The organism is Sporosarcina gallistercoris (genome assembly GCF_014836415.1).
Lineage (GTDB): Bacteria > Bacillota > Bacilli > Bacillales_A > Planococcaceae > Sporosarcina > Sporosarcina gallistercoris.
The window spans coordinates 1-57,671 of sequence record NZ_JACSQY010000010.1; the positions used below are offsets into that span (position 1 = coordinate 1).

Genomic DNA, 57,671 nt, shown 5'->3' on the forward strand with positions numbered 1-57,671 from the left:
CAATCGCCGGTTCAATACCGACAATTGGCTGCATAATAAGGTGTTTTTTACTTGTCTCAAAAAGGTTAGTCAGTGCCTTGATTGGAGAGTTTTCTTATTATTATTTTGGCTTCAGTTGTTTCTGCAAATGATATTGGATTAAATCCTAGTTATTTTTAACCAGGAATTAAACTTAACACCACATCGTATTTCACATTATAAGTAACACCTGAATTCGTTTCTCCATTTAGAGTCACATCAAAAGTTGTGTCTTTCTTGTACTCTGTCTTATCAATCAAAACCTTTAATTCACTCTTAAGTTCACTTTCAGATTTTTGTTTGTCCTTACTAACGTATAATTTGATATTCGCATTATCAATACCATAATCAACGTCAACAGATTGAATTTCTTTTAAAGTTAAGAAAGACGATATCAAGCCCGTATTGCTAATCTTTTCTGGATCGAACTTTCCTCCAATTTTAAAGTTGATAGTATTACCAGTAACAGTAATCTGGAAATCCTCACCATCGGAATAACCTTTTAGCTTCTCACTAATTTGAACTTTTAAATTAGCAGCAGCTTCTGCCGCCTCATTAGAAGCTGGTGGCGTAACAGGCGGTGTCACTGGCGGTGTTGGAGTTACAACTGGCTCTCCATCCACCTTATCAATTTTATCTTTCACACTATCGTAGTCCTTGATAACGTCTTTTGCATCCGTGCCGGCTGGTAGCTTCACATCGCCGACTTTTGTAGAGGCACCTAGTGATACGAGTGCTTCTTTTAGTTTGATAAGTAGGTTATCCACCTTACCCGTCGTTTCAATGTTCACTGGAGCCGCTGTTGCTAAAACTAGATTCTTAATAGCTGCATTGCCATCCAGTGTGAACTTATCTGGCGTTTGAACTGTCAGGCTATTGATTTGAGCATCCAATGTTACGTTGTCAGCACCTTTGAAGATTTCCACAGAAGGGAAGATATATGTTGTGTCGCTGATCAATTTGATATTGGAAAGGATATTCAATTGAGTAAGTGAACTTGTTCCAAGGAATTGAATTGCCATTGGAGATTTACTATCCACCTCCACGACTTTAAAACCTACGTTTGTGAACGAAATCGTAGAATCCGCAACGATGGTTGCTGTGGAAACTGGAGCATCTCCGATCGTGACTGTGCCGTTCACTTTGAAGTTATTGATCGCTAAGTGCTTTCCTGTCAACTTCAAGTCGCCAGAGAGTGTAGAACCAGCACCATCAAAAACAAGTGGCGTTGCAGCTGTACCGGAAGCGTTTAGTTCGAGCGACTTCACTGAAACAACTTGTCCATTTTTAACATTTAATGTGATTTCAGCACCTTTTAATGCAGATGCATTCTTTTCGTTCAAGATAGCTTTTACTGAATCGGAAACAGTATAGCTGCCTTTATTGATCACTACTTCACCATCTTTAACGGATGTTACATTTCCTGTAATCTCCACGCCGTCTTTCATCATATCAGCGCGATGCAGGAAAATCGCCATTTGCGCACGATCGACAAAATTGTAAGGACCGAATGTAGTGCTCGTCAGCCCACGTGTGATGTCATAGTCTATCAATGATTGGACGTATTGTGCATAAGGAAGTTTTTTGTTCACATCGACGAACTTATCGTTCACGAGTTCTTTCTGTTCAAACCCAAACGCCTTCCCGATAATAATCGCCATCTGGGCGCGAGTCAATTTGTCATTCACTCCGAACTTGTTGTTCCCGTACCCTTGAATGACACCTTCTTTGTTCAATGCTGCAATGTACTTATAGAACGGATGACTTTTCGGTACGTCTGAGAACTTAGGGTCAACAACGGACGAAGTATCCAAATTCATAATCCCTGCGATGAACTTAGCCGCCTGGCCACGTGTTACATCTTCTGCTGGACGGAATGTTGAATCCGAATAGCCGCTGATTACCCCACGCTTTGTTAAATTCATGATTGCTTCATAAGAAGCCATACTTTTTGATACATCTTTAAACGTAACTGCCTCTGCACCTTGAGCAGTTGGAGCCAGTGCTACGATCGAGCCTGTGAGCATTGCGCTCGCTACGGTCATTTTAAATAACTTATCAGACATCTTCAAAATCGAATCCCTCCAAATTTTATAATAATTATTCCTAAAGAAAATCTTACCATGATTAGGTAAATATTCATAGAAGATTTTTCACTTAATTTACAATGTTTGTTGTAAAAACGAGAAATTTAGGTGAATTGCACGGTCTACTATTAAAAACCGTCTTGTTAAATGCAGAATATTCCTATCTCGATAAACAAAAAGGTCCTCAAATTGACAACTCAATTAGAGAACTCTTTTGTTTGTTCAGCTATTTAACTATACAACATTGTGCGCTGTATACGTTTTCACCCAAGTGAATTTCTAACCATCGAATCTTAACTCAATTAGCCCCAAGTTCACGGATACGATTCTCCATCAAGCATCCAAAACTACTTGATATAAGGCGATGCAATGAAACCGGATTGCTTTTTCCCATTCTTCACAGTTTGGGCTGGGTACCAAACGAATTGGTTTTTCGAAGTTGGAGGTTCATTGTAAACCGGTCCGCCTAAAATTGTCAGTTGGTCCGTTGAAGTCGTGGGTACTAGTTTTGAAGATGTATTCGGTTCTGTCCGCATACCCGATCCAGAGTACGTTACCTTATCACCGGATGTCAGTAATTCCTTGGACGTGGTTGCTTCTTTTGTCATATCGAAGATTTTTTTCTTGAACTGGATCGTATGGTTCGTAACTTCACCATAACTGAAGTCCTCTTTCGTCATTTGAATGGAATGGATAGCGGTATTCAACAAGCCATTTTTACTGAGCTCGAAATAGACCTTTTCTTGATAGGCATTCAAGTTTCTATCACCCGTCGCTTGATAAAACGGGCTATTTACAGACTTAGTGCCATTATACGCCATGATTGCAAAATACCAGTGTTCCAATTTTGCTGAATCATGGTCTGCAATTTTCGGTAAATCCGTTCGAATGAAATTTGTTTGAAGGAAGTCCAGACCTGCCTCAATATTATACATTACATCATATTTTAGCCGCTCTACATCGTATCCAGCGGTGTTCGTGATTTGCATCAGCCCGATGCCACCGTCGTTACTAATAATCGGCTCACCTTTGTCAGTGAACTGCTTCCAGCCATTGCTTTCTACAGACGCAAGCGCTTTTACAATTTCAGGCGGTATCGGAGTTTCCGCTTGTCTTGCAGCTTTCGTAAGCAAACAGTTCATGGTTTGTCGATCCGGATTTTCTCGACTTTCAGGATCATATCCACACACGTAGACGGTTAAACGAAGTTCGTCATTTAACGCGCGTGCAAGAAACGCAGAGAACTGAGCACGCGTCAACGACTTCGCTGGTTGAAAACGTCCGTCAGAATAGCCTTCGGTGACACCAAAAGCAATCACTTTGCGAATATCGGAATAGCTACTGGAACTAATTGGAACATCATGAAACGAAAGTGCTTCTTCTTCCTCGAGTTTAAATGCACGCGCTAAAAAGCTCGCCATCTGGCCGCGGGTCACGACTTCATTCGGCCGAAAGGTTCCATCTGTATATCCGTTAATGATCCCAGCTTCGCTAGCCGATTGAATAGCTCCTGAAGCTGCACTTTGGCTACTTACATCCGAGAAGGCAGTGTCCCTTTTTTCTGTTTTCAAATCGAGAGTTCTTGCGATCATCAAGGCTGCATCACCGCGAGTCACGTCATTATCCGGTGCAAACCGATTATTCTCAAATCCTCGAATGATCTCTTTATCATACAAAAATCTCATATGCTGAGAAAAAGGATGTGTGCTCTGTACATCCGAAAAACCTGCTGCGTTCACTGGTTCTACATTCCCTAACAAAACCAAGGAAACTGATAAGAGTAAAACTACTATTTTTTTCAAAACCATCCCTCCCTACCAGTAGCTTACTATAGTTCGAATTTTTCGCAAGAGGACATTGGTTTTTATTGGTGTATTAGATGGAAGGAATTCCACAATACATAATTTCAGACGATGAAGAGTGAACACTTGCTGAATTTACTCATTCATCATTCTTCACTCGACACGGAAAGTATCTTCCAATGTATACGGATGTTTCGCAGAGCCTACCTGTATTTTCAATTTGTATTGCCCTTCTTCCCATTCGTACCGATCTAATACGATGCTGCGATTTTCAAGCGGCATGATTAAGTCACCATCTTCATCCAGCTTCAAATACGACATGGACCATGCCGTTTCTATTTTTAATGGCAACGTTACAAATCCGGGATCTTCTTGCCTGACAACTTTCACCCACTCATCCTCTTTCTTTTTAAACACTTCCAGATCCTTACTGTAGGAAATATAATTCGGACCCCAGTTCTCGATTATGAATGTAATGGTTTCGTTCTTTTTATAAACATCCTTCATGATTTTCATAGCCATATTATACTGATCGAAAGTAGTATAGAGCGGATCGTATCGAACGTCCTTCACTGCGTTATTGGCATCCCTGACTTCCACTGTATATCTATACAACTTACCAGGCTCATTGGGAATCTTGACTTTGGCTTCTTCCAGATTGGTTGTAGTGATTGAAAAAATCTCTTTCGCCTGTTCTGCATGTCGATTCACTTCCTCCAATGTGATTTTTGCGGTATACCCCTCTTTCAAATTCGCGGGCATGTCTGGTTCATAAACAGAACCGGGATATACTTCAATAGCTCCGTTGAGCCGATAGGGATCATGGCGTCTAAAAACATTTCCTTGACCATAACGTTCCGTCCCAGAGTTCACGACAGTTGCAAAGTTCTGGATGTATAAGTCTTGATAGGTCCCTTCATAATTTTTTGTTTCTTCGTCTACTTCTATTTCTTTAGAAGCCGTGCAGCCCATTAGAAAAATGCTCAACGTACTTATTGCAATAAGTCTTTTCATCTTTCACTCCTCCAATCTCTTATTTAGTTAGTCGTTCCAAAAATGGAATAGTTGCACTTTATGTTAAATTAATACCAGTAGAATGCGAATGACTAATTGTAATCAATGTGTTTCTTCAGGAGAGCAATCAACTTATTTACCTAGATTCCTAGAAAATCTCTAACCGTTTTCTTGCTTATGGATTTCTCCAAAGACACTTCATACATCTTCGCTTCCCTACACTACTGTTTACCTCCATTGGAGAAATTTCATCTGAACCCCTATCACCTGCCCTAACAGCATTTTAGAAGTGCGTGAATTCAAGTTGTCTAGAATTCAACTAACTTAGTTGGCTAAATCGTGCGAAGTATGGGAATGAGGAAATTTATTAATAGAAGTTTCGGAGATTCAATTTATTGTGAAACGTTAATAGATGGTTGTGTAGACTTCTCGGTGCAAAAGTACACGAATGGGATACGATGATGTCAACTCTCCCTCATGAGTTCACAACTTCTGTACATCAAGCACAACTTTAAAGATACAGCTAATTATCTTGGAAAAACGGTTGATGTGGTAGAACTAGAATAAAGGAACTGTAGGCAGGGGTACTGCTAGTAAAAGCGGGTTGGCGCTTGTAGGATAGGTGACGACTGTCGGTGGATTCTCCTATGGATTTCCTATTGAAAAACCTCACCATATTGTTTTCAGTGATGATTTAGGGGGCTGTTTGGTGCTATTCCGAAAGAAACCAAAGTGTACTTGTTTCATGTATCTACTTCATGAACCGCTCTTACAGAAACTTGTAATAAGCAAAAAAGTACTTTAATCAATTTAACGATTAGAGTACTTGTCTGACTTCATTTCATTTTGGAATAATCGCAATTTCATGTCCAGCAGGCACTATTCACTACTCCCTAAATTAGTGATTGTTTTTGTTTATATCATAATTCGACAAGTTTTCATTAACTAAAATGCCGAACAACTTTTCTGAATCCAATTCGTTCAAATCCGTATATAAATCATGCGTTGAATCAATAAGTTTAACTGTTTTACCATCAGGATTTAATGATAGATAGTAAAACGTTTTTACTGGATTCTCTTTGTCTTCATTATCAATACTTTCAATACGAAATTCCCCAGAACTACTTGTTGTTTTTTTCACTGCTACCCAGTTGGCATTATCAATAATATCTCTTACTTTTAAATAAATCTCAGTGTCATTTAACATTCTAAATGGTTTATAGTCACCATTCCCATCATTGATGTCAATAATAAGATCGCCAGCAGACTCAATGATTCCAATATCAATGTCGTTATAACTGTCTTCGCCTACACTCTCTTTATTTTCTTCCTTTTGTTCGTCGATGTCTGCAGATTTTTGTTCTTTTTCACTACAACCCGAAAGTATTATAACCGGTAACACAAGACTATACATAAGTATTTTTAATATTTTCATGGTAATTATCCTCCTTTTTATCCGTCAACCTAATAGTCGGTTTGAAAAGCAAAACTAGTTTGTGAATTGTGTCCAATAACCACGTGAATTTTTTACAACCTCATTTTTTCTTCGTAATCCTTCACTAATCCCTCACCAATTAATCCCCATATTTTACTAGTAATATTTATAGATCATTGATTTACTATTTTTCTGATAAATAGTATTCCCTGAGCCTAACTCTAATAGATTTATCCCTCCTACCGACTATTTACTTTGCAAATCCCCCTTCTAGTCAGGACCTTTTTTAATAGTATTTTATGTTCAGGAGTCTTTTACTTAGTTGTGCTTCGTTGTATAATTCAATATCCAAAAGAAGAATTATTCTTTACAATTTCGGCTAACCCAGTTTAACTCTCTCGACTTTTTTATAAAAGATACAATATTGTCGTGATAATAATACAAAAACACAGCATCCGACTCACCAAGAAATTATTGAAAATTATGATTCACTCTCACAGTTTATATTATACCAGAATTCTCCATTCATACATCCAGATCTTTAAAAATGATTTACCCGGGATGAGTTATCATGCCGCTAAAATGTATTTATACCCATCTGTGGCGTTACACGGGTGAATATAAATACATGTCACTTTATTTCACCATTAGTAAAAATAGACGTAGGAAAGGACAGTTTTTGAACTTGATGAAGCTCCTAGATTAACTGAGGATACAGACCGCTGCTTCACTTCCAGCGGTGATCTCGCTTCAAGACGACGATCGACTCGTCTTGTAATAATCTTGTGCAAAATGTATGCCTAAAATATATGATGTTTTCAAAACCCTAGTCTACAGAAATCTTTGCAAGGCAATTTTAGATAGCTACTTTATTGGAAAACAGACGTGGAACTCTCTTTCTTGAATGTACTCCTTTATCCAACGTAGCACTTATGGTTTCAAGCCAATTTCACGTCTCTTTCCTCCTTTTTCAGTGACTTGCGGATGAGTGGTTAGGAAGTCACTGTCCGTGAGTTTGATGCTGACCAGTTCACTCACTCGAACGCCTGTGTACAACAACAAGTAGACAATCAACGTGTTTCTTGTGCTGACCTTGTTGCGTTTCTCGACAAAGAATAATAGTTGTTCCACTTGTTCGTCTGACAGACTTGTGACAGCTGTTTCACTGCCGCTTGAGGTATGTATTTTGTCATTTTTCAATACTATGATGCTCTTACTTAGAACACCTGTGGTTCTTAGAAAATCGTTGTAGACCTTAAGGCTGTTTACCTTCTTGTTGATGGTCGCGACTGCAAAGTTCTTCTGTAGTAGGTGTTCTTTGAAGCGAACGAATGAGAACCGCGACAATGGTTGCTCTTCACCTGCTGCCTTTTCCTTCAGGAATCGTTGAAATCCTTTTACGTCTGATACATACGATTCTATCGTTCTAGGTGCACGTCCTTCTTCAAAGAGCCACTGTTCAAATGCTTCTATCGTTGATTGCATGAATGTCCCTCCTCCATTTAAAAAAAGACCATGCGTACCTCAAAGAGAGGCATTCATGGTCTATTTACGTTTGATGATGATGACTAGCAGTGTGACGACTAGCTCAATGACAGGTGCGGGAATCATGATGGATAATTTCGGTAGCTTACTCATGACGGTTTCCTTTCAGCTAGCTTCTTACTGGTTTCTTGAAATGAAGAGAGTTCCTTATTGTCGGATGATTAGTAGTGTAAAACAATAACTCACGACAGTATTATATTTCTTTCGGGAGTTATTAACCTGTAAAAACCGTTGGTTTGTTGACCTAGCAACCTTCTCGTCCAATCCACTTATTGAGAAGTAGAACGGTCATGAGATTATTAGACTAGTTGTCTAGTTTTGTCGTGAGTCTTAGTCGATGATTGACAGCAATTTTCTCAACTGAACTTCATCGTTTTTCGTAATGACTTGGAGACACCATTGCGGTGAATTCGGATAGAATCCAATCGTCCCACACCAAACATATTCTTCGCTATCTTCAACTATCATCAATTCATAAAGTAGAGTACTTGGAATGATTTCAAACAGTTCTTGTGGGATGAATGCTGAATCTAATTCATCCATCCCTAATTCCAATCCTTCTGTACTAACGTCTTGTGCAGTCACTTTCACGCCGTAATCTTTCCGTAAAATTTGAACGAACCACTGAACTTCACTAGAAATGAGCTTGCCTTGATTGAGTTGGTTTGTCATTAAATGTACCCCTTTTCTTTCAATGAGACAAAATCGTCTTCACCAATGATGAGATGGTCAAGGACATCAATACCGATTAGCTCTCCTGCTTCAACCAATCGCTTAGTGACTTCAATGTCTTCAGGACTTGGACTCGGATTACCGGATGAATGATTGTGGGCGACTATAATCGAACAAGAGTTAGACAGAATGGCGGTTTTCATGACTTCCCGAGGGTGTACTAAAATCGAATCTAATGTCCCCACATGACATACGTTAATGTGAGTGGGTTGATTCTTTACATCGAGACACATGACGACAAAGTATTCTCTATCTAGTTCACCTAGAAACTGTTTGAACAGGTGGAAGCCATCTTCAGGACTCTTGATGGAACGATTCTTGTACAGTAGGCTTGTTTCTTTCACCATTCGCAAGGACACAATGTCAACTCGCTTGGCTGGATGTGACTTGGATTGTGCAGACTGTGTGGGTGATGTTTCTGATGTGTGTTGAGTGTTCGTGTACGGATTAATTTCTTTCATGGTTTCTCCTCCTAAATTAGAAAACGTCCTCACCCGGTTGAATGGATGAGGACGCTTCGTGTATTCAGGATTATAATATCTATTTGAAATGCTAGTTGCTACGGTTGTGAAGGCAAAAGAAAAGCCCTCTAACCGATTGCTCGATTAGAGGGTCTTCAATTCAGCAAAATGTTGCCGAACCTTAACTTTGAACATTAGGATATCTATTAGTAATAACTCTAATTATTTAGTTACAGAAACTTTTACTAGAGATTTAACCAAGACACCGTTTTTGTCTTTAAGATTCGTTACTTTACCTGCAGTACTGCCTTCTTTAGTAGTTACAGTCAAGTTTGCTCCGCCGACAACAGTAGACCAATTACTGTTAGCTGGTACTACAGTGATGACAATCTTCTTGTCATTAGAACCTTGAGCTACTGTTGCTGTTGCAGGAGCAGGAGTACCCGCTACTGTAAACGTTCCAGCATCACTCTTAATAGTAAAGTCAGCAATTACAGCTGCTTCATCTGCAAGTGTAGACGGGTCAATAGCCTCATCGAAAGTAAGTTCCAATGTGTTACCAAGAACCTTAGATGCAGTTAAGGTTGCTGGTGTATTATCAGCAACCGTTACAGTTGCTGAACTAGTAGCATATGGATTACCTGAATCAAATGTTAAACCAGTAGCTTTTAGTAGAGCAGGACCTTGAATATTTACTGAATTACTTGCAGGTAGCTTAATTTTGATTACTTTGTTCGTATTATCAACAAATGTGATATCACTGTTAGCCGGAATTGTTTGACCGTCAAGAACAAAGTTCTGATAGTTTAGGCTAGCTGCAGTAAATTTCTCAGTGCCTGGTGCTGTAACTGTGAATTCATTAGTTGCTGAATCTGCAATAACTGCTTTAGCAGGGTCTACAGTTGAATTGTCTCCTACTGTTACTGTCGGAGCGTTGAAAGTAGCATTTTTGTTACCATTTAAGTCAGTAACTGCACCAGCTTCGAATCGTGCTTGGTAAGTACCTGCTTTTAATTTGCCAGCTGTTACAGCTGCAGCATCTGTCGTTTTTACAACTACAACATTATCTGTTCCAGCTTTAACAGTAGCTGTTACAGGAGAAAGTTCTGCTCCATTAAGACGAAGTTTGACACTTCCTACTGCTGTTACTGTTACAGCTTTGTCAAATGTTACTTCTACAGATTCTTTATCTACAGCAACCTTTGTAGATTTAACAGTAGGGTTCACAGTATCTTTAGTCAAAGTTACATTCTTAGTATAAACTTTATTCTTTGTTCCACTAACGCCTTTAAATGCATCTTCAACGAAAGTAATAGAGAAGTTCTCAGTGTTTCCATTTGCATAAGCAGCGTCTGTTAGAGTGATATCATATTTATTTCCATCAGGATTAACATCAGCTGGTGCTGCTGCAACTGTAAAGTTAGTTGTAGTAGCGCCATCAGACTTAGTTACAACAAGTCCTGTTCCAGCTAACATATTAGTATTTGAAGTTGAATCTAACTTTTTGTTTAAAGTTACACGAACTTTTTGGTTTTGAATCTGCTCAATACTGTTCACAGCCAAAGCAGCAGTGTCTTGAGCTACAAGAACGTTACCATTATATGCAGTCATTAAGTTACCCACAGCATCCGTAATACCTGCAACATAAATAGCTGCTGTAGTTCCTGGTTCTACATCAGCAGGACGGTCAATCGTCAATTTAGTTGATGGCGGAGTAACTAAATTGACATTACCCGTAGCTACCGGCTGTCCATTAACGCGTACAACTTCACCCGTTTTAGCGTCAATTGGCTTTGAAAAAGTTAATTCAAATTTATCAGTAGCAACATTGTATTTAGCTTCTGTTACTGTTGGTGCAGTTGCATCGTCAGCAACAAATTTGCTGTAGTAATTTTCAATTTTATCAGTTGTTCCTTTTTTCACTGCATTGCTAACTTTCACATCGTAGTTTCCACTGAAATACTTTGTGCTAGGCGCTGTGATTGTAAGTGTCTTTCCATCTTCACTTAGTTTTGCATCAGTTGTAGCTGGAAGTGCACCAGTAACAGCATTCGCATCTGCTGTAGTAGTAGTTCTAGTTAGTTCTACAACATTAGCATTCAATTTAGTATTGTTAGTTCCTGTGACAGATGATTCTTCTACAGGAGTATTGAATTTAACTTCAACTTGTTTGGCGTTAATCGCCTAAAAGCAACCTAGAAAATGGGTGAATTGGTATTTCACGGAACCCTAGCAGACCAAGCATTCACGTCACTCGTGTCTCTGGAAAATTGTTGTTCAATAGAAAATCAATGAACAATGTTGCAATACAAAGGAAAACAACAGAGAATCAAAAAAAGAGAACCAATAGTCAAAATGTCGCCCAAACACCAATCCTGCTAAAAACCCCTTGAAAATCTCACACAAAACGGATGAAATCCCACCGCATCATTTGGGACACTCCATCCCATACAAGGACTGGTTTCAAAAACCCCAAAACCCCAGCACTTCTCCGATAGAGATTCACCTCAAGAAACTGGTTTTGTGTAACTACATTCCATTAACCAATCTGACAAACCAAAACATCCAGCCAAATCCTTCAAAATTCATCCATCCATTGAGACAGATAGAATACACTTTTCAAAAGAAACGTCGTTCGTCTCTCTAGAGTTTGGATACATGAAATCATATTACGAACAAATAATCTTACTATATAGTACACTACACATTCCCTAAAACCTCTACTTCCTTCTAACCTAATAAAATCAACATGGAAGGCTACAGGGATGATTGTAAATGAATAGACTCACTTACTCCATGATACATACATTAGAATTCTTCAGTAATTCATGGTCTTGGAATGCTAACTGAGTATATGAAAACAACTAATCTTGAGTATTTTCTACCTGTTTAGTAGATGACTCTCTCCTTTGAAAAGGGCGGGGTTTCGAGGTTTTTCGTCTCAGCTCTTGTCCTGCCTGAGTTTCTCTTCTTTCCAATCTGTGGATTTCGAGAGATTCTCGTCCTTCCGCTCGTGGTTTTTTCGGAATTCATTTTCGCACAAAAAAAAGAAGCACTCGTTCTGCTTCTTAGCGACCATTCAGTACTTGTACAACCTCTTTTTCATATCCGTACTTTCTGAAAAAGTCAACGAGTGCTACTTCAAATAGGTCTCGTTGGGTCATGTTATTTTCCCTCGCAAACTCACTAACTAGATTGGAGAGTGTATTTATCATTTGAACGGTTTTGGTTTGTGCAACACCCACTATTGTGTAACGGGGGATGCTTCCTCCTTTCCCGTATGGAATCAGTATCTCTGTAAGTCGTTCTTCATTATGTTTCAGTAGCTTCAATAGGGACAGGTAAGATGCGAGGTCAGTTTGTTCAACCTCCGTTACTTCTTTCGTTGCAGTTGGTCGTGGCATCTCTTCAATCAATTCGTTCCTACCTGTTGCAATCTCCTGTGGTTTCCGTTCATAATTATTCAATTCCGTGTTCCACTGGTAGCCTTTCATTCCCATGAAGTCGCCTATTTCCTGCATGTCCTTGAATCCTAGTTTCTGACAGACAAGCATTGGCTCATCTGTATTGACTTTCAGTAACTCAATGACTCGGGTTGCTTTGGATGTATTGACGTGAATGACTTGTTCCTCTATTTGCGGAACGTAGTTTTTCATATACCTATCATAGCGGTAGCCTTTTTTTCTCATGTACGCATCTATTGATTTATAATCCTTATGATTAAATTCTCCTGCTAACTCATCTCGACTCATGCCTTGAGCTAATTTCGTTAGGATGGTATGGACACGTTCATCATGCTCTGGCGATACCGCTTCTACTAGTTGTTTCATCTTCTTCAACTTCCTTTCCCTTATAGACTTAGTTGGTTCACTGCATCTTGCAATTCAGACTCATCTACATGGACGTAGACTGCTGTTACCGTTCGGAAATCAGAATGTCCCAGCAAGGCAGCAACCGTCGGCAATCCTGTTCCATTTTTGACAAGCTTGGACGCAAAACTATGACGGAGCGTGTGACAGGTGACTCTCTTGTCCCACTGGAGTTCTGTTGTCGCTTCTTTCAACAAACGATTGATGTAGACGGGAGAGATTTTCCCTGTTTTCTGTGTCGCAAAGAATGTGTCACTGTCTTGTATGAAACGTCTAGGTCCGTTTTTGTACGCAATCAAGTACGGTTTCAGGTCTTGTGAGAGTGGAAGCGTCCGTGGTTTATTTCCTTTCCCGTTTCGTACGTACACACGATTCTTGTCAAAATCAATGTCATTCATGGTCAACGCCAAACATTCACTTATCCGTAACCCTGTAAAGGCTAGAGTCCGCACAACTAAGTTCCCTAGTGAGTGATTCATGGTCGACAACAACAATTGAATTTCTTCGACTGTGAGGAAATCCCGTCGTTCTTTATGATTCTTCAACGTCTCTATGTAAGCCGTCGGGTCTTTTTCTACAAAATGATTCCGCATGGCGTACTTGAACAGATTGCGTAACCCATTCAATGTGACATTGATGCTGGATGGTTTGTATCCTTTATTTACTTTCAAATCGTAGAGGTATTCTTCAATGTCCTTTTCCTGTATCTGTTCTAGAAACACTGGACGGTTGTATTTCGTCTGAATTGCTTCTGCAAAACGTTTGCAACTCATGATGTAGCTTCGGATGGTTGCTGGGCTTTTTTCAGCATGTGTCAGCTGTTTTTCAAATCCTTCAAAGCTATTCGTTAGTAACATGGTTCATTCTCTCCTTTAGTCATTCGTTTATTGTGTGGGTATGGAGAAGGCTGTGACTGAATCCGCTTTTCTCATTCAGTCACTCCCCTTCAGTACTCAATCAAAGTCCGGTAAAATATCTTCTAGCGATTGCGCTGGTGGATTGTCCATAAAAACTGAATTAGGTCTTGAAAGATGATGCGTCTGCGGAAGTGTACTGACCTCGTCTAATAGTTCGTGAGGTAGTTTCAGAACGTACACCGTTTGCTTCGCTGGTTTCCCTTCTTCGCCTACCAGTTTACGTTGACGGGTGTTCTTCCCTGCTTCGTTGTCGAGAATCCCTTCTTTTTTCAATCCTTTCAGCACAACTTGATTGCTAGAAAAGCCACCTTCGGACAACCATGTATCTAATATCGTCTTGACGACAGATACCTCTAAGTAGTCTTGTTTCTTCTTCAGTGCTCCGTAGCAAGCCGTTCCGGAGAACCCTCGGTCTCCAAAATTGAACTTGGCATGATGTTTCACAATCTTTTGTTGAAGGTAATCCAACGACTTCGACTCTAATGAACGTGTACCGATGTTCTCTTGGTCATTTTCAATGATGAACTCAAGTAATGAATCCAGTTGAATCTCAAAGTCGAAACAGTCATTCATCACTTGTCCTGTTAGGAGCATCACTGCGTACTTTTCAGCGATTCGCTCAGAGAATCCATCTTTGATGGTCATGGCTTCCACGACTCTTTCCTTCCACTCTTCGAGTTGCGCTCTCCACGCTTCTTCTTCGAATGTGTCAATGACGTGTTGCACAAATTGTGGTCCAGCGTGACCGTAGTTGTTCTCCAGTGCATTCTTGATGGCTTCCGCATGAGCTGCTGAGTCGGTCCACGCAATGTTGCCAAATTCAGGGAGACGTACGAGGAGTCCTGAATTTTGATTCGACTTCTCTGTGAGACGATGTTCGCCTGTCGAGAGGAATGCACCAGACCACTTTTCCTGTTCGCGTAATTCAATATCCGAATTCAATCGGTTTTTATCCCGACCTTCAGCTAGCTGGTAGATGACGGAAGTGAAATCTGAGTTGGTTTTGGTACTCGACTCATCCAGTACAATGGGGAGTCCATGATTGTGTGCAATGACTTTCATCAGAGCATTGAATGTCGCATTCCAGTTCTTCAAAAGTCCATCCGCACTTGGCTTGCCAAAGCTACTAATCGCAAGTCGAGAAGCTGTAGTTTTCCCTGTTGAACTATCCCCATAGATGTGAACTAGCAACACCTCCAATGGAAGGTATTTAGACAACAATCCATTGACCACGGACGTAAACCCATACACCAGCGCAAACTCTAATGCCGGTCTACCCAGTACATGTTGACGAATGGTTTCTTTCCACACCTCAAATTGACCGGTCGGTTGGATGGCTAATGGTCCACTGTAGATGGAAGCGACTTCATTTACACGTGTATCTCGTACACTTCCACTCGGTTCTTCTATCGATTTCCCTGAAAGACTGTGATAATGGTAGTAGACCAATTCATCCCCAGTCTGCTTCCAGCCTAATGCGGTATGCAGGTAATGCGTTTGTTGAATCGTTTGTTCTTGCTGTTGAAGGAAGGCGACGATTCGTTTGTAGTTATCCCCTCGGACATCTGCTCCTTTTTCGGTTAGCAGCATGATATTCTTTTCATTGAAGATTTCTCGTGTTGTGCTCACTCGATGGTATTGTCCTCTTGAGTAGAAGAGGATTTCCAACAACACCGTCCCGTTGTCGAGTGTTCGGTACACCTTATCTATCCAAACCAACTGGGATAGTTTAGACTTAGTTTTTGTTCCTGTTTCCATATCTGTTTCTTGAACATACAAACTGTTTTTCGTTACAATGAACTTACTACCAATTTTAATCTCGTCAGAAGCATTAGGTAGGGTTGTGACAGCTGCATTAGGAAGTAACTCGTATTTGTAGCTTAACTTTGTTGCCATGTCAGTTCAGCACTCCTTTAGTAGACGTCAAGTGGTTGCAGCCACTTGACGTTTTTCTTTTAGTTTGATGGGACACCTTTCAAGAGGCAGAAGATTCCGACACCATTTCAGACACTGGCTCCGTGACCTGCTTTGGTACAGCGTGTTCGTCTTCCAGTTCTTCGTATCGTTCTTCTTGAATTTCTTTCGCTAAGCGAACACAAATCATTCTCGTTCCTTCTTCTTCAATCACTGTCCATGTTCCAATGGAATGGGAGGTTCGGGAACTGTAGTCTAATTCAAACAGGGATGTTAAGCGTTCCACCAGTCCTGCGGAATACACCACGTTTTTAGTCGGCTTACCTGCTAGGTTGTGTGCGACTTCTTCTGCTTGAGCCGCTACTATGTATACTTCTTGATTCTCATCATTCACTAGGAAGCGGACAGCGTTCGGTGAATCCAGTGCATTGAGTATCGGAGTTGCAACCTTGACGCGTTTCCCATTCTTGTTGTTGACGATGGAGAGAGCAGCCCCTTTCGTTGAAAACGTATTAGTAGGCAATATTTCTTCAAGTTCTTTCAACACCCCTATTTTCTTTACTGGATGCTGTTCTACTAACGGATTGACGATTTTAGACGATTCGGTCTGTGTGAATGTCTTACTTCCCTCTACTGGTTCCTTTACATGAGCAGTTGTGCTCGATACATCTATTGTATTCTCTACCGTACTTTGATTCGGTGTGACTCTTGGTAATTTCGATTTTCTTAGTGCCATTTTACTTCCTCCTTTTATGGTGCAAGCGTTTTACTTTAAGTTCTTATCAATCATTGCCGTCCAGCTCATCCCCTACTCCACGTATACACTACGCTCCTTGGCAGGTTAAAACGTTACTCCGACTATGAATACCATGCGGTAATCTTTGAGCTTCAGCTTCTTCGCTGCTTTTTCAACAAAAGGTCCCAAGTAACAATTGATGCCTTTGGCAATTTGTTTGATGGTATCTGCATCCCACTCGTCATTTAGGGACACTGTGTAGCTCATTGTGTGCTCATCCATACCTCTTATTCCGACTAAATTGAATGCCTTATGAATTGCTTCTTCTGAGAGGAAGCCTAGCAAGGATTTCGGAATTATCAACTGTTGTAGTTGGATAGAAAAACCAACATACTCTCCCCTGATGACAGGTTCTTCTGATTCAATGAAATCCAGTTCCACTGTAAACCGGTCATTGTGGATTCGCTGGTTGAGTATAGCCGTTAGATTCTCTTTTCCAATAAGCTTACAAGCTTCCAAGAGGTTCATATAATCTAAGTAATTTTGATTGATAAGCTTCCTTAGGATGTGTACGCCTAAATCATGGTTTGAACTTCCTTGAAAAGCATCTCGTCTTCCTCCCTGCCATTCGTAGGTTGTCATTGCTGCAGAAGTACTCGTTTCGTTAGTGTTCATTTTCCTGTCTCCTTTTCGACTGCATGAGTTGTAGCAGTTGTTTTACTTAACACTTCTCACACAGTAAACCATGAATCACAGAGGTAAAGCAAGACTTTTATTTCAATCAAGAACAACACCAAAACGCTTTACCTAAAGGGTTTTCACATACTTTATTTTCTTATTTCAGCAAGTTTTCATGGTAGACCAAGCCTTCCCGTTTGATGTTTATGGAAAGTAAAGCTTCCCGACTGAAAAGACGTTTGGACTAGTAGCCCGAGCCTTTACGCGTATCACAAGAATCCTCACTATCTGAATTTCACAATGTCCTCTAATTAAAATTTCTAAAATTCAGTCTTGTATTTAAAGAATTTTCTTACGTTATTTTACATAACTACAAACGATTAATAGCATCCATTTTCTCTTCTCGTGTGGTCTGAATGTAGAATTTTGCGGTCATGTTGACGGTAGAATGTCCGGCAAGTTTACTGACAGTCGTCAAATCTACCCCTTTTTTCAACAACCTTGTGCAAAATGTATGTCTAAAAATATGTGGATGTAGCCTGAATCCCAATTCATCTGAAATCTTTGCAAGCCAATTTCTCACCGCATCCCGATGCATCTTTTCTGCACGCTGACTCACCAAAAGATAGTCGCTTTGGTGGAAAACAGACGCAGAACGCTCTTCTTTTATATAGCCCCTTACCAACCTAAGCACTTCTGACTTCAAGCCGATTTCACGTCTCTTTCCGCCTTTGCCGATGACTTGAAGATGACTCGTGAGGAAGTCAATGTCCGAGAGTTTGATGCTGACCAGTTCAGACACTCGGACGCCGGTATATAACATTAAGTAGACAATGAGCTTGTTTCGAGCGCTAACCTTGTTGCGGTTCTCGACAAAGAATAGTAGTTGTTCCACTTGTTCCTCAGACAGACTCGTGACAGCTGCTTCACTTCCAGCGGCAATATGTATCTTATCCCGTTTCAATACGATGATGCTTTCACTTAGAGCTCCCGTGGTTCTTAGAAAATCGTTGTACACTTTCAGACTGTTTACCTTCTTGTTGATGGTTGCTACTGCAAAGTTCTTTTGTATTAGGTGTTCTTTGAAACGGACAAAGGAGAATCGGGACAATGGTTGTTCTTCTCCTGCTGTCTTTTCCTTCAGGAATTGTTGAAATCCTTTTACGTCTGACACGTACGATTCTATCGTTCTAGGTGCACGTCCTTCTTCAAATAGCCACTGTTCAAATGCTTCTATCGTCGATTGCATAACTGTTCCTCCTCCATTAAAAAAAGACCATGAGTACCTCAAAGAGAGGCATTCATGGTCTATTTCCGTTTGATGATGATAACTAGAAGTGTGACAACTAGCTCAATGACAGGTGCTGGAATCGCGATGGGTAGTTTCGGTAGCTTACTCATGACGACTTCCTTTCCGGTAGCTTCTTACTGGTTTCTTGAAATGAAGAGAGTTCCTTACTGATTTCCGCAAGTACTGTTACTAATATGGCAAGTGCTGATTTTTTCCACATGGAAAGCATCTCCTTTGAATTTGAATGGTCATTACAGTGCGATGATGGAATGTGCAAACAGATGAACTCACGCCAGTATTATATTTCTGTCGTCAGTTTTTAGCCTGTGAAAACCTGTGGTTTGTTGACCTAGCAAACTTCTCGTCCAATTCTTCTTTTGCAAAGTAGAACGGTCTTGAGATTGCTAGGATATTTGATTAGTACGGTCGTGAGTCTTAGTCGATGATGGACAGCAGTTTTCGGAGTTGGACTTCATCGTTTTTTGTGATGACTTGTAGACACCATTGAGGACTACTAGGGTAGAATCCTACAGCCCCACACCAAACATTCTCTTCGCCATCTTCTACTATCATCAATTCGTAGAGTAAGGTACTAGGAATGATTTCAAACAGTTCTTGTGGAATGAATGCCGCATCCACTTCGTCCATGCCTAATTCCAATCCTTCGGTACTAACGTCTTGTGCGGTCACTTTCACCCCGTAGTCTTTTCGTAAAGTATGAATGAACCACTGAACTTCACTAGAAATGAGCTTGCCTTGATTGAGTTGGTTTGTCATTACATGTACCCCTTTTCTTTCAAAGAGACAAAATCGTCTTCACCAATAATGAGATGGTCGAGTACATCAATGCCGATTATGTCTCCAGCTTCAATCAATCGCTTAGTAACTTCAATATCTTCAGGACTTGGACTCGGATTGCCAGATGGGTGAGTGTGCGCCACTATGATAGAACAAGAGTTAGAGAGAATGGCGGTTTTCATGACTTCCCTTGGATGAACAATGCTAGAATTCAGGCTGCCTACATGGCATACGTTAATGTGTGTGGGTTGATTCTTTACATCGAGACACATGACGACAAAGTATTCTCTGTCGAGTTCTCCTAGAAACTGTTTGAACAAGTGATAGCCGTCTTCTGGTGACTTAATAGACCGATTGGCGTACATCAAACTCTTTTCTTTCACCATCTTCAAGGACACGACGTCGACTCGCTTGGCTGGATGTGACTTGGATTGTGCAGACTGTGTGAGTGATGTTTCTGTGGCGTGTTGAGTGTTCGTGTACGGGTTAGTTTCATTCATGGTTTCTCCTCCTAAATTAGAAAACGTCCTCACCCTGTTGAATGGATGAGGACGCTTCTTCTATCTAGGTTATAATATAAATTTGAAAATCTAGTTGGTACGATTGTGAGCGCAAAAGAAAAGCCCTCTAACCGATTGCTCGATTAGAGGACTCTCCCATTCAACCACTTTCAGTTTGGTTGATTAGTATTGCATATAACCGGGTTTTGACCGATGTTAATATACAGTCTAGACTCAGTATTAATTGTTAGTAATTTTGATATTCCCAGAAGTGAAGAGGTTATTTCCAGCTGCATCTTTAACATCAAGAGTAGTTGGAAGTACTTTCAATTCTAATCCTTTTGCAATATCTTCTGCAGTTACAGCTGTACCTAGTGTCAAAGCTACTGTCTTAACAGAAGATGCCGCAGAAGTAGGAGCTGTTACTGTTGTTGCAACCGTCTTACCACCAATTACCAAAGCAAAATCATCAGTTGAAGAAGCTCCTAATGAAACTGCTTCAGAGAATGTTAACGTTACTTCAGTAGTAGTTGTTAAAACTGCTTTTTCTACCTTTGGAGCTACGTTTTCTTTAAGAGTTACTGTTCCAGTGTACTTATCCATAGCAACTGAAGAGCCTGCAGCTTTTACGTTTTCAACAGTTACATTACGCACTCCTGTGAAAGTATTAGAATCCGCCTTCAATGTTAACTCTACAATCTTCGGTGAACCAGCTACGATTCTTGCTGACTCGACTACTGCTCCATCAATTTTGTAGTTTGCAACGTTAGTACCAGTAGCACCATCAACATTATCAGTAAACTCTACAGTTACCTTATTGTTAATAGATGCATCTTGTGCAATTGGTGTAACTGCTTTAAGTGCAGTCTTGACATCGCTTGGAGCAACTCCATCTTTACCACGTGTAAACTGTACTTTCATACTGTCCATTGCTTTATTTCCTGAGACACTTGTTACCGCAGTTGAAGAAACAGTTAGGTCGTATGCAGCACCTTCAACTTTAAGAGCTGCAGCTGACAATGGAACATGAAGAACCTTTTTGTTCGTTCCCTTACCATCTGCATAAACTGCTGTTGGTGTTTCATTAATACCAGTTGTAGTTACGTAATCCTTGACTTGCTTACCTGCTAAAGTTACTACACCAGCAGTAACATCTTTATCAAATGTTAACTCAAGTACTTCTGCATTGTTTTTGTCTACAACTAATTTAGAAGCTGTTACTTTTGGCGCTACAACATCCTGACTAAACGTTACAACTTTTGACAAGTCTGTAGCACTTGTTTGACCAGCTAAATCAACCGCTTTACCCGCTTTAACAGTTACTGTAGTTGCTCCATCAAGGTTAGCGTCGACTGTTACTTTATATTCGTTAGCAGAAACTTTATCGATAGCAGTAACTGCAGGCGTACCTGAAACATCTACTTCAGTTCCATCAGCAGTGAACGTAATATCTTCTACGTTTTTCGAGAACTTGATATTGAAAGTTTTAGCTCCTGTTTGAGTAACAGAGCTAATTGCAGGTGCAACACCGTCTACCTGCTCTTTTGTAATTTTAACAGTGGATGGTTGTGGAGTAACAATGTTACCAGCCATATCCTTCAAACCATTAAATGTTACTGTGATTTCTTTATTAACTGGAACACCTGCATTTGACAAGTCAACAAGAACCTCGGTTGCTCCAGCACTAACTGTCGTTGTTACGTTTGATTCCGTAGTTCCGTCAGCATAAGTGTAAGTTGGAGTGTGAGCTTGAACAGGCTCAGAGAATTTAATCTTTACTTTGTTAGCAGAAACGCGCTCTGTACCAGTAATAGTAGGAGCAGTAGTATCTTTACCTAAATCTAAAACCTTCTTTTCGAAGACTTCGACCTTTTTACCATCAACGTCTTTAAGACCGTCAATTTTCACATCGTAACGACCTTCGAATACTTTACCAGTATCAGCTGTAATAGTTAGAGTTTTACCGTCTTTTGACAATTCACCAGTGGCAGAGTTACCAGCTACATTGTTAGTTAATGGTGAATTCGGGTCCAAGTTAGAAAAAGCGAATACACCTGTTTTAAGTGTGCCGCTTGTACCTGCAGCAAATACTGTTGCAGCATCTACTTCATTGTTGAATTTAACTTCAACTTGAGTAGCGTTAATCGCCTTAACTGATTCAACTTTAGGCTCTACAACAACAAAGTTGAATGCAGCTTGCTTACCGTTTACAGAAACAGTACCTGAAGTATCTTTTAGGCTAGCGTGAGTGATTGTGTAAACTTCACCTTTAGCATCGCTCTCTACTTTAGTAGGAGTTACTTCTTTACCGTTAACTAAAACTGTAAAGTCTTTAGCAGTCAATTCTTTGTTTGCTGTTTTAAGTGTAGCAGTTGTTGTTGTTTCGTTCACAACAGTTACTGCCTCAACGATTGCTAACTCAGGATCTGGATTTTCTGCACGGAATACGAACAAAGCGAATTCTCCGCGAGTCAAGTTTTGCTCAGGAGCAAAGATTGTTTCTGATTTACCAAGAGTGATTCCGTTTTCTTTCAATGCAGAAACATAATCGATCCAGTTTTTGTTTACATCTTTGAAGCCAGCTTTTTCAGTAGCTGTCAATTTGTAAGCATTCGCAAGCATTTTCGCCATTTCTTGACGAGTGATGTATGCAGCTGGGTCGAACTTAGCAGTTGTACGTCCAGAAGCGATTCCTGCTTCAACGATAGCGTTTACTGCACCTTCAACACGTGAGTTCACGTCTTGGAAGCCTTGGTCTTTTGCGTTAGCAGTGTCAAGCTTCAATGCGTTAGCGATCATAACCGCTGCATCTCCACGTGAGATATTGTTAGAAGTACCGAAAGTAGTATCGGAAGTACCTTGTGCAATACCGTTTTCCAATAGGTAGTTTACTGCGTCTTTGTAATCTTTGCTAACATCTTTGTAGCTATCGACTGGAGCCGCAGATGCCACCGGTGCTAATGCTGTTGCAACTAGAGTTGCTGTAGCAGCTGTTGCTACGAATTTCTTATAAGCGTTTGGTTGTTTCGCCATTTTGTAGAATTCCTCCTTGAATGTAGGTAAATTAGTCCCAATGCCTTTAGTAGCAATAGACATAGTTTAAATTCTATCGCAGTTTCGCAAATTGCACAAACTTAAAGAGAGAATACGAGATTCACTCTAGTTTTCTAGCAATCTGCTAAGCGTCATTTAAACTCATACCTATTATATCAAACTATCATCGAAATACAACTTAATGTTACAAAAACTTTATAATGATTACATAAAAAAGACGAGCACATGGCTATCCTGTGCTCGTCTTCCCTTATTTTACAGGGATTTCATTGGTTTTTCGCGTCCCCTAAAATGTGTACTTCGAATCCAGCGGCTTCCCATTTCAATCGATCAATACAGTTTTTCGTATCGAAAATAATTCGTGCAGACATCTTTTCTGCTACTTTCTCCGGATTCAATTCCTTGAATTCATCGTGGTTTGTTAATACTACAATAATGGAAGCATCCGCCAACGCGTCGTCCATATTTTGTACTTGTTCTGGAATATTGTTTACGTGTATATGAGGATCATATGCTTTTACAACTAGCTCATGTGCTTTCATTTCATTGATTACATCTATAGAAGGACTTTCACGCATATCGTCAATATTTCCTTTGAATGCTAGTCCCAGTACGGCAACTTTTCCATTCTCAGTTCCAGCTTGTTTTACAATGTTTTTTGTAGTCTTTGCAGTATAAGCGGGCATCCCGTCATTCGTCTGACGAGATAAGTGAATGATTTGTGCAAGCTCCGGTTTGAGTTCAACAAGGAACCATGGATCCACTGCGATGCAATGTCCGCCGACACCCGGACCTGGCTGATGGATATTGACTCTTGGGTGGAAGTTCGCTAGACGGATTGCTTCCCATACATCCACACCGATTTCCCCTGAGATTTTAGCTAGTTCGTTCGCAAACGCAATATTGACGTCGCGATACGTATTCTCCATCACTTTAACTAACTCTGCTGTTGTGTCATCTGTTTCATGCATCTGCCCTTTCACAAAAGAACGATACAAGTCTGACGTCATTTGAGAGGATACTTCATTGACTCCTCCAATGATGCGGTCATTTGAAATTAGTTCTTCGAATACTCGTCCAGGAATGACACGTTCAGGTGAATGGGAGACATACAGTTCCGTACCAATTTCAAGGCCGGAAGCTATTAGTTTCGGAATCACGACATCTTGGACCGTTCGCGGGGGAACAGTCGACTCAAGTACGACCAGATTGCCTTTTTCCAAGTAAGGAACAATGGATTCACTTGCACTCTCGATATATTTCATCTCTGCTGTCTTGTCCGCCTTGATCGGTGAAGGGACGGCAAGAATGTAGACGTCCGCTTTTTCCGGTGTGGTGGACACCGTCATCATGCCAGAGTCGATTGCTTCGTTTAACCGTTCTTGTAAACCATTCTCTTCTATATGTAACTTTTTGTTACGGATTCCTTCTACTGCTTTTTCATTGATATCTACACCGTGTACGCGGTGGCCGTGATTGGCAAACATGACGGATGTCGGGAGACCGATATATCCAAGACCAACAACGCAGATTGACTTTTTCATGATTGTTATTCCTCTTTTCCATTCAATTCGTTCTTTTTGTCTGCAACTAGGACTTTAACTAGAAAACGCGGTAAGTTCAGTTGGCGTTTGATACGTTTTGGATCGCTGCAAAGCCGGTAAAACCATTCGGTACCTGTTTTACGGAATAGCGAAGGGGCTCTTTTCACATTTCCAGAGAACACGTCAAAGCTCCCACCGACTCCTTGGAATACTAGGACGTTTTCCAGCCTGTCCATGTTGCGGCGGATCCATAATTCTTGCTTTGGACTTCCAAGTGCTACGAACAGGATTTCAGCTCCACTCTCTTGTATTCGTTGTACGAGCGCTTCCTCATCCTGTTCATACCCGTCTGTCAGTCCTGCAATCTCGATTCCAGGATTTTGTTCCGTGATTTTCACTGCCGCTTGTTCCACAACTTCTTTTTTTGCGCCGTAAAGATAGATCGGATGATGATCCTCTGCTGCAAACTTCAGCAAACGCGCCATCATGTCGACACCTGTCACACGTGAAGTGATGCTCCCTTTTTTCAACTTAGAGGCTAGCAAGATCCCAACGCCGTCTGCAATCTGGAACGTTGCCCCATTTATCAGTTCCCGCACTTGTGGATCCTTTTGGGCGGTCATGACTTTTTCAGGATTAACGGCAATAATTGTCGATTGCTCGCGACGCAACATGCGCGACCGGATTTCTTCAATAATACCTTCATATGTCAAAGGGGACACGTTCACCCCTAGGTACGATTCTTTCATGCGGATAGTCCCTCGTTTCCTTCACTTTCAATTGTATAAGTATATCAGAAACGACAACAGGTTGCACAGCCTGTTGAGATAGTGCTAAAATTAGCCCGATAGTGTGCAGACTTGGTTTGATTATTTATAACTATAATGAGATTACATTGAAACGGTTTGTGGCTGCTTACCGTTCGCTTTCCTAGGGGCTCGACTTAAGCCGCTTCCCTCGCTTCGCTCAGTCCAGGGTCTTAAGCCTTCGCTGATCCCTCAGGAGTCGAACGGACGCAGCCACAAACCTAAGTGTCTATATAAGGAATCTTTCTACTCGACATTTCGTTATCTATACTAAGTATCCGTTTATAGGAGTGGAAGACGGCGACTCCTGCGGAATCAGCGAAGATCGAAGACCCCACAGGAAGCGTAGCGACCGAGGAGGCTGAGATCGAGCCCGCGGAAAGCGTCCGTCTGCAACGCAGATAAACACTATTTATTTCTTCATTAAAAATGTACGTACATATCTAAGGAGGATCATTATTTTGAAAATTGTACTGTCCGGGTTTTACGGATTAGGAAATACTGGGGATGAGGCGATTTTGAAGGCCATCATCGATAACTTGCGTGCGGAGTTGGATAATCCGGAGATTACGGTGTTCTCGTTGTCTCCTGAGAAGACGGCGTCCGATCATAGCGTCTCTGCGGTGTACCGTGGATGGCGCCATGGAAATAAGGAGAAAGTCAAGGCGCTCCGAAAAGCGGACTTGCTCATTTCCGGAGGCGGCGGGTTGCTGCAGGATACGTACCCGACCAAGTTCCTTTTCGGTCCCCTTCCCTACTACTTGCTAATCGTTTTACTCGCAAAACTTTGCGGAACGAAGGTCATGTTCTTCTCTCAAGGGATCGGACCTGTTACGAGTAACTGGGGCAAGACCTTAATGAAAGGACTAGCGAACAAAGCCGACTTCGTTACAGTTCGGGACGAGTATTCGAAGACGTACTTGGAGAACTTGGGTGTCACGAAGCCGGAGACGGTTGTCACTGCAGATATCGTGTTTGCATTCAAACCGGATGAAGATACTTCTGCTTATGATTCACTCGATCTGACTGGCGACGAACGGTTAGTTGCGGTTGCGCCGCGTCCGTGGTTCGAGCATGAAGACGAGTATATCGAAAAGATGGCGTGGACGTTGGATGAATTGATCGAACAACGGAATGTAACGCCGGTATTTGTCCCGATGGAGCCGCCATATGACACGAACGTCTCGAAGAAAGTACAAGCCTTTATGAAATATGCGGATCAGACGAAGATTCTCGGTGAGCACTTCACTCCGAATCAGTTCTATAACTTCATTGAACAGACGGACTTGACGATTGCGCTTCGCTTGCATGCGCTAATTTTCGCAGCGTTGTCGAACGTCCCTCACGTCGGACTGAGCTATGACCGTAAAGTCGAGAGCTTCTTGAAGCGTTCGGGTATGTGGGAGCATTCGTTTGAACTGGGTTCATTCACAAAAGAAGGTTTGCTGGAACAAGCAATTTACGCACTCGACAACAGTGAGGCGTTGAAACAAAAGATGGAGCCGAACGTCCAGGTATTACGAAGCGAAGCAATCCGCAATGTCGATCTGCTGCGGGAACAGTTTTTGAATGGAGGCCGTTAAACGGTGAAAATTTTACTGGCAACTGTATATGATTATCCTCATTTGGGCGGACTGTCCGTCCACTTGACAACATTGAAGGCAGGACTGGAATCACGCGGGCATGAAGTCGATGTCGTGTCGTTCACAGACGTGCCAAAGTGGAAGCGTGACGGAATCGTCCGTGGCCCTGCATTCTTACTCAATAAAATGAAGCAAGGCAAAGGCTATGTCTGGACGCTGAAACGTCGTCAGGACGAGCTTGCGAGTCTGATCAAAGAAGCGGTGTCGAAGAAGGAATACGACATCATCAACGCGCAAGACGTGTTCACGACATTTGCGGCGCTTGAAACGAATGTGCCTGTTGTGAGTACGGTTCATGGCTATTTGACGTTTGAAGGCATTTCTAAAGGAACTGTGATTGAAGGTTCTCCAGAAGCGGCTGAACTGCAAGAGGCTGAGCGCAGAGGCTATAAGTCTACACGCGAAGTGATTACGGTCGATACGCGGATCAAGGAATACATTTTGAAGGAAACTGGCGTGACGGGTCATATGATCAAGAACTTCATCGATGTGGAGTCATTCAAGCCGGAAATCGAACGTCGTACAGAGTTCCGGGATACATATGGATTCTCCCAAGACGAACTGATCTTCTTCGTGCCGCGTCGTCTGACGAAAAAAAATGGCGTCATGTATCCGATTCTGTCACTCCCTGCTGTTGTGGAAAAGTTCCCGAATGCGCGGGTCGTATTTGCGGGAACTGGCGAAATGATGGAGCCGATGAAGCAGAAAGCTGCGGAACTTGGCGTATCCGATCACATTACGATGCTCGGTGCAGTCGATCACTCAGTGATGATGCAGTATTACGCACTTGCGAATGTAGCACTTGTTCCGTCGATCTATTCCGCAGGCGTTGAAGAAGCGACGTCTATTTCCGCTTTGGAAGCGATGGGTTCCGGTGTTCCTTTGATCGCCTGTGCGGTCGGTGGGCTGAAAGAGATCGTCGATAGCGGAAAAGACGGCTTGCTTGTAGAAGAGCAAAATCCGGAACAATTGAGCGATGCGATGATCCGGCTGCTTGAAGATCCGGCATACGGCGAACAGCTTGCAAAAGCGGGGCGGGCGAAGATCATTGAGGAATATTCACACTTTGCAGCTGCCGAGAAATACGAAGCGATCTACTTGAAAGCATTGAAACACTGATTGCGAAGCTCCCTGGTGCGAATCAGGGAGCTTTTCGCAGTTTAGACGGCACGCTCGGTCCGATTGGCCGGCGTGATTTGGGAGGATTACTATGGGCAAGTTAAAACAGGCGGCACTGTGGACGGCAGTGCTCGCGCTCGTGCTGAAGCTGTCAGGGCTGCTGCGGGAATCGATCGTCAGCACAAAATTCGGGGTATCGTCCGAGACGGATGCGTACTTCCTCGCGTTCCCGTTCATCACCCTCGTCGTTGCGATGATCTCGACAGGCTTCAATAACGTCTTTTTACCGATGTATATCAAGAACCGAAAATCAGGCGAAGCGGGCGACCATAATGCGAACGCGTTGCTGAACTGGACGATGGTGCTGTTCGTCGGCATCAGTTTCGTCGGCTGGTTCGGTGCCCCGTATTTCCTGCCTATCATGTACGGCAACATGTCGGACGAGATCGCGACAATCGCGATTCCGATGACGCAGGTGTTCTTCGCGTTCATGACGGTGATCGCGTTGAGTGGACTTTTAGATTCCTATTTGCAGTCGAGGCGGATCTTCGTGCCGTCGCAGATGTCGAAGCTGCTCGCTACACTGTTTTCGGTGATCTTCGCAGTGCTGTTCAATGAGCAGTGGGGCATCTTTTCCTTGGCATATGGATTCATCTTCGGGACGATCCTTGGTGTTATCGTGCAGCTGTATTATCTGTTCCGGTCTGATTACAAGTATCGCTTGGAATTCCGGATGGACATCAAGTTCCGGAACGCGTTTTTGCTGCTGATTGTGCCGTCGCTGCTGAACTCGGTCGTCGGTCAGGTGAACTTTTTCGTAAACAAGGCGTTTGCGTCGGGAATTGACGGCGCTGTGACGTACCTGAACAATGCATCGCTAATCATCAGCATTCCGAATGCGATCTATGCAACGACGCTGGCTGCGATCATTTTCACGTTAATGAGTGAGCAGACAGAGGATCGTGCGAAGTTCAAGGCGACGTTTTTCCGCGGGATGGAGATCTCACTCGTGACGCTGTTGCCAATCGCAGCGGGTTTATTAGTCATTGGAGACTCTGTGATTGCCTTCATTTACGAACACGGGAAATTCACACCCACTGACACGCATAAAACACACATTGCACTCATGCTGTACTTGCCGGTCATTGTGTTCCAAGGGATGCAGCTCATGCTGTCGAAGTCGATGTATGCACGCGGCAAGACCGCAGTGGTGTTCCGGATCAGTGTGACGACGGTGCTGATCAACTTCCTGAGTAACTGGCTGTTGGTCGATCGCTTCGGCTATCCGGCACTTGCGATTGCAACGTCCATTGTGAGTGTTTACTTCTTTGCCGTATCGATGGTGGTCGTGTATAAGGATCTCGGTAAGGAGGAGTTGGCGCGTTTTGGACGGATGGTTCCGCAAGTGCTCATTCCTACGGTGATCATGGGGCTGGTTGTTTGGGCTGCGAAAGTGTTTGTCGGATTGGGATCGCTTAGTCCGGTTATACAGCTTGCGACGTTGGCACCGCTTGGCGTTGTCGTATATGCGGGGATGCTGTTCGTGTTTTATCGTGCTGGGTTCAGACGGTTTTTAAGTCTTTTAAAAAGGTCTTAATAGTAGGTCTTCGCTAAACGTATTAAAAAGGATGTAGCAACCGTCGATTGACAACGGTTGCTACATCCTTTTTGTTATTTTTTATTCGAGGACACCGCGACAAGTTCACTGAGCACATATACAAATTCAGGTGTCGGCTTCCCATTGTGTAGTGGATTCATGTCATTCACAATCTTATACCACTTCTGACCGTCTGCTGCAGTCACCTCATCTACGATGACAACCGGATAGCCAAATAGATCGTCTTCCCCTAGTGGTTTCGGTTTATATGAGAACAGCAAGTTGGAATTTGTTACGCCTGGTGAAGTCCGGACATTGACTCCGTTGTATTTATTATAATAATTGATGCGTCCAAGTGTAAGGCGCTTGTACTCCTTGCCACCTAGCTTGCTGTCAATTGTATACAAGTGACCGGCGATTTTTGCACCCCAGTCAGGATCAGATGCGTATCTTACGTTCGCTCCTACACTTTTGTTACCCGATACCGCTCCATTTGCATAAGCGCCTAGCGGATTCAAATAGTTTTTGTTCATATAATCCCCTACAAATGAATTCACACTATCTTCCGGTTTTGCGAACTTCGTCTCACACACTTTAGTAGAGGAATCGTACGCTTTAATGCCAAATAGGTTGTTACACGTCATTGCTTTTTCACTCACCCCGAAATCACTTTCGTGGATCGCTGCCGCCAACATGAACAATGCATTCACGCGATGCTGGCCTTCCAAGGTTTTCAACTTACTACCAAGTCCAACTAACTTCGACTTTGTAGTTGCATTCGCATAGCGGCTTGCACCGGTCGCTTGACGTTCTGTCAAGAGTTGCTGAATTACAGCATCCAACTGTTGAGCCGTATAGACACTTGCAACACGTGCGGATAGGAATTGGAAGTATTGAAATTCAGTTGCCTGAATTCTTCCCGCTTCGTCTGTAAAACGAACTCCGTCATAACTATAATAATCGCGGTTCGGAACTAGACTATCAGGAGCCGGACCAGTTACATATGTCCCATAACTCTTCGATAAGTTATTGTACGTGGAGTGATACAGCAGTCCGTTTTGGCTCTTATAGGAATCTCGTCCAGTGACGAGTTCTTTTGGGACTAAATCCACTTCGTTGTGCTTCACATACCCTGTCCGGCCACCAATTTCGATGATTGCATAATCAGGTCCACTACCTCTATGTTTCAACTCCCGCCCCTTCTGGACATACGTAAGTTGCTGTTTAAATGCTGTATCCTCATAAATGATTGTCGTGTTTCCTGGAGTTGCAGCAGCAAATGCCAATCCGGTTTTCATCTTGATGATGTCTTTGTTTTTCACGATGACGCGCAAATCATTCGAGTTCGAGAGGACTTTTAATGCCTCATCGTATGATTTGTATTGTGCAGACGTTTCAACCACTTTCCCGTTTTGGATGGAGCCCACCTTATAGGCATCCGGATTGTTCGGCTGTTCCGGTTCAGTAGGCGGTTTCGGTGGCTCTGGAGTTGTCATGTTCTCCTCCAACTGAATAAAACGGTAAAGGACGGCAGCAACTTGGTCGCGAAGTGAACTATCCTTCGGCTTGAAGATGAAGGATTTCGGTCCTTGTGTCCCAGATCCGCCCTTCATAAGATCTACAGATGCCAGCCACTGCGCTGCAACAATTCCACCGTTCAATGTGAAACTCTTATGATCTTCAATAATGATGTCTTGACCTGTACGTGTGTAGTTATGTGCTTCCAGTACTCGTGACATTGTCAGTGCCATTTCCTCTCTTGTAATGACCTTGTCCGGCATGAATTTCCCGTCTAGCGTTCCCGTCATGAAGCCTGTTTTTTGAATCGCTCCGATTTCCCCTGCGACTGCTGCTGATTTGTTCACGTCTACAAAGTTCGGAATCTCATTTTGTAATTTAAGTGTTCTAGCTAGGAACGCAGCAAAATCAGAGCGCCGTACTTCCGCTTTCGGGTAGACTTTTCCACCTGTATAGCCCTTAATGATCCCTCTGCTGATCATCTCCCGCATTTCCTTCTCCAGTGTCAGACCATCCAGCTCATCGGCATGTGAGCTAGTTGGAACGATTGTCCAAACTAAGACGATTGCTAGTAAACTAGCAATAATTTTTTTAAACATGCTCATTCTCCTATCGGTTTAGTTGATCGCGCTGTAAACTGCTGCTGAAAATTCTGCACGTGTTGTCGGTTTTCCTACGTCATATGTTGCGGTTTGGAATACTTTTGTACGATCGACTACTTTTAATGCAAGAATCGAATTCGACATCCAGTGTGTTGCAGGTACATCTTTATACAAAGACGCTGTAGACACGTTGTTTCCAGATTTTTCCGTAAGTTTAAAGGCCCGATCCATGATGACTGCGAGTTGTCCCCTCGTCAGTTCGTCATTGAAGCCGTATGTTGTCGCGTCATACCCTTTTAATATGCCTGCTTGGTTCATTGCCGCCACATGGGCCGAAAATGGATGATTTGCTGGCACATCCGTGAATTTTCCAATGTTTGTCGCTTTCAGTTTTAACACACGATTCAACATCGCCGCGGCTTGTCCTCGCGTGATGGAAAGATCCGGTCGGAAACTATCATCCTGAAATCCTGAAATAATCGCTTTCTCTGTTAAGTCTTGGACAGCTTCATACGCCGCGTGACTTTCTGGCAAGTCTGTAAATTGTTTAAAAGGCAATACGCGTTTTGCTCCTGCATAACGGGGTCCCCAGTAGGGATGCCCTGTTAACTTGTCGACCGTGACACCTGCACTCGCAGCGGAAATGAACTGGTTATTCCCCAAATAGATTCCAGTATGGGAAATTCCGGCTTTATATGTATCTTTGAAGAAAACCAAATCTCCTGGTTGTAAATCTTCTAATGAGACAGGCGTTCCCACTTTGAACTGGTCTTCTGATGTCCTAGGCAGGGACACGTTAAAATGGGTATAGACGTGAAGTATATAGCCGGAACAATCGAATCCTGCGGGGGTTGTTCCACCCCATAAGTACGGTGTCCCTTTGAACTTCAACGCGAAATTTGGTACATCCACTCTCATAGAGGCATGCGCTTCTTTGCCGAGACTAGATGGAACTAGCATAAGAAGTAACCCCAAGGCCATAAGCAGCGTCAGTATCTTTTTCAATTCATCCACCCTTTTCTAATTATCTAAAAGTTATCTTGTGTCAATTCTACCATTCTTCTATTTCTTTATGCTATTTATTTCGGAAAAAAATAAAGTTTTGATATCCATCCTATGGCCTTATTTGAATCTTTTTTTTGGCTAATAGTCGTATCTTTTTGCTCACAAAAAAACCCACCTCAAGAAGAGGTGAGCTTAAATAGATCATTTTGAGCACGAGACAGGAATACAGAGAAATCAGATCGCGTCATTTTTTCGTATGGTTTAAATGTGCCATCTTTATATCCCGAAGTGATCCCAGTATTCGCTAAGCTCATAATTGCGTTGTAGGCTGCAATTGAGGAGTTCACATCAGTAAACGACTTGTTGGATGTTGCCGTTAACTGATACGCCTTCGAGATCATAATTGCCATTTCAGCACGCGTGACGTTCGCTTCCGGGCGGAACGTTCCATCTGTGAACCCTGATATCACTTTCGCTTTCACCGCTGCGTCAATGTACCCTGATGCATAGGAGGACGGGGACACGTCACTGAATTTTGTTTTAGTTGGAGTTCCTGAGTACCCTAACGCTCTGCCGATTAGTACGGCCGCTTCTCCGCGGTTAATGGCTGTGTACGGTCGGAACGTCCCGTCTTGGAATCCTTTGATTTGGTTTTTTCCTGCCAGATAGCCAACTGGTCCGGAAAACGGTTGCGAGTTTTTTACGTCAGAGTACGCAGGTGCTTTAAACTCCACGTATTGCCGTTCAATCGTTTGCTTTTTTTGAGCATCTACAGATGTTACAAAAATTTCTTTTTTCCCTTTTACTCCGTAAATCTCTAGCTGGCCATCTTTCAGTTTGAGCGACTTGTCATTCATGACCACTTTCAAAAGCTTTGGATCAGTTGTTGACAATACGACTTTCCCTGTTGCGCTTGTTTTGGTGAAGTTAACCGAGTACGGCAGTTCAGGGAGGTACTGAATAAGACCAAAACCATATAAGTTGTCTCGGCCTTTGACTCCAAGATCCTTAGCCGTACTTGTGATAAGAGTTCGTAATTCAACATTTGTCATCTGCGGAAAACGTTCTTTGTAAATCGCTAACAATCCTGTAACATGCGGGGCTGCCATTGACGTACCAGACAACCGCGTATAGCCATCTGTACGCCCATCCTCGTAATCCCATTCAATCGGGAACGTACTTAATATAGAATCCCCAGGTGCTACAAGCTCCACCTCTGGACCAACGGCACTTTCAGGCATTTTTGTGAGATCATTTTTCACCGCTCCCACACCAATCACTGAACTGTATCTAGCAGGATAGAGGACTGCCTTGTTTGTTGTCTCTCCGTTATTCCCTACTGAAGCGACAATGAGGATTCCTTTGTTATATGCCGTTTGAAGTGCTGTACGTAGGGCCACATCATTATCATCTGTTGTAATACTCATATTAATAATGTCCATTTTGTTCTTAAGTGCCCACTCGATTCCGGACACTAAGCTTTCTGTAGATCCTGAACCAAATGCATTCATTGCTTTCACACTGTACAAGTCGACAGCTGGTGCTAAACCAACGATCCCTGTATTATTTTTCAACGCTGCTACGATACCTGCAACGTGTGTACCATGTCCATTATCATCCGTATAAGGGACATCCGGCGCGCAATCAAATGAAAGGGAACAGAAGCCACCTTTCACTTTCAAATCTCGATGGGTCACATCAATTCCTGAGTCCAGGATTGCTACCTTCACCCCTGCTCCTGTATATGGTGAGATGAGGGAAGGGGAGGCTCCAAGTACTTTCGCCGACTCCAGCTCATTGTCAGCAGTCTGCTCGTATTCTAAGTTTTCTTGGGTGTGCAACTTAGGGAATTTCGTTTTTAATTGTTCGATTTCGCCAGCAGTGAGCTGAGCTGAAATGATTGGAAATGCACTATAAACTTCTTCAATTGTAAGGTTTTCACGTATCATATAGTCGACAATTTCCTGTTGGTTTTCATCGACTAACATATACTGTTCTTTCAGGGATTCCGAAGTTTCAGATGCTTCCGCAACTAAAACAGAACCACTGCCTATTAAACTAAACATCACTATGAATAGTGCTTTTTGTACCAGATCCCTCATCGCATTCATCCTCTCTCTTTAGTTACTATTGTACAGGTTTTCTTTAAAAAAAGAAGTCCCGTTCACACGAATGTGAAAGCCAGGACTTCTTCTTTGAAATTAATGATATCTAGGAGAGGGAGATGAGCCGAATTGTGAATACAAACCAGCCACATCTGTAAGTCCTTCATAGTTATAATAGTAATCTAGCGTACCAAGCACAATCGCTTTAGCCATCGCCTCGCGATAGGTTGGTGACTTCAAGTACGAATTGTCTTTCGCCGTATCGATGAACCCAAGTTCCAATAAAACTGCAGGCATCGAATTTTCACGTGTTACGTGAAGGGATTTGTTTTTCACACCGCGGTCTTTTAGTCCCCAAGCTTGAAGCATGCGTTTTTGCATATACGTCGCAAGCGCTTTGGATTCTTTTTCGTGTGGATTTTTACCAGCTGCATAATAATAAGTCTCTGTTCCGGTACCTCCACCTGCATTAGCGTGAACACTTACGAACAAGTTCCCTTTTTGCTGCTTAGCAAAATTCACTCGTCCTACAAGGGATGGATAGACATCCGTAGTTCGTGTATAACGCACAGCTAATGGTGTCTTATCGAAATACTTTTGAGTTCGCATGGAGACGTTCAACGTAATCTCTTTTTCAACAAGTCCAAGAGCGGCTGAACCTCCATCAGTTCCACCATGGCCTGGGTCGATGATGATTGTTTGACCAACTAGGGATCCCCCTCCAGAAATTCCTGGTGAGCCACCGATAACCGGTGGTGGAGCTAAGTCTACCGGGTCTTTTACAGAACTGACACTAGGCTTGGATGATGAAATGTACGCTGTATGGACAAACCCATAAGCACCATCCGCTTTCATATAAACCCAATCTCCCACCTTATAGTAGACCTCTACCGGATAGCCTTTGAATAATTTCTTAATCGCCATGTAGTCAGTTGTTGGACCTGTGCGGAAATTCAAAGAATCATTATCTTGTACATTCACGTACATTTGCGAGCTTTGTAATGGTGCTGCTCCTTCGCGGTATTGTGCATTGATGGCACGTGTTAAGAAAATCGCAAAGTCGCCCCGTTTCATGAGCTGGCTTGTCCCAAAGTTCCCTTTCCCGATGCCCTTCGAAATCCCTTTTGTGATAAGTTCGTTGGCAGCGGCTGTTGTCGTACTCGAATTGTATCCGAATGCCCGACTTATAAGAACAGCCATTTCTCCACGGTTCAATGTTTTGTTGGGTTTGAATGTACCGTCAGAGTATCCTTTGATGATTCCACGGGCAACTGAACTTTCAATATAACCAGAAGCCGGATTCGAGATCGTTACATCTGTGAAACGAGAATTTGTAGGCGTACCACTCAATTGAACAGCTTCTCCAATCATGGAAGCTGCATGTGCACGAGTCATCGCTTCGTCCGGGCCAAACTTATTTGAATGATCGTTTGACAAGATATTGCTCTGTGACAAATAAGTAATTTCTTCGTACGCTCTGTGGTGCGTTGGTATGTCTGTAAAGTATGCAGCGGCGTCTGCTTCACGTGGCTGGAATGTGGACAGGGATAATAGTAACAGTGAGCTTGCGGAAAGTAGTCCTAATTTCTTCAATGCATAAACTCCTTTATCGTTTGCTGTAGTTTTGAGTGTAACACTAATTTTACCAATTTTATATGTTCCTTATGTACTAATTTACTTTTTTACGGGAGTTTTCGAGTTTATAAGACTAGTAAAAAGGGAAAACTGCTATCCCTGTAAATATATATCGACAGGAATAGCAGAATGATTAGGTGTTATTCTGTTATTTTATAACCGTTTTGTTGAACATCGAGAGATACGTCGATGATACGCCCTTCAACTTTAGGGTTGATTTTTCCACCCAGACTTTGTAGATATTCAATCATATTTTGCGTGTCTGAGAATCCTGGATCGGTTACCCGTCCAGCTGCAGAGGCTTCTTTAAACACGTCATATCCATCTCCGCCACGCGCTGTGAAGGAGTTTGTTGCGATGAAGTAAGTCTTTTCCTCATCCAACGCTACATATTCTTCACCTTCAAGTACCTTTACGTCTTGGATACGTTCTCCAGCTTTTTTCGTACTGTCGAATGTGAACTTCATTCCACCTACATGAAGGAACCCACCATACTCCTGTAGTCCTTTTCCACCTTCGATTGTATCTGCTTTAACACTGTTCTCCAGTGCTCGTTTGATATCTTTTCCTGGAGCCTCCACAATCGCTAGCGGATTACCGAAAGGCAAGACCTTTACAATTTCACCTACTGTAATTGTGCCTTCATCAACAGAGGTACGGATTCCACCACCATTTTGCATGGAGATGACTGTTTTCCCTTGAAGGGATGGTAATGTTTTCGCTTTCCAAAGCATGGCATCCGCTATGAGATTTCCAAGGTTCGTTTCGTTATGTCGGACACTCGACGTTCCTTCGTTGCTTGAATCACGCTTTGCATCCAGCACTACTTCAGACTCTACTCCGATAGATTCTTTCTTCAATTCTTCCACACCTAGTGTGAATGGTGCTAGAATACCTGCTGCTTTCTTATCAGGCTTGATTTTCTCTTTGTCGATCACGATGAGCTCGCCGTGATTCGAGTACATTTCACCTTTAGGATTGAATTTCACATCGAGAGTCCCCAGGTTTTTCGCATACTCCCCAGTTTGGATGATGAGTGTTTTACCGCCTGCATTGTTTTCTACTGTAATCGGCTCTTTCAACTCGGTATGGCTGTGTCCACCAACGATGACATCGATACCAGGAACCGCTTTAGCCAGTGATTGGTCACTTCCATAAACGGATGATTCATGAACGCCAATATGAGTCAACGCAACGATCTTGTTGATACCTTTCGCTTCGAATGCTGCGACTGTGGCTTTCGCACGATCAATATAATTTTCAAGTTTAACTTTGTTAGGGGACGCGATGTCCGCCGTCTCTTCCGTTGTTAGACCGAAAAGACCTATCTTTTCACCATTCACTTCGACGATTGTTCCGTCGTAAACTCCGCCACCTTTAGCATTCTCCACAATACCACGTGTCTGAAGGGCAGCCAGTTCCGGTTCTCCCGAAAGATCAATGTTGGCACCTAGTACAGGGAAAGTTGCACCTTTGACATAGTTACGCATTGCGTCATGAGATCCACCTTCATCAAATTCATGGTTGCCGAAAGTGACTGCGTCGAAACCAAGGTAGTTCATCATCACTGTGTCTGCTTTTCCTTTGTATTTGCTCCAGTAGAGATCGCCTGAGAAGACATCTCCACCATGGAGAAGCAGGTTATTTTCGTGTTTTGCACGCAACTCATTGACCACAGTTGCCACATATGGGAATGGTTCCAAATAAGCGTGATGGTCATTCATATGCATCACCATGAGGTCGAAGAAACCGAATTTTGCGTTCCCGCGGTTCAAGAAGAGTGCAAGTTCGCCTCGTGTTACGGGCATAGTTGCACCGAATACCTTATTTGACTTACCACTTGCGATTTTTTCTTTGACGAGTGCCTGTACATATGGAGCGAAGTTTCCGTTCACATCTTCAAATTTTGTTACTTTTATGGATTTATCCACTTCGAGTTCTGCCGCTTTGACGATCATTGCAGCTGCTTCGTTGCGAGTTAAGTGTTCGTTAGATCCGAATAATGTCTTGGTTTTCCCATTGACCACTTTTTTCTCAGTCAACGCATCGACTGCCCATTTCGCATGAACAGGTACATCTGTAAAGCCAGAGTCCTTATAAGTCCCTCCAGGTTCGAGCCCCATTGTTTTAGCGATGAACACAGCTGCATCAGCACGTTTCACAGCAGAAGTCGTGTCGAATGTAGTTGAAGAAATACCTTTTGTAATATCGTTTGCCCAAAGGAAGTTGACCGCGTCTTTGTATTTCTCTGATACGTCGGTGAATTTCGAGGCGTCGGCTGATGCACTTGGTACCGCCAGTGCAGTTGCGACGGCTGTTGCAGTGATAGCTGTTGCCATGAATCTAGTCTTCTTAGTCATTCGAAATTGCCCCCTAGAGTAGTAGTTTGGACATGCATGTCTATCATATCAGTTTCAGAGTGTTACGACTAGTTGTATTTGGATTTGTTTGAATACGAGTGACGGAAGGACGGTGTCTTCCTACGCTGCAGACGGCGCTTCGGGCGACGGATATTTTAGGACAGATAATTACAATGTAGATTGATAGGATAGAGAAAATCCCCCGGTGCCTTGGTGGCTCCGAGGGATTTGTTTTAGAATTGGAAGGGTTCGCGTTTTACGGTGAGGCTTCCTATTAAATATGCGAATAGGGATAGGACTACTGGAATCGTGACGGTGTGGACGCCGAGCAGGTTGCCGTATTCCTGGTTGTAGAAATGGATGGCGATGTAGCTGCCGATTCCCATGACCATGGAGGCGAGGGCACCGTATTTGTTGCCGTACTTCCAATAGAGTCCAAGGACAATCGGCCAGATGAAGGCGGCTTCGAGTCCGCCGAATGCGAACAAGTTTAGGAAAATCAGCAGGTCAGGCGGCTGCAGGGCAAGCAGGAAGACGATGATTCCGAGCACGCCGGTGATGCCGAAACTGAGTGCTTTAACCTTTTTTTCAGGTGCGTCCGGCTGGATAAAGTTCAGGTAGACGTCTTTGACTATGGCCGAACTGACGAGGATCAGCAGCGAGTCGACGGTCGACATGATCGCGGCCATCGGAGCCGCGAGGACGATGCCTGCGAGCCATGGCGGCAAGACTTCGAGCGCGATGAGCGGGATGACTTTATCCCCCACTTCGATTCCTGGCATGACGGGACGGGCGAAGATGCCGATCAAATGCATGTTGAGCATGATGAAGCCTGTGACGATGGTACCGATTGCGAGTGCGCGGTGCATGGCGCGTGAGTTTTTGTAACTCATTGTCCGGACGACCATTTGCGGGAGGCCGACGACTCCTACGCCGACGAGGATCCAGAAGCTTGAGACGTAGGCTGCGGTCAGGCTGCCGTCTGCTCCGAATGGCGTGACGAGGCGCGGGTTTTCATTCAACAAATCCTGCATGATGGCTGGAATTCCGCCGCCTGCGATGATGACTCCGATAAGCAGAATGAGCGTTCCGATGACCATGATTCCGCCCTGGACGGCGTCGGTGAGCGCGACTGCGCGGAATCCGCCGATTGTGACGTAGACGAGGACGCTGATCGCGAAGATGAAGAGCGCGGTCGTGTAGTTGAGTCCTGTGAGCGATTCGATGAGACGTCCGCCCCCTACCCATTGTGCGGTCATCGCGGAAAACAGGAAGACGATGATGGCGACAGCGGAGAGGATTGCGACCGCCGGGCTGTTGTAACGGGCTTTCAGGAAGTCGATCATCGTGACGGCATCGTAGCGGCGGCTCAGGATGGCGAATTTCTTACCGAGCACGAGCAGGACGAAATAACCGGTGACGACCTGGGTCATCGCAAGAAGCGCCCACCCGAAGCCGACGGTGTATGCAGTGCCGGGGCCGCCAAGGAAGCTGGATGCACTGCCGTATGTCGCGACCATGGTCATCGCGAGGACGAAGCCTCCGAGTTCTCGGCCACCGAGGAAGTAGTCTTGCAGGAAGCTGCCGCCACTGCCCATTTGTTTGGAGGCGATGAACCCGATGGCGAATATTGCAATCAGGAATACGATAAGCGGAATGAGTACGCCGATGTTCATGAGTTCGGTCCTTTCTGGGTGCGAGTGTCGGGTTGGGCAGGATGGTACGTCGGGTCGTCGTCGAGCGGCATGTCAGTGAGGACGAATTTCGCGAGGACGACGGTGATGATGCTCATGAGAATGAAGCCGACGACACAGCTCCAGAAGAACCAGTCGGGCAGGCCGAGTATGTATGTGTATTCTTCAACGGGGCGGCCACCGAGTCCATACGCGAAGCCGAACCACCAGACGAAGTTGAAGACGGCAAGTGCGACGCCGATCCAAGCCTCTTTGTGCGCAGTTTTGAAGCGCGGGTCTTGTTTGTGTTCCTTGGGTTGCGGTGAGTTCGGTAGTTTAGGTGTGTCGGGTCGCATGGCGGTGCCTCCTTTTAGTGGATGGTGGGTTTTTGTTGAGTATATCCTATTTTGTGGGTTGGGGGTAGGGGGATTTTTGGGGTGGTTGGGGGTGGATGGCGCGAATTGAGCAGTTCGGCACGGGAATCGAGCGCTTAGACAGCGGTATGGAGCGCTTCGGCACGGGAATCGAGCGCTTCGGCACGGGAATTGAGCGCTTAGACAACGGTATGGAGCGCTTCAGCTCGGGAATCGAGCGCTTAGACAGCGGTATGGAGCGCTTCGGCACGGGAATCGAGCGCTTCAGGAGCGGTATGGAGCGCTTCGGCACGGGAATCGAGCGCTTAGTTTGAAAAACCATAGATTCCCGAAAAACCCTTTATGAACTCAGATCTTCCAAAAATGCGTAACGTAGCGAAGCACACCAATTAGTCTTGGTTTTGAACCTAGGAGATCCCGATTGGTCACGAGCTTTGAAAAGGAATGAATTATGGATAGTTTCCGCGGGAGTTTACAAGTTCCCTTGAGAACCTTTTCGTATTTAGACTATAGCATGCCCTCTGTCTACCTACTTGTTCAGAAAAAAACACTCCGCAAAGCGAAGTGCCCAAAATTAATCTAGGAGTTCCATCTAGCAGGACCTAATGGATTAGCTCATAGTAACTCCCCCTACCAATGCCATGTTGTTTTAACTTAGAACGCGCAAGCAATCGTTTTGCCGTATGACGATCTGTGATCCCAGTAAACTCGCAGAAAGCTTGATTCGTTAATTTGTGAGGCATCAGCATGAACCACTCTTCAATGGTCGCCATGTGACTATCGCTCTTCCGTTTTCCGCATAAACGGCATTCCCACCGACGGGCTGTCCAAATCATTATAGAGGGAACGGTACAAGTCGAACAAAACACACCTTTTTTGAGGGTTTGAGGTTGGATTTTATAATGCGTAACAAGCGGATATGGATTGTATTCACTATGCGATCTAGCTAACTCTTTCGCGATTCTTGAAATATCTCGTTCTCTTAAGATCTCTTTTCCGGGTATAAGTGATCGGAAAAAAGTAGGTGCTTCATAAGAAGTGTAAATAGGCATCGTGGGCTCCCCTTCTATTTGCATCTGGTTATTGTAAGCAAATACAATGATCCCTTTGACCGGAATATTGATGTTTCTCCTCCCTAACCATTTTTGGAGAAATTGAACTTTGCGATCGACTTCGGCAATCGGACTACGGAAAAGTTGGGATACCCCTTTGTCTTTGACTTGTAAGAACTGAGTGGGATTGGCTGTAACAATAATTTTGTCTGCTCTATTTTTAATTTCAGAGATGATGATGGATTCTGGGGAGATGAAAAGCGAATCAATTTGAAAGTAAACGCCTTCATGATGCAAGGATAGATCATGGAGAATGGCATGAGGAAAATCGGTTCGTACTTCTTTCATATAGCGATCATATTCTAATTCGCCACTGTATCCAGCTCGCGTGTTGTGCAATTCATCCGTGATGAATTTATATTTTTCATGATGACGCGGTAGCCGCCTTTCTAGAGCAAGCAGTCCGCTTAGCAATTTGGGAGCAGTTCGATGTTTGTGCAGCAATGACCTCACCTCAAGTTTTCTTACTAGTGTAGCTTGTGTTTGAAGGAAAAGATATAGAATGTCGCAAAGCCGAATTATTGGCCTTTTGACACAATTTAAATAGATGATTCAGGTGACAGTCCGGGTTAGGATTTCTTTTCTTAAAATGCGTAGCGTAGCGGAGCACACCAATTAGTCTCGGTTTTGAACCTAAGATTGAAGGATTGGTCGCGAGCTTGGAGGCTCGGGGCGGAAGGTTGGTTTCCGCGTGATGTGCGAGAGCCTGAGCGATGGGTGGAATGGAGCGTTTAACTTACGGAATCGAGCGCTTAAGAGGGCGAATGGAGCGTTTAGCTTACGGAATCGAGCGCTTAGGCGGGCGAATGGAGCGCTTAGCTTACGGAATTGAGCGCTTAGGCGGGCGAATGGAGCGTTTAGCGTGTCAATAACGCACAAAAACCCTGCTGCGGCAGGGTTTTTACTTGGTGCAGTATTGATAGATGGCGGCGGTTGCGAGGCAGTCGCCGATTGCGTTGTGGGCGTCGTGCTCGAGTTGCAGGTATTGTGTGAGTGTCGTGAGTTTGTGGTTGGGTGTGTCTTTGATTTTCTGGCGTGCGATTTTGACGGTGTCGATGACGGTGTATTCCGGAAGGGTGACGCCATTTACGCCTTCGAGCGCGTACAGGAAGCCCATGTCGAATGAGGCGTTGTGCGCAATAATCGGAAGCTCCCCAATGAATTCCACCAGATCGCCGATTTTTTCATCGATTGTCGGCGCGTCTTCCACCATTTCATTGGAGATGCCTGTAAGACGGGTGATGGTCGGTGAAATGTAGCGTCTTGGATTGATAAGGACGTCCATCTGCTCATCTTTCCAATGATCGAAATAGCGGATTGCTCCAATTTGGATGATTTGGTCGGCACCCGCCCGTAACCCCGTTGTCTCGAAGTCGAGCACGACGTAATCGGTTACGGGTTTCGTGCTTTTTTTATATTTTTGAGAAGTTGTTTTGCGTGAACGGTTTGGTTGCTCGGCCTTTTCCTGCAACAACCGGATCGCTTTTTCGTGGATATCCATTGAGCAGCACTCCTTCTACGAACCTATTATGGTTAGTATACCCTGGAACATTTGCACAAAACAGACTCCACGTCTTATTTACAATGAATTTATTTCACTCCGTGACTAACGTTACAGCCGTTTTTTATTGAAATGAAGAATGGTTCCTATTAGAAAGAAGAGTATGGCACCCGTTGCGACGAGGAAGGGTGTCAGTATTTCTTTCGATGCCACTGCCCCGGTTATCAGTTGCGGGGGTGCTGACAGCAGCTGGAGCGGATTCCATGTAGCGGAATCCGGGAAAATTGCGATGACGAACAATGCGATGACCGTCATCACTGTCACTAAAAGGCCACCATATGCCGAGGCGAAATAAGTGTTGCCCCATAATGTGATGGTGAACAGCAGGATTCCGAATACGTAGACACAGCCCGCTGCCAGGAATAAATGCTCCAGAATGCTTTGATCCCAATAAAAGGCGGTGTAGCTGTATGTGATGAAGAAAGTCAGCAAGAATGCGAGCGTCCAATAGATGATTCCCATGATGAATTTCGTTGTAATCACGGTACTGCGGCGCAATCCTTTTGTGAGTAAAATGACGAGCGTCCCTTTTTCAAGCTCTTTCGACATCATCGTGCTGAACAACAGAATGAAGATGAACAGCCCCATTTGCGGGAAGTTTTTGTAGAATTGCAGCCACGAGTCAAGTGCGGTTGGTTCAGGCAAATTCAGGACAGCGCCTTCAGGCATGAAGTTCTCCATGAGCATGGGTGTGATTTTTGCGGTGAACGGATTCAAGATGCCGATCACAGAAAAGATCAGCACGGTCAGCAGCAACTTGTAGGACTTTACACTTTCCGTCCATTCTTTCTTGAGAAAACCAAGCCAAGGACTCATTTCAGCACCTCCAGTACCACTTGTTCGAGCGGTTTTTTGTGGGCATGCATCGACTGGATGACGAGATTGCGGTCTGTGAGCTGGCGTATGAATTGCATGCGTTCACTCTCGCTGGATAACTGTACGATGAGTGCATTTTCTTCTATAGAGATGTGGTATTCCAGGTCGTTCAGCTGAGATAGCGCGTGTTCCGCAGTTGTGGTGAACGTGAATACGAATTGATGGTCCACTTGCTCCTGGAGTGCTGCGAGTTCATCCTCAAAAATGATGGTCCCTTCGTGAAGCATGGCAACTCGATCACAGATCTGTTCGGCGTCTGAGAGGATGTGCGTTGAAAAGAAGACAGTCGTTTCGGATTTAGCCGCTTGTAAGATGGATAAAATCTGTGCACGTCCGACTGGATCGAGTGCTGACGTGGGTTCATCACAAATCAGCAATTTCGGGCGATTCAGGAGTGCTTGCGCGATGCCTAGGCGTTGTTTCATGCCTCTCGAGTAGGTTCGGATAGGTGATTTCGTATGGGATAACCCGACGAGTTCGAGCAGTTCTTTAATGCGTGGTGCGCGTTCCGATTTCTGCATATTCGTGATGACGGCACATAGCTGCAAGTATTCGCGGGCGTTGTAATACGGATAAAATTCCGGGACGTCCGGCAAGTAGCCGATGTGCGTATTCGATTTCGTTTGGCCGAAAGCGACAGGCTGACCGGCGATTGTGATCGTTCCTGACGTGAGCGGGAGCAGTCCCAACATGCATTTCATGAGTGTCGTTTTGCCGGCCCCGTTTGCACCTACGAACCCGAAAACGGAGTGCTCCGGTATGGTAAGGGTGACGTTTTTCAAGACTTCTTTTGCGCCAAATCGCTTGGTGACTTGGTTAATGGATACGACCATCTTCGTCTCCCCTTCCTGCGATGAAGTAAATAAGCGGTCCGACGAATTGAATGAAGAGCACGATGAGCAGCCACATCACTTGGTTGCCGAAGCGGTAATGCGGGTGGCGAATGACATGAATGACGGAAAAAATGGCGAGTCCGAATTGCAATATGACGAGCGGGATGATGAATGGCAAGTATTCTATGAGCAGGTCCAAATCTGTGTTCATCATTTATCCTCCAATCCCCAACGTAATTTCTCTTTCAGTGATTTCATTTCTTCATCTTCTTGGTACGGTTTGAAAAATGGAGCGTTCATAATATCGATGACGGACTGTTTAATGAGATCATCGTTGCGAAGCGCATTTTTCCCCAGGTCCAGTTGCTCCAACCATTCTTCCAATAGATTGAAATAGGCATCCCCGCGGAGTGCGATTGGCCATAAATTGTGTATGCATACATCTACATACTTTGTGAGGTAGTTATAGAGCAGCTCGCGATTTTGTTCCGTTGCAGCAGCTTGTGCGACGCTTACATAAAATTGCAGACACACATTGGGATGGAGCTGTTTGAGTTCGTACAGGTCGATCAACCCGTCGATGCGGAAGATGGTTTCCTTGAACGCTGCTCGATCGGACACGGTGAGTCTTAAATATATCGGACTGCTCCCGACGAGTTGAAGGATGCTTTGGTACATCATCACTTGGATCGCGCGCGTCGCTTCCTCGGTGTTCCCTACTTGTTCATAGGCGGTGGCGAGCAGCACTTCGTCTCCAATGCTTGGCTGGATGACGCCATCGAGGAGTTCGAGTGTCTTTTCCGGATTTTCTTGCATGAGTGCAACGCTTGCTTGCAAGGAGTTCACTTGTCTCAGCATCCAAACGTCATCGCTGACTTGGCGGATCCGCTCGAGCCATTGCGTAATTTTGTTCAAAATGCCGCCGCTGTCTTCAGCAAGTTGGTAATGGTTGAGCATGAGAATACTCATTTGCAGGAGCAGTGATGGATCGCGGTAGTATGTTTTCACTTGGTTTTCCACTTCCTTGAATACTAGTGGAAAAGGTGATTTTCCGAACAGTTGTGAGAAGTTGTTATATAGATCCTGGATCATTTGCTTGGAAAGCTGATGCTCATAGCTGAGCAGTTCATCCACCGTGATATCAAAGTAGGCTGCGAGTTTCGGAAGCAGTGTGATATCGGGATAACTTTGACCTTTTTCCCACTTCGAGACAGATGCTTTTGAGACTTGGCAGTGTGTGGCAAGCGTTTCTTGCGTGATGCCCAGTCTCTGCCGTTCGCGCAGGATGATGGAGCCGATTTGAAGCATGATGCTCTCCCCCTTTGATGTGCTCTCTTTAGTATATGTTAATCAGCGGGTGATTCAATCAACTTGTAGGTGATAATTTAGTATAGCGGTCAACTGGAGGGTGATTTTTGGACGGGGATGTAGCGGGAATGAGCGGGTCGCGTGTGGAAACGGGCGGGTTCCTGCGAGAAACGAGCGGGTGGCGCGGGGAAACGGGCGGGTTGCGTGTGGAAACGAGCGGGTTCCCGAGCGAAATGAGCGGGTGGCGCGGGGAAACGAGCGGGTTCCCGGGAGAAACGAGCGGGGCGCGTTTGGAAACGGGCGGGTTCCCGAGAGAAACGAGCGGGTGGCGCGGGGAAACGAGCGGGTGGCGCGGGGAAACGGGCGGGTGGCGCGGGGAAACGGGCGGGTTATCCTGGTGCCCTCCATTTCACCATCATGAAATGCGAAGCGGAGCGAGCACACCAATTAGTCTTGGTTTTGAAGCGGGGGAAGACGGATTTGTCGCGAGCTTGGATGCTTATTGAAGAAGGTAGTCTGCCGCGGGAATGGAGCGGTTCAAGCACAGTTTCGGGCGGCCATTTAGTTGAATGGAGCGCTTCGCTGCTGCCCATGCAAAAAGGCTGCCCGGAGGCAGCCTTTTTCCTATTACTTTTGAACAATCACGTAGCTTCCTGCCGCTTCGATATCGAACTGTGCTTCGTTCTTTTTCACTTTGACTTTTGATGATTTGTTTGTGACTAAGTTGAGTGCTTCCGCTTTCTTCAACTTCTTCGCTGTTGCTTCATCCAATCCAATTGCGACTAATATTTCTTCATCGAATTTTTTCAAAGCGGATTTGTTAGCTGCAGTGCCAGTTGAAAACTCGATTGTGTAGACCTCTGAGACGGCATCCTTCACGTTGGCAGATGAAGATGTGCCGAGTGTGATGACTGCGTCTCCGGCAGAGCGGTTCATCAGTTCTTCAACAGCTTCGTCTTCGAGTGTGTAGACTGCGTTTCCTGCTTTAAGCACGAGGTCTTTCTCAGACTTCTCGATTTTCTTCAAGATCGCTTTTGAGAATTCCACGTCCATTAAACCGACTGCTGCTGGTACTTCGATGATGATCTGCTTCGATTTTTTATCCGCGATGAACGCGTTGATCATCTCATCTGTAACTACGATCGCTTTCGGTGCAACTGCTTCTACGTGAACTTTCACAGTCGTTTTGAACGCGCCGAGGGTGACGCTGATTTCTGTATCCCCTGCTGCGATTGCAGAGATTTTACCTTGGGTTACTGTTGCAACGTCGGCATTATTCGTCTGGTATGTCGCCTCTGTTGTCACGTCTTTTGTTGTCGACGTGCCGTCCGCTTTTGTCGTGGTCTCGACGAGTTGGACATTCGCTGAGTCCCCTGCTTTCAAGGAGACACTGTCTTTGTCCAAAGAATACGTGATGATTGGCGCGGTTTCGCCTTTTACTGTCAAGTATACGAGTAGGCTTTCACCGTTCGGCAAGACGACTTTCACTTGTGTTTTGCCTGGCGTGAGCGCGCTGATCAACCCTTTGTTGACTGTTGCAATTTTGTTGTTGACGACACTGAACTTGCTTGCGCCTGTTACGTCTTTTTCAGTGATTTTGCCATCTGGAGTCACTGTTTTCTCAGTTACCTTAATCTGCGTTTGCTGATTCACTTGCATCTTCACGTCGGTTTTATCCACCGAATAGGTGACGATGTTTTGTGGAGGCGTGACGACTTCCAGGTAAACGAAGATCGTGTCTTCTCCTGGAATCATGACGCGGACTTGCGTTTTGCCTGCTTTGTGAGCAGTGACGAGTCCTTTTGAAACCGTAGCGATTTTTTTATCCACTACGTTGAAGCTTGTGGATGGCGTGAAGTCTTTCTCAACGACTGTACCGTCCGGCTTCACGGTCGTTTGCTTGACTGTCAGTTGTTCCTGCTGGCCTACACCTAATTTCAATGCAGTTTTGTCCACCGAATAGGTCACAACGTCTTGCGGAAGATCTTTCACTTCGAGATAAACGAAGCGTGTATCCTGTCCAGGAATCATGACACGGACTTGCGTTTTGCCTGCTTTGTGAGCAGTGACGAGCCCTTTGTGGACCGTAGCGATCGAGTTATCGACTACGTTGAAGCTCACTGTTGGCGTGACGTCCGTTTTCACGACTGTACCGTCAGCTTTCACTTTCGTTTCCGTGATTGTCAGCTGTTCTTGCTGACCAACGCCTAGAGACAAGCTCTTCTTGTTCAGTGCGTAGCTGACCTCTTCTTTCACAGGTTCCGCAGTTACAGTAACTGGAACTGTTTGTGTGAATTCATTGTATGTGACCGTGATCTCCGCTTTACCAGCAGCGACCGCTGTCACTTTTCCGTTTACAACGGTTGCAACTGTTGCGTCGCTTAAAGCGAACGTTGCTTCTGCAGTTACGTCGCGGTCAGTCGAAGTTCCGTCTGGCTTCGTTGTTGTTTCCGTGACGAGAAGTTGAGCTGTATCTCCCACTTTCAAGTCGAGTGCGGTTTGATCGACCGCAACAGAAACTGTGTCCACCGGCTCATCGACAGCTGTGTAGATGACTTCTTCTGCTTTGTTGCCAGCAGCGTCTGCGTATTTCACAGTGACATTGTTTTTTGTTTTATCGAAAGTCGGAAGGTCGAATGTGAATGTACCGTCCTGTGCCAACTTCACTGCACCGGAATCCACGACTGCATCATTTGCTGTCACTTCGTATGTTGCCGAAAGTTTTGTATTGAGGTCGTATCCCATTCCGTATTTCACGAGCTCTTTTTGGTAATCGACGTATTTGTCGGTGATTTTACCAGTTACTTTTCCGTCTGAAACCGCCCCTTCGATTGTGCCTGCAGTCGATTTCACAACTACTGGACCTACGTAATCAGCGATAGTTTTGGGATTTCCTGACTTCGTTTCAGCAGAGAAGTCGATTGTGTACAAGCCATCCGGAATCACTTCCGACCCTGTACCGCCCCATTGTGTGTACTTACCTAGTATCGGAAGCTGGTAGGATCCTGCCGTTAGGGTATCACTTGCGTGCAAATATCCGATGTAGCCGTCGCTATACTTGCCGCCGGTCGGGTTCATGATATCCCACAGCTCGATCGTGTTGAAACCGACATCGCCAGTTATTGTGAAGTACAACATGGCATCATCGTTCACACCGTCTCCATTGAATGAAAGATCCGTTTTCGTGATTTCCATATCTTTAACTGCGACTGCGGCTGCTCCACCGAAGTCAGCTGCGAATGGTAATGAAAGATCTTTGCCGTTACCTTTGATGTGGATGTAGCCGAGGATTTCATCCCCCGCTTTTGTCTCTGCTTTTGACGCCGTCAGAGTTACGTTCAGAAGTTGTTCACCGTTTAATGTGAACTCGGATTGATCAACCGTGACTTTTGCGTCGCCGAATCCTTTTGTTACGTCAACAGAAACGGTATAGTCGCCGCCAGCTGATTTCAAATCTTTTACGTTGATTTTTTTAGTGACAGAGATGTTTTTATCCAACTTTTGAGGACCGAATGTAACGGTTCCTTTTAAGTTGTCCACTTCTGTTCCGTCATTGTTTGCTGTATCGATCGCATAAGCAAGAACATCTGCGCGCGCCGCTTTGTAAGCATCCACGCGTCCTGCCCCTTGAGCGAAGACGTCATACTTTTTCGTATCGAGTACTGTTGCAGTGTTGGAAAGAGCCACCTTTACGTCAAATGCGTTCCATGTCGGATTCGCTTGTTTCACGAGTGCCGCAATTCCAGCAATGTGTGGAGTTGCCATGGACGTACCTGTTTTACGTGAGTAGGCCTCGCTGTAATCTGCATCCGGGAAATCGTTCCCGTACATCGGGATTGTGGACATGATGTTGGTTCCAGGTGCAGAAACGTCTGGCTTGATGTCGAAGTTCGGTGTGGATGGACCACGTGAACTTGAGTCGTTGACGTCATCACCTGTTGTTTTGATGCTTGAGAATTGATCGAAGGAAATCGTACCTGGCGCTGCAGCGAGTGCTGCACGCAGGGCTTCCCCATCTGTTACAGACATATCGAATGTCGGGATGAATTCGAATGCGTCGCCGAGAAATACATCTGATTTGTTCGGTGCATTTGTACCGCCCGCAAAGTTGTGTACGATGATTGCAACTGCACCGTTTTTCTTAGCCGCTGCGACTTTATCAACGAACGCGATTTCTCCACGAGCGACGAGTGCCACTTTGCCAGTTACGTCTAGATCTGCGTAGTCTTTTTCAGCACCCGCTCCAGGAACTGCGATGAGATCGTAACCGCCTGCTAATTGTGTTTCTACGTCTTTGCCGAATGTCGTTGCCATCAGGTCATTCACTTTACTGTAAGTGAATTCACCTGCTTTTACGTTTACGTTCGCTTGGAAATGTGTTTCAGGGTTTGTCGTATTCCCTACTGCAATTCCGAGTCGTGATGTTGCCGGAGTTCCCATTGTGCCCCGGTTCGGGCCTGAGTTGCCCGTTGCAACAACAGAAATCGTGCCCGCAAGCATGGCGTTGTTGATCGCGAAGGACGCGCCATCCGTTTCGGAGTTCGCACCACCACCGAGAGATAAGTTGATGACGTCAATCTTTTCAATGACTGCTGTATCGATCGCTTTAATGATGCCTGAAGTCGCGCCACTTCCATAAGCGCCGAGGACGCGATATGAATAGAGGTCGACTTTCGGTGCAATGCCTTTGATGCCGAATTCGTTGTTACCTTGTGCTGCAATCGTTCCTGCCACGTGAGTTCCGTGGGTCGTATAGAATGAGCTGCCTCGCTCGTTCACTTCAGGCTTGTTTGCAGGACGATCGAGCGGAGACGTTTCAGAACCATCGTCATCTGCGCGTGGACGTGCGTACTCCCCGTCTACGTGAGGGACGAAGTTTTTACCGCCTTTATAAACCGCTTTCAAGTCAGGATGGGATGCGTCGATGCCTGTATCGAGAACCGCCACTTTGACGCCTTGTCCTTCAATACCTTCTTCCCATAGCTTGTTAATGCCTAAAAATGGAATGCTTGTGTCCATCTTTGCATCCACTTTCGGGTCGACTTTTTGAAGACCTTCCTGTGCATAGACGGTTGTATCAGGTTCGACGTATTTCACGCCGCGTATTGTTAGGAGTTTCTTGAGGTCGTTCGCTTGAACTGTTCCGGAGAGACCGTTGAGGACTGTATCGTATGAGTAAACTTGGTCGAATTTCACTTTTTTAACCGTCATTTCCTTACGTGCCGTGTTTTGCTGGGCCTGGATTTTACCCTTTTTGAGAGTAATCTCGGATTGGGTCATCTTTTTCCCGTTGAGCTTATGGATCCCCTGTTCAAGGCCAACCGCTTTTTCGGATAAATGAATGATGACTGGAACTTCCTGACTGCCAGATATACCTTGCAGATCCTTGTGGAGTCGGGCATCCCCTTCCAGCAAGCTTGTCTGCTGTGCAATCGCAGCTTTTTGCTGAAGCGCACTTGCGTCTTGCGGATTCGTCTTGAACGGCTGTTTCAATAGAGCTGCATTTGCAGTACCGTTGAATGGCAGAACAAGCGAAAGGACCATGATGAGTGTTAGAAATGCACTTAGAAATTTGGTGAATTTCTTATTGGTCAATTCCTCTTCCCCCTTAAACTATTAGTTGTCAGACTTAACTAAATTAAGTGACAGAATGACAATATCATAGTTTGGAAGATATTAGAATGGCATACTGACAAGGTTTTATAGATTTAATACTGTTTTCTGAAAAATCGTTCAATAGGCATCTGTTTGACTCATGTGAAGTAGTCCGTTGGCAGTGGCGAATACTTCGAATTCCGTGATGAATGTCGGAGGTGATGGATGTAGGGCGTTTGACTGGGGGATTAGTTGATAGGGTGATGGATTATTTTTTTGGAAACGGGCGGGTTGCTCGAGGAAACGAGCGGGTTGCGTGGGGAAACGGGCGGGTTGTCCAGCGAAACGAGCGGGTAGAGCGAGGAAACGGGCGGGTGCCGCGGAGAAACGAGCGGGTAGATCGCAGGAACGAGCGGGCTATCCTAATGCCCTGCTTCCCCGTCCCTAAATGCGTAGCGAAGCGGAGCACACCAATTAATCTTGGTATTGAATCAGGGTAAGACGGATTGATCGCGAGCTTTTATACGAATTAATTAAGAGACTGTTCCAAGGAAACGAGCGGATGCATCCCTGGAACGGGCATGCTGACCCTTCCGTTCTCGCGATTAGCACACACCTCCCTAGATCCCGATTAAAAACCTCAAAAAGCACTCCCTGATATCACGAAGTGCCGCTCATTTAAGTTTCATTCATTTCTTCATTCAACTCACAACAATATTTGTAGATGTCTGCGGTCGCTCGGCAATCCGTTAAGCCGCTCATAGATTCTTGCTTAGTCCCAAGCAAGAAAGCCAGTTTTTTTATTTTTTCGGTGTCTTCCAGCTGACTCGCCACTTTTCTTGCTAATTTGGTCGTATCGACCACTGTGTATTTAGGTAACTTAAATGTTGAAAAATCATGGAAGGACTCTAAGAATCCCATTTCGAACGAACTGTCATGGATGACAATCGGCAACTCCCCAATATATGAAATGAGTGGTTGAATCACCTCTTCCATAATAGGCGCGCTGCCAATTATCTCATCCGTCAGTCCCGTTTTCTGTATCACTTCAATTGGAACGTGGCGCTGAGGATTCACTAACGATTCGAAGACATCTTGTTCTTGATGGTTTTTGTACCTCATCGCGATTACATTGATGATCTTATCGGCGCCTGCACGCATGCCTGTTGTTTCAAAATCGAGGACAATATAATCCTTATGACAATCTTCAGTAGTTATATAGTTACTATTTCTCGTCTGTTTCCGGACCCGCATATTCTTTTGTTTGGGTACTTGGTTCAACAATTCGTGTATTTTTTCACGTTGTTTTTTCATTAAGATGCACTTCCCTGTATAGTTGTTATGCGTCTCATATTCCCGATTTTCAAATTATTATGCATGAATTCAAGATATGTTAACAACTTTTTAACTAGATCATATGAACTGTAAGATGAACAAAAATTAAGATAACTTAGTCATTTCGACAGAGAGCTTGGTCGCTGTTTACAAATTGACAAGAAAACGAAACGTGCAAGGATTGGTTAACAATTAATGGAAACAGATGAAATTGGTCATCTATCACCAGGGGATACCTGTTTAGTACCCTTTTTCCAAGTCACACGATCCTTAATGCATTTCAGAGTCTACACAGTCAAAAAGACTGCCCGATTCATCAGTTTGCACTGAATATCGGGCAGTCTTTTTTGTGTAACGTTTTATCTGCTTATGGTTGTTTCAATAGCAATACTTTGAAATAATTTTTCCAGCCGAATGCTTTCCATTCCGCTTTTGTCGGCAGGTCCATCGGCATCGGGAAGAATACACGCGGTGCACTTTCCTGATCGCGGATGGATGTGTCGTGAACGACTACATCCCCTGATGCGAGCCCCTCCGTGACGACCGTACGATTGAGATATTCGAATGGCGTAGCCACCTCTATTGCCGCTGCATAGCCATTTTTGTCAAGTTGCCATACGGAAGCCTTATCCTTACCTGCATTTGTTAGCCAATTCGTACGAACTGCTGCGGCGTTTTGCGCAACATTTGTTGTAATGACCGTGTTCACGTGCGTTCCGAATGGAGCAGGAACTTCTCCTTCGTCCGCACTTAAACGGACTCTATAATACGCCAATGGATTGGTTACCTTTTTATCTGCGAGCGTTTTGTAAGCTTCTAAAAATTCGTTCGGTGTTGCAGGAACTTGGTCAATTGATTCGACTGAACCTTTTAACGTGCCTTCTGTTCCTTTCGCATCCAGCACAGCGGGATCTCCATTCGCCAGCTTGCTCCATTCTTCGTCTTCTGCGTACGTCTCCACCACTTGCTCATTGCTATAGATGACGATTTTCGGCTGATCGCTTTCGCCAATAATACGCGCAACGACACCATCTGTCGGGCTAATAAGGGCTGGATTCGATGAATTTTGGTCCAATTGTGATTCAACCACTTTCAAACGACGTTCTGTATCCGCTAGATCACGTTCCGCTTCTGCGATAGCTTGGGCAAATGAACCGGTTTGATTCACATCGACTTTTACATCCACGTTCAGCTCCACTTTTGTATCGTCATCAGTCTGAGTACGGTCCGACTTCGATGAGTTGGAGCTATCTGTCTTATCGCCAGATTCGAGATCGGAAATTGTCGAACGGATCGTACTTTGCTGTGTGAGCAATGCTTCTTTCTCAGATTCCCAAACTGCACGCTGACCATCCGCTTGTTCTGTCTGTAACGTAGCAAGTTCTTCACCTGTCGTCACCGCATCACCTTCACGGACGAGCCATGTATCGATTGCATTACTGTCGCTCGTATAAACTGTAAACGTTTCTGCGGGAGCGACCAACCCTTCTTTTGGCAGTACTTCTTTGTACTCTTTCGCTGACATCCGTTCGTATTCGCCCACATATACCGACTTCGGAATTACGCTTTTCTCGGAATACATCAGATAGAGATTGAGTGCGACAAAAATACTGACAACAACTCCGATGGCTGCATTTGTAAATTTGTTCATGACGCAGCGCCTCCTTGCATGACGTAATTGAAGAGACGTTCAAATGGGATATATCCGATCGCCGCTGTCAGCAGTGCGAAGAGAATTTGCAATCCGATGAGGACGGCGAGTAAACTTTTCCAATTCATCGTCTTCGTATAAGCACGGATGAAACTGAACTGCAAACTCACGATGAGTGCAGAGATGATTGTTAACTGATTGAGGAACATGACTAAAAACCATATGTCCGAAAAAGTTGCCGTTAACGGACCGAATGATAAAAATGATACGTTTGTCGATTCCCCTTTCACGAGGAAGACAAGGAATACAAGCATCTTTTCGATAAGTAAAACACCAGTTACCAGGAGTTGCAAAGGTACTATCCGTCGAACTGGAATCGACGTCAAAAGACCAAGGATGTAAGAGACAAAAAACAAATGAAAAGCTATGTAGACAACGGCCCATAAAATAGCACCTATCACGGAGACAAAGCGAGCAATCGTATAATCACCGTCGGTTGTAAGTGCCAGCATCGGACTAAGTGATTCCGTTGTCATTCCCCATATGTCGCGTAACGCAAAGATTACGATTCCGGAAAGAAAAAGGAAGACAATTCGTCGGTTGAATCCGCGCATTGCCGAATTTTGGTGATTAATCGCGAGTTGTGAAGGATTCGTTACATAGCGCCAGAACGAAAAGTTGAAGAACATGGGATAATTCCTTTCTTGTCAGAGATGGGAAATGGATTTTGATAATAACTTCCTATCCTCTACTTTAGCAAAATCTACAAGATTTGCAATGAATACAGGCGAGAAACATACATTAATAGTCTTTTATTTAAAAATGTGTTTCTAAACAACTGAATTGTGGTATTAAATAACTAATTATCAAGATAACTATATCTTCACCACGTCAAGGAGACCCGTTATTCGAGATATCTCGTTATTTCCCGGGAAATCGACAAAAGGAGCGAAATAGGATGGAAAATAACACACAAACTCGAAAGATGGCATACATGTCTTGGCAGGATGTTGCGTTCGGTCTTTTAGGATCCGCATTGTTTGTCATGCTATTATTCTTACTCACATGAGCACTCTGAGCATCATCACTTTCAAACTGCATTAAAAAACACCTATCTCTTACAAGATTGATAGGTGTTTTTTACGTGTCATTATTCAGTTTGTACATTCGGTGTGTGCATTCCTTCCGTCAGTTCCGCGAACAGTTGTCTGTTGTTATTCTCCAAGGCGTAGTCAATCATACGCAATCGATTCTCCCGTTCCAGTTCTCCAATCAGTTGCTCGATTTCACGTGCTTGCGGTTCAGATAGTTCAGGGGCTAAGTGGAAGATGCCTTCTAATACGCCAGATAGATGAAGGTGTAAATCGGAAATCAACAGCAACTGATACAGCGGTAATCGGATGAACCGGCTGCCTCGCTGAAAGACGAATACTTCACCTAAGTTTTCGACTTGCAAGCTTTTCATGTTGATGACGATTTCTTTTCCTTCAATCGGTACAAACTGAAAGACTTCTTGACCTTTCAGAATCGAAAAATATTGATACGCAAACACTAATCGCAGACGGAAATCTTCTTTGCTCGTATAGAATGGAGTCATTCGTTTCACTGATAGCATCTGTATCCCCTCCGAATTTGAATATTCCGATTATTTATAGTTTATCACATCCAAGCTCTATTTGTGAATGATAAATGCCTGATGTTATTAACTATATGTAAGTGGGACAGAAGCTATTTCAGGGATTCGTCATTCCGGATTCCGATTGGGAGGTATCATGAAAAAGGACATGCCGTGGGGTATGAATTCTTGTATTCCTAATTCATGCAATGCTCTTAATACCGCATTTGTTAAAATACCGTTCGATCGGTTCACCTGATTAAACGTTATCATATTTTTTGCATAGTCGACCGTGATCGAGTCGAAAAAGGATTCCCCTACAGTAGCGGAAATGATATACATGGTCTGACGTTCTTTCACGTCAATGATCCCTTCCGAACTTGGCGGGTGCAGCTTCGTCTGGAGGTCACTTGCCCCATTCGTAATCATTCTTCTCAAACCCGGGATGTAGATTACCATTTGGTGGGAAATAATTTCTCACTCCTCTCATATGATTTGCCCTGTTTCTTTCAACCTATTTTGTAATTATGTAAAACTACTTATCATTTTACATATACTGTTTGAATTGGTATCTAAACCAACGAATTGTTGAAAAATCACTTCACGTTTTGTTGGATTCGCCAAAATCATTCCTCTTCTACTTTACGGTAAGACAAAAAGTGGGGGAATGGTCATGGATCGCAAATATCGAAACTTCGGCAAACAATTTAAAGAGTATCGTGAAGAATATTTGGATATCAAACAGCTGGAAGCCGCTGAGCGTCTCTCCATTTCCTCTTCCGCCCTTTCGAACTATGAGAGGACCGACCGGGATTTAACTCCTGATATGCTAGCGGAAATGAAGCGTACATTTGACATTCCAGATGACTACTTCATCGCGATGCTGATGGGAGAACCTTTACGTGACGTCCGATCAGACACTTCTAAATCTGCGGGGAAGACGGGAGAGATAC

At 44.1% G+C, this 57,671-nt stretch carries 46 protein-coding genes (1 of these 46 running past the window's edge); 8 read left to right on the plus strand and 38 right to left on the minus strand.

What is annotated here, in order from left to right; genetic code table 11:
• Window positions 1–155: 155 nt before the first annotated feature.
• From H9659_RS12245 to H9659_RS12265, 5 genes are all read right to left on the minus strand, one after another.
• Window positions 156–2,084 carry an S-layer homology domain-containing protein gene (locus H9659_RS12245; RefSeq protein WP_225217831.1) on the minus strand — a complete coding sequence of 643 codons (1,929 nt, stop codon included), beginning with the start codon at window positions 2,082–2,084 and terminating at the stop codon, window positions 156–158.
• 368 nt (window positions 2,085–2,452) lie between these two features.
• Entirely contained in the window at window positions 2,453–3,907 is a 1,455-nt protein-coding gene (locus H9659_RS12250; protein WP_191690948.1) for an S-layer homology domain-containing protein, read from the minus strand.
• A 153-nt stretch (window positions 3,908–4,060) separates the two neighbouring features.
• Window positions 4,061–4,921 (minus strand): immunoglobulin-like domain-containing protein, encoded by an 861-nt coding sequence (locus H9659_RS12255; RefSeq protein WP_191690950.1) that lies wholly within the window; start codon window positions 4,919–4,921, stop codon window positions 4,061–4,063.
• A gap of 898 nt (window positions 4,922–5,819) precedes the next feature.
• Entirely contained in the window at window positions 5,820–6,356 is a 537-nt protein-coding gene (locus tag H9659_RS12260) for a hypothetical protein (protein WP_191690953.1), read from the minus strand.
• 930 nt (window positions 6,357–7,286) lie between these two features.
• Window positions 7,287–7,841, minus strand: a complete 555-nt coding sequence (locus tag H9659_RS12265; protein ID WP_191690961.1) for a tyrosine-type recombinase/integrase — start codon at window positions 7,839–7,841, stop codon at window positions 7,287–7,289.
• Window positions 7,842–7,896: 55 nt separating this feature from the next.
• On the opposite strand from H9659_RS12265, the gene H9659_RS12270 reads away from it, so the two are divergent.
• A complete protein-coding gene (locus H9659_RS12270) occupies window positions 7,897–8,082 on the plus strand; it encodes a hypothetical protein (RefSeq protein WP_191690965.1) in 186 nt (61 codons plus the stop codon).
• Between the two features lie 149 nt (window positions 8,083–8,231).
• Here the strand turns inward: H9659_RS12270 and H9659_RS12275 are convergent, their stop codons facing one another.
• The 14 genes from H9659_RS12275 to H9659_RS12340 form a co-directional block, all read right to left on the minus strand.
• On the minus strand, window positions 8,232–8,573 hold the full coding sequence (locus H9659_RS12275; RefSeq protein WP_191690967.1) for a hypothetical protein: 342 nt from the start codon (window positions 8,571–8,573) through the stop codon (window positions 8,232–8,234).
• Window positions 8,573–8,980, minus strand: a complete 408-nt coding sequence (locus H9659_RS12280; RefSeq protein ID WP_225217832.1) for a JAB domain-containing protein — start codon at window positions 8,978–8,980, stop codon at window positions 8,573–8,575. The genes H9659_RS12275 and H9659_RS12280 overlap by 1 nt, the downstream gene beginning before the upstream one ends.
• Before the next feature lie 336 nt (window positions 8,981–9,316).
• Window positions 9,317–11,197 (minus strand): hypothetical protein, encoded by a 1,881-nt coding sequence (locus H9659_RS12285; protein WP_191690971.1) that lies wholly within the window; start codon window positions 11,195–11,197, stop codon window positions 9,317–9,319.
• A 965-nt stretch (window positions 11,198–12,162) separates the two neighbouring features.
• Window positions 12,163–12,924, minus strand: coding sequence for a hypothetical protein (locus H9659_RS12290; RefSeq protein ID WP_191690973.1), 762 nt, complete (start codon window positions 12,922–12,924; stop codon window positions 12,163–12,165).
• 20 nt (window positions 12,925–12,944) lie between these two features.
• Entirely contained in the window at window positions 12,945–13,820 is an 876-nt protein-coding gene (locus H9659_RS12295; protein WP_191690975.1) for a tyrosine-type recombinase/integrase, read from the minus strand.
• A 96-nt stretch (window positions 13,821–13,916) separates the two neighbouring features.
• Entirely contained in the window at window positions 13,917–15,776 is a 1,860-nt protein-coding gene (locus tag H9659_RS12300; protein WP_191690977.1) for a DUF927 domain-containing protein, read from the minus strand.
• A gap of 79 nt (window positions 15,777–15,855) precedes the next feature.
• A complete protein-coding gene (locus tag H9659_RS12305) occupies window positions 15,856–16,530 on the minus strand; it encodes a hypothetical protein (protein ID WP_191690979.1) in 675 nt (224 codons plus the stop codon).
• Window positions 16,531–16,635: 105 nt separating this feature from the next.
• A complete protein-coding gene (locus tag H9659_RS12310) occupies window positions 16,636–17,205 on the minus strand; it encodes a hypothetical protein (RefSeq protein WP_191690981.1) in 570 nt (189 codons plus the stop codon).
• 373 nt (window positions 17,206–17,578) lie between these two features.
• On the minus strand, window positions 17,579–18,457 hold the full coding sequence (locus tag H9659_RS12315; protein WP_191690987.1) for a tyrosine-type recombinase/integrase: 879 nt from the start codon (window positions 18,455–18,457) through the stop codon (window positions 17,579–17,581).
• Between the two features lie 477 nt (window positions 18,458–18,934).
• Window positions 18,935–19,276 (minus strand): hypothetical protein, encoded by a 342-nt coding sequence (locus H9659_RS12320; RefSeq protein ID WP_191690989.1) that lies wholly within the window; start codon window positions 19,274–19,276, stop codon window positions 18,935–18,937.
• Complete coding sequence (gene radC / locus H9659_RS12325) at window positions 19,276–19,683, minus strand: RadC family protein (RefSeq protein WP_404828985.1); 408 nt, start codon at window positions 19,681–19,683, stop codon at window positions 19,276–19,278. The genes H9659_RS12320 and radC overlap by 1 nt, the downstream gene beginning before the upstream one ends.
• A 354-nt stretch (window positions 19,684–20,037) precedes the next feature.
• Window positions 20,038–22,830, minus strand: coding sequence for an S-layer homology domain-containing protein (locus tag H9659_RS12330; protein WP_191690994.1), 2,793 nt, complete (start codon window positions 22,828–22,830; stop codon window positions 20,038–20,040).
• A 287-nt stretch (window positions 22,831–23,117) separates the two neighbouring features.
• Window positions 23,118–24,395, minus strand: coding sequence for a nucleotide sugar dehydrogenase (locus H9659_RS12335; RefSeq protein WP_191691002.1), 1,278 nt, complete (start codon window positions 24,393–24,395; stop codon window positions 23,118–23,120).
• Between the two features lie 5 nt (window positions 24,396–24,400).
• A complete protein-coding gene (locus H9659_RS12340; RefSeq protein WP_191691004.1) occupies window positions 24,401–25,144 on the minus strand; it encodes a WecB/TagA/CpsF family glycosyltransferase in 744 nt (247 codons plus the stop codon).
• A gap of 518 nt (window positions 25,145–25,662) precedes the next feature.
• Between H9659_RS12340 and csaB the strand changes: the two genes are divergently transcribed.
• The 3 genes from csaB to murJ all read left to right on the plus strand — a co-directional run bounded on the left by csaB (window position 25,663) and on the right by murJ (window position 29,560).
• Window positions 25,663–26,784: a polysaccharide pyruvyl transferase CsaB gene (gene csaB, locus H9659_RS12345; RefSeq protein ID WP_191691006.1), complete on the plus strand. Its 1,122-nt coding sequence runs from the start codon at window positions 25,663–25,665 to the stop codon at window positions 26,782–26,784.
• A 3-nt stretch (window positions 26,785–26,787) separates the two neighbouring features.
• On the plus strand, window positions 26,788–27,963 hold the full coding sequence (locus H9659_RS12350; protein WP_191691008.1) for a glycosyltransferase family 4 protein: 1,176 nt from the start codon (window positions 26,788–26,790) through the stop codon (window positions 27,961–27,963).
• A 91-nt stretch (window positions 27,964–28,054) separates the two neighbouring features.
• Window positions 28,055–29,560, plus strand: coding sequence for a murein biosynthesis integral membrane protein MurJ (gene murJ, locus H9659_RS12355; protein ID WP_191691011.1), 1,506 nt, complete (start codon window positions 28,055–28,057; stop codon window positions 29,558–29,560).
• 74 nt (window positions 29,561–29,634) lie between these two features.
• Here murJ and H9659_RS12360 read toward each other — a convergent pair whose 3' ends face one another.
• From H9659_RS12360 to H9659_RS12390, 7 genes are all read right to left on the minus strand, one after another.
• Complete coding sequence (locus H9659_RS12360) at window positions 29,635–31,677, minus strand: glucosaminidase domain-containing protein (protein WP_191691013.1); 2,043 nt, start codon at window positions 31,675–31,677, stop codon at window positions 29,635–29,637.
• 18 nt (window positions 31,678–31,695) lie between these two features.
• Window positions 31,696–32,685, minus strand: a complete 990-nt coding sequence (locus H9659_RS12365) for a C40 family peptidase (protein WP_191691014.1) — start codon at window positions 32,683–32,685, stop codon at window positions 31,696–31,698.
• A gap of 176 nt (window positions 32,686–32,861) precedes the next feature.
• Window positions 32,862–34,787, minus strand: coding sequence for a S8 family peptidase (locus tag H9659_RS12370; RefSeq protein ID WP_191691016.1), 1,926 nt, complete (start codon window positions 34,785–34,787; stop codon window positions 32,862–32,864).
• A gap of 99 nt (window positions 34,788–34,886) precedes the next feature.
• Window positions 34,887–36,383 carry an N-acetylmuramoyl-L-alanine amidase gene (locus tag H9659_RS12375; RefSeq protein WP_191691019.1) on the minus strand — a complete coding sequence of 499 codons (1,497 nt, stop codon included), beginning with the start codon at window positions 36,381–36,383 and terminating at the stop codon, window positions 34,887–34,889.
• 182 nt (window positions 36,384–36,565) lie between these two features.
• Window positions 36,566–38,785: a 5'-nucleotidase C-terminal domain-containing protein gene (locus H9659_RS12380; RefSeq protein ID WP_191691020.1), complete on the minus strand. Its 2,220-nt coding sequence runs from the start codon at window positions 38,783–38,785 to the stop codon at window positions 36,566–36,568.
• 233 nt (window positions 38,786–39,018) lie between these two features.
• Window positions 39,019–40,461: a sodium/pantothenate symporter gene (gene panF, locus H9659_RS12385; protein WP_191691022.1), complete on the minus strand. Its 1,443-nt coding sequence runs from the start codon at window positions 40,459–40,461 to the stop codon at window positions 39,019–39,021.
• Window positions 40,458–40,814: a YhdT family protein gene (locus tag H9659_RS12390; protein ID WP_191691024.1), complete on the minus strand. Its 357-nt coding sequence runs from the start codon at window positions 40,812–40,814 to the stop codon at window positions 40,458–40,460. Before H9659_RS12390 ends, panF begins: the two co-directional genes overlap by 4 nt.
• Before the next feature lie 95 nt (window positions 40,815–40,909).
• On the opposite strand from H9659_RS12390, the gene H9659_RS12395 reads away from it, so the two are divergent.
• Window positions 40,910–41,146 carry a hypothetical protein gene (locus tag H9659_RS12395; RefSeq protein WP_191691026.1) on the plus strand — a complete coding sequence of 79 codons (237 nt, stop codon included), beginning with the start codon at window positions 40,910–40,912 and terminating at the stop codon, window positions 41,144–41,146.
• Between the two features lie 288 nt (window positions 41,147–41,434).
• Here H9659_RS12395 and H9659_RS12400 read toward each other — a convergent pair whose 3' ends face one another.
• Complete coding sequence (locus H9659_RS12400) at window positions 41,435–42,388, minus strand: nuclease-related domain-containing protein (RefSeq protein WP_191691029.1); 954 nt, start codon at window positions 42,386–42,388, stop codon at window positions 41,435–41,437.
• Between the two features lie 278 nt (window positions 42,389–42,666).
• On the opposite strand from H9659_RS12400, the gene H9659_RS12405 reads away from it, so the two are divergent.
• Window positions 42,667–42,816: a hypothetical protein gene (locus tag H9659_RS12405; protein WP_191691031.1), complete on the plus strand. Its 150-nt coding sequence runs from the start codon at window positions 42,667–42,669 to the stop codon at window positions 42,814–42,816.
• Between the two features lie 29 nt (window positions 42,817–42,845).
• Here H9659_RS12405 and H9659_RS12410 read toward each other — a convergent pair whose 3' ends face one another.
• From H9659_RS12410 to H9659_RS12430, 5 genes are all read right to left on the minus strand, one after another.
• The gene (locus H9659_RS12410) at window positions 42,846–43,445 is read right to left on the minus strand and encodes a 3'-5' exonuclease (protein WP_191691033.1); all 600 of its coding nucleotides are present in this window, start codon (window positions 43,443–43,445) and stop codon (window positions 42,846–42,848) included.
• 111 nt (window positions 43,446–43,556) lie between these two features.
• Entirely contained in the window at window positions 43,557–44,321 is a 765-nt protein-coding gene (locus H9659_RS12415) for an ABC transporter permease subunit (protein WP_191691035.1), read from the minus strand.
• A complete protein-coding gene (locus H9659_RS12420) occupies window positions 44,318–45,214 on the minus strand; it encodes an ABC transporter ATP-binding protein (RefSeq protein ID WP_191691037.1) in 897 nt (298 codons plus the stop codon). The genes H9659_RS12415 and H9659_RS12420 overlap by 4 nt, the downstream gene beginning before the upstream one ends.
• Window positions 45,198–45,428, minus strand: a complete 231-nt coding sequence (locus H9659_RS12425) for a PLDc N-terminal domain-containing protein (protein ID WP_225217827.1) — start codon at window positions 45,426–45,428, stop codon at window positions 45,198–45,200. Before H9659_RS12425 ends, H9659_RS12420 begins: the two co-directional genes overlap by 17 nt.
• Complete coding sequence (locus tag H9659_RS12430; RefSeq protein ID WP_191691039.1) at window positions 45,425–46,522, minus strand: helix-turn-helix domain-containing protein; 1,098 nt, start codon at window positions 46,520–46,522, stop codon at window positions 45,425–45,427. Before H9659_RS12430 ends, H9659_RS12425 begins: the two co-directional genes overlap by 4 nt.
• A gap of 107 nt (window positions 46,523–46,629) precedes the next feature.
• Here H9659_RS12430 and H9659_RS12435 point away from each other — a divergent pair, with 107 nt between their 5' ends.
• Entirely contained in the window at window positions 46,630–47,028 is a 399-nt protein-coding gene (locus H9659_RS12435; protein WP_191691041.1) for a hypothetical protein, read from the plus strand.
• Between the two features lie 121 nt (window positions 47,029–47,149).
• Here H9659_RS12435 and H9659_RS12440 read toward each other — a convergent pair whose 3' ends face one another.
• The 6 genes from H9659_RS12440 to H9659_RS12465 form a co-directional block, all read right to left on the minus strand.
• Window positions 47,150–52,117: a S8 family serine peptidase gene (locus tag H9659_RS12440; RefSeq protein ID WP_191691043.1), complete on the minus strand. Its 4,968-nt coding sequence runs from the start codon at window positions 52,115–52,117 to the stop codon at window positions 47,150–47,152.
• A 678-nt stretch (window positions 52,118–52,795) separates the two neighbouring features.
• A complete protein-coding gene (locus tag H9659_RS12445; protein WP_191691045.1) occupies window positions 52,796–53,431 on the minus strand; it encodes an exonuclease domain-containing protein in 636 nt (211 codons plus the stop codon).
• A 388-nt stretch (window positions 53,432–53,819) separates the two neighbouring features.
• The gene (locus H9659_RS12450; RefSeq protein WP_191691047.1) at window positions 53,820–55,103 is read right to left on the minus strand and encodes an efflux RND transporter periplasmic adaptor subunit; all 1,284 of its coding nucleotides are present in this window, start codon (window positions 55,101–55,103) and stop codon (window positions 53,820–53,822) included.
• On the minus strand, window positions 55,100–55,792 hold the full coding sequence (locus tag H9659_RS12455; protein ID WP_191691049.1) for a hypothetical protein: 693 nt from the start codon (window positions 55,790–55,792) through the stop codon (window positions 55,100–55,102). The genes H9659_RS12450 and H9659_RS12455 overlap by 4 nt, the downstream gene beginning before the upstream one ends.
• A gap of 461 nt (window positions 55,793–56,253) precedes the next feature.
• A complete protein-coding gene (locus tag H9659_RS12460) occupies window positions 56,254–56,718 on the minus strand; it encodes a transcriptional regulator (protein WP_191691051.1) in 465 nt (154 codons plus the stop codon).
• 129 nt (window positions 56,719–56,847) lie between these two features.
• Complete coding sequence (locus tag H9659_RS12465; protein ID WP_191691053.1) at window positions 56,848–57,147, minus strand: hypothetical protein; 300 nt, start codon at window positions 57,145–57,147, stop codon at window positions 56,848–56,850.
• Window positions 57,148–57,391: 244 nt separating this feature from the next.
• On the opposite strand from H9659_RS12465, the gene H9659_RS12470 reads away from it, so the two are divergent.
• A protein-coding gene (locus H9659_RS12470; RefSeq protein WP_191691055.1) for a helix-turn-helix domain-containing protein crosses the window boundary here: on the plus strand, window positions 57,392–57,671 show its 5' portion. It continues 218 nt past the right edge of the window; 280 of the gene's 498 nt are visible here — the first part of the coding sequence; it begins with the start codon at window positions 57,392–57,394; its stop codon lies beyond the right edge, outside the window.

What these genes read in the sequence shown, in the direction of transcription:
- H9659_RS12245 (WP_225217831.1), bottom strand. Translation starts at nt 2,084, where the DNA reads ATGTCTGATAAGTTATTTAAAATGACCGTAGCGAGCGCAATGCTCACA.
- H9659_RS12255 (WP_191690950.1), bottom strand. Translation starts at nt 4,921, where the DNA reads ATGAAAAGACTTATTGCAATAAGTACGTTGAGCATTTTTCTAATGGGC.
- H9659_RS12260 (WP_191690953.1), bottom strand. Translation starts at nt 6,356, where the DNA reads ATGAAAATATTAAAAATACTTATGTATAGTCTTGTGTTACCGGTTATA.
- H9659_RS12265 (WP_191690961.1), bottom strand. Translation starts at nt 7,841, where the DNA reads ATGCAATCAACGATAGAAGCATTTGAACAGTGGCTCTTTGAAGAAGGA.
- H9659_RS12270 (WP_191690965.1), top strand. Translation starts at nt 7,897, where the DNA reads ATGGTCTATTTACGTTTGATGATGATGACTAGCAGTGTGACGACTAGC.
- H9659_RS12275 (WP_191690967.1), bottom strand. Translation starts at nt 8,573, where the DNA reads ATGACAAACCAACTCAATCAAGGCAAGCTCATTTCTAGTGAAGTTCAG.
- H9659_RS12280 (WP_225217832.1), bottom strand. Translation starts at nt 8,980, where the DNA reads ATGGTGAAAGAAACAAGCCTACTGTACAAGAATCGTTCCATCAAGAGT.
- H9659_RS12290 (WP_191690973.1), bottom strand. Translation starts at nt 12,924, where the DNA reads ATGAAACAACTAGTAGAAGCGGTATCGCCAGAGCATGATGAACGTGTC.
- H9659_RS12295 (WP_191690975.1), bottom strand. Translation starts at nt 13,820, where the DNA reads ATGTTACTAACGAATAGCTTTGAAGGATTTGAAAAACAGCTGACACAT.
- H9659_RS12300 (WP_191690977.1), bottom strand. Translation starts at nt 15,776, where the DNA reads ATGGCAACAAAGTTAAGCTACAAATACGAGTTACTTCCTAATGCAGCT.
- H9659_RS12305 (WP_191690979.1), bottom strand. Translation starts at nt 16,530, where the DNA reads ATGGCACTAAGAAAATCGAAATTACCAAGAGTCACACCGAATCAAAGT.
- H9659_RS12310 (WP_191690981.1), bottom strand. Translation starts at nt 17,205, where the DNA reads ATGAACACTAACGAAACGAGTACTTCTGCAGCAATGACAACCTACGAA.
- H9659_RS12315 (WP_191690987.1), bottom strand. Translation starts at nt 18,457, where the DNA reads ATGCAATCGACGATAGAAGCATTTGAACAGTGGCTATTTGAAGAAGGA.
- H9659_RS12320 (WP_191690989.1), bottom strand. Translation starts at nt 19,276, where the DNA reads ATGACAAACCAACTCAATCAAGGCAAGCTCATTTCTAGTGAAGTTCAG.
- radC (WP_404828985.1), bottom strand. Translation starts at nt 19,683, where the DNA reads ATGGTGAAAGAAAAGAGTTTGATGTACGCCAATCGGTCTATTAAGTCA.
- H9659_RS12330 (WP_191690994.1), bottom strand. Translation starts at nt 22,830, where the DNA reads ATGGCGAAACAACCAAACGCTTATAAGAAATTCGTAGCAACAGCTGCT.
- H9659_RS12335 (WP_191691002.1), bottom strand. Translation starts at nt 24,395, where the DNA reads ATGAAAAAGTCAATCTGCGTTGTTGGTCTTGGATATATCGGTCTCCCG.
- H9659_RS12340 (WP_191691004.1), bottom strand. Translation starts at nt 25,144, where the DNA reads ATGAAAGAATCGTACCTAGGGGTGAACGTGTCCCCTTTGACATATGAA.
- murJ (WP_191691011.1), top strand. Translation starts at nt 28,055, where the DNA reads ATGGGCAAGTTAAAACAGGCGGCACTGTGGACGGCAGTGCTCGCGCTC.
- H9659_RS12360 (WP_191691013.1), bottom strand. Translation starts at nt 31,677, where the DNA reads ATGTTTAAAAAAATTATTGCTAGTTTACTAGCAATCGTCTTAGTTTGG.
- H9659_RS12370 (WP_191691016.1), bottom strand. Translation starts at nt 34,787, where the DNA reads ATGAGGGATCTGGTACAAAAAGCACTATTCATAGTGATGTTTAGTTTA.
- H9659_RS12380 (WP_191691020.1), bottom strand. Translation starts at nt 38,785, where the DNA reads ATGACTAAGAAGACTAGATTCATGGCAACAGCTATCACTGCAACAGCC.
- panF (WP_191691022.1), bottom strand. Translation starts at nt 40,461, where the DNA reads ATGAACATCGGCGTACTCATTCCGCTTATCGTATTCCTGATTGCAATA.
- H9659_RS12390 (WP_191691024.1), bottom strand. Translation starts at nt 40,814, where the DNA reads ATGCGACCCGACACACCTAAACTACCGAACTCACCGCAACCCAAGGAA.
- H9659_RS12395 (WP_191691026.1), top strand. Translation starts at nt 40,910, where the DNA reads ATGGCGCGAATTGAGCAGTTCGGCACGGGAATCGAGCGCTTAGACAGC.
- H9659_RS12405 (WP_191691031.1), top strand. Translation starts at nt 42,667, where the DNA reads ATGGAGCGTTTAACTTACGGAATCGAGCGCTTAAGAGGGCGAATGGAG.
- H9659_RS12410 (WP_191691033.1), bottom strand. Translation starts at nt 43,445, where the DNA reads ATGGATATCCACGAAAAAGCGATCCGGTTGTTGCAGGAAAAGGCCGAG.
- H9659_RS12415 (WP_191691035.1), bottom strand. Translation starts at nt 44,321, where the DNA reads ATGAGTCCTTGGCTTGGTTTTCTCAAGAAAGAATGGACGGAAAGTGTA.
- H9659_RS12420 (WP_191691037.1), bottom strand. Translation starts at nt 45,214, where the DNA reads ATGGTCGTATCCATTAACCAAGTCACCAAGCGATTTGGCGCAAAAGAA.
- H9659_RS12425 (WP_225217827.1), bottom strand. Translation starts at nt 45,428, where the DNA reads ATGATGAACACAGATTTGGACCTGCTCATAGAATACTTGCCATTCATC.
- H9659_RS12430 (WP_191691039.1), bottom strand. Translation starts at nt 46,522, where the DNA reads ATGCTTCAAATCGGCTCCATCATCCTGCGCGAACGGCAGAGACTGGGC.
- H9659_RS12445 (WP_191691045.1), bottom strand. Translation starts at nt 53,431, where the DNA reads ATGAAAAAACAACGTGAAAAAATACACGAATTGTTGAACCAAGTACCC.
- H9659_RS12450 (WP_191691047.1), bottom strand. Translation starts at nt 55,103, where the DNA reads ATGAACAAATTTACAAATGCAGCCATCGGAGTTGTTGTCAGTATTTTT.
- H9659_RS12455 (WP_191691049.1), bottom strand. Translation starts at nt 55,792, where the DNA reads ATGTTCTTCAACTTTTCGTTCTGGCGCTATGTAACGAATCCTTCACAA.
- H9659_RS12460 (WP_191691051.1), bottom strand. Translation starts at nt 56,718, where the DNA reads ATGCTATCAGTGAAACGAATGACTCCATTCTATACGAGCAAAGAAGAT.
- H9659_RS12465 (WP_191691053.1), bottom strand. Translation starts at nt 57,147, where the DNA reads ATGATTACGAATGGGGCAAGTGACCTCCAGACGAAGCTGCACCCGCCA.